Annotated in this window: 54 protein-coding genes, 1 pseudogene, 2 CRISPR repeat arrays and 1 riboswitch (1 of these 58 only partly in view); of the genes and pseudogenes, 14 read left to right on the plus strand and 41 right to left on the minus strand. The window is 41.5% G+C overall.

Annotation, left to right across the window (positions count from 1 at the left end; genetic code table 11):
* A protein-coding gene (locus B6A27_RS15355; RefSeq protein ID WP_236631858.1) for a PilZ domain-containing protein crosses the window boundary here: on the minus strand, positions 1–262 show its 5' portion. It extends 272 nt beyond the left edge of the window; only the first 262 of its 534 coding nucleotides appear in the window; the start codon lies at positions 260–262; its stop codon lies beyond the left edge, outside the window.
* A gap of 21 nt (positions 263–283) precedes the next feature.
* On the minus strand, positions 284–1,000 hold the full coding sequence (locus B6A27_RS15360; RefSeq protein WP_080862557.1) for an EAL domain-containing protein: 717 nt from the start codon (positions 998–1,000) through the stop codon (positions 284–286).
* 222 nt (positions 1,001–1,222) lie between these two features.
* Here B6A27_RS15360 and B6A27_RS15365 point away from each other — a divergent pair, with 222 nt between their 5' ends.
* Together B6A27_RS15365 and B6A27_RS15370 are read left to right on the plus strand one after the other, a co-directional pair.
* A complete protein-coding gene (locus B6A27_RS15365; RefSeq protein WP_044746378.1) occupies positions 1,223–1,561 on the plus strand; it encodes a helix-turn-helix domain-containing protein in 339 nt (112 codons plus the stop codon).
* 354 nt (positions 1,562–1,915) lie between these two features.
* Entirely contained in the window at positions 1,916–2,674 is a 759-nt protein-coding gene (locus tag B6A27_RS15370; protein WP_080862558.1) for an SDR family oxidoreductase, read from the plus strand.
* A gap of 103 nt (positions 2,675–2,777) precedes the next feature.
* Here the strand turns inward: B6A27_RS15370 and B6A27_RS15375 are convergent, their stop codons facing one another.
* The 7 genes from B6A27_RS15375 to B6A27_RS15405 all read right to left on the minus strand — a co-directional run bounded on the left by B6A27_RS15375 (position 2,778) and on the right by B6A27_RS15405 (position 10,346).
* Positions 2,778–3,983 (minus strand): trans-sulfuration enzyme family protein, encoded by a 1,206-nt coding sequence (locus B6A27_RS15375; RefSeq protein WP_080862559.1) that lies wholly within the window; start codon positions 3,981–3,983, stop codon positions 2,778–2,780.
* 678 nt (positions 3,984–4,661) lie between these two features.
* The gene (locus tag B6A27_RS15380) at positions 4,662–5,942 is read right to left on the minus strand and encodes a TRAP transporter large permease (RefSeq protein WP_080862560.1); all 1,281 of its coding nucleotides are present in this window, start codon (positions 5,940–5,942) and stop codon (positions 4,662–4,664) included.
* Positions 5,939–6,445 carry a TRAP transporter small permease gene (locus tag B6A27_RS15385; RefSeq protein WP_080862561.1) on the minus strand — a complete coding sequence of 169 codons (507 nt, stop codon included), beginning with the start codon at positions 6,443–6,445 and terminating at the stop codon, positions 5,939–5,941. The genes B6A27_RS15380 and B6A27_RS15385 overlap by 4 nt, the downstream gene beginning before the upstream one ends.
* A gap of 68 nt (positions 6,446–6,513) precedes the next feature.
* Positions 6,514–7,551: a TRAP transporter substrate-binding protein gene (locus B6A27_RS15390; RefSeq protein WP_080862562.1), complete on the minus strand. Its 1,038-nt coding sequence runs from the start codon at positions 7,549–7,551 to the stop codon at positions 6,514–6,516.
* A gap of 2 nt (positions 7,552–7,553) precedes the next feature.
* Complete coding sequence (locus tag B6A27_RS15395) at positions 7,554–8,459, minus strand: hydroxymethylglutaryl-CoA lyase (protein ID WP_139788141.1); 906 nt, start codon at positions 8,457–8,459, stop codon at positions 7,554–7,556.
* Between the two features lies 1 nt (position 8,460).
* Positions 8,461–9,663, minus strand: a complete 1,203-nt coding sequence (locus B6A27_RS15400) for a CaiB/BaiF CoA transferase family protein (RefSeq protein WP_080862563.1) — start codon at positions 9,661–9,663, stop codon at positions 8,461–8,463.
* Between the two features lie 8 nt (positions 9,664–9,671).
* Positions 9,672–10,346 carry a GntR family transcriptional regulator gene (locus B6A27_RS15405; RefSeq protein ID WP_231734621.1) on the minus strand — a complete coding sequence of 225 codons (675 nt, stop codon included), beginning with the start codon at positions 10,344–10,346 and terminating at the stop codon, positions 9,672–9,674.
* Positions 10,347–10,859: 513 nt separating this feature from the next.
* Here B6A27_RS15405 and B6A27_RS15410 point away from each other — a divergent pair.
* Together B6A27_RS15410 and B6A27_RS15415 are read left to right on the plus strand one after the other, a co-directional pair.
* Positions 10,860–12,062 (plus strand): GGDEF domain-containing protein, encoded by a 1,203-nt coding sequence (locus tag B6A27_RS15410; protein ID WP_080862564.1) that lies wholly within the window; start codon positions 10,860–10,862, stop codon positions 12,060–12,062.
* Between the two features lie 313 nt (positions 12,063–12,375).
* Positions 12,376–13,275, plus strand: coding sequence for an SDR family oxidoreductase (locus tag B6A27_RS15415; RefSeq protein ID WP_080862565.1), 900 nt, complete (start codon positions 12,376–12,378; stop codon positions 13,273–13,275).
* A 291-nt stretch (positions 13,276–13,566) separates the two neighbouring features.
* Here B6A27_RS15415 and B6A27_RS15420 read toward each other — a convergent pair whose 3' ends face one another.
* Positions 13,567–13,926 carry a hypothetical protein gene (locus tag B6A27_RS15420; protein ID WP_080862566.1) on the minus strand — a complete coding sequence of 120 codons (360 nt, stop codon included), beginning with the start codon at positions 13,924–13,926 and terminating at the stop codon, positions 13,567–13,569.
* Positions 13,923–14,132, minus strand: coding sequence for a hypothetical protein (locus B6A27_RS15425; RefSeq protein ID WP_080862567.1), 210 nt, complete (start codon positions 14,130–14,132; stop codon positions 13,923–13,925). Before B6A27_RS15425 ends, B6A27_RS15420 begins: the two co-directional genes overlap by 4 nt.
* A gap of 270 nt (positions 14,133–14,402) precedes the next feature.
* Between B6A27_RS15425 and mscL the strand changes: the two genes are divergently transcribed.
* A complete protein-coding gene (gene mscL, locus B6A27_RS15430) occupies positions 14,403–14,795 on the plus strand; it encodes a large conductance mechanosensitive channel protein MscL (protein ID WP_080862568.1) in 393 nt (130 codons plus the stop codon).
* 469 nt (positions 14,796–15,264) lie between these two features.
* Here mscL and hutG read toward each other — a convergent pair whose 3' ends face one another.
* Positions 15,265–16,251 (minus strand): formimidoylglutamase, encoded by a 987-nt coding sequence (gene hutG, locus B6A27_RS15435; RefSeq protein WP_080862569.1) that lies wholly within the window; start codon positions 16,249–16,251, stop codon positions 15,265–15,267.
* A 597-nt stretch (positions 16,252–16,848) separates the two neighbouring features.
* Here hutG and trhA point away from each other — a divergent pair.
* The 3 genes from trhA (at position 16,849) to B6A27_RS15450 (ending at position 20,135) form a co-directional block, all read left to right on the plus strand.
* Complete coding sequence (gene trhA, locus B6A27_RS15440; protein ID WP_080862570.1) at positions 16,849–17,493, plus strand: PAQR family membrane homeostasis protein TrhA; 645 nt, start codon at positions 16,849–16,851, stop codon at positions 17,491–17,493.
* A 103-nt stretch (positions 17,494–17,596) separates the two neighbouring features.
* Entirely contained in the window at positions 17,597–18,424 is an 828-nt protein-coding gene (locus B6A27_RS15445) for an aldo/keto reductase (RefSeq protein ID WP_080862571.1), read from the plus strand.
* A gap of 934 nt (positions 18,425–19,358) precedes the next feature.
* Positions 19,359–20,135, plus strand: coding sequence for a DeoR/GlpR family DNA-binding transcription regulator (locus tag B6A27_RS15450; protein WP_044746358.1), 777 nt, complete (start codon positions 19,359–19,361; stop codon positions 20,133–20,135).
* A 217-nt stretch (positions 20,136–20,352) separates the two neighbouring features.
* Here B6A27_RS15450 and rhaA read toward each other — a convergent pair whose 3' ends face one another.
* The 17 genes from rhaA to rpmG form a co-directional block, all read right to left on the minus strand.
* A complete protein-coding gene (gene rhaA / locus B6A27_RS15455; protein WP_080862572.1) occupies positions 20,353–21,603 on the minus strand; it encodes an L-rhamnose isomerase in 1,251 nt (416 codons plus the stop codon).
* On the minus strand, positions 21,584–23,023 hold the full coding sequence (rhaB, locus tag B6A27_RS15460; RefSeq protein WP_080862573.1) for a rhamnulokinase: 1,440 nt from the start codon (positions 23,021–23,023) through the stop codon (positions 21,584–21,586). Before rhaB ends, rhaA begins: the two co-directional genes overlap by 20 nt.
* Before the next feature lie 83 nt (positions 23,024–23,106).
* On the minus strand, positions 23,107–25,176 hold the full coding sequence (locus B6A27_RS15465) for a bifunctional aldolase/short-chain dehydrogenase (RefSeq protein ID WP_080862574.1): 2,070 nt from the start codon (positions 25,174–25,176) through the stop codon (positions 23,107–23,109).
* A gap of 305 nt (positions 25,177–25,481) precedes the next feature.
* Positions 25,482–26,531: an autoinducer 2 ABC transporter substrate-binding protein gene (locus B6A27_RS15470; protein WP_080862575.1), complete on the minus strand. Its 1,050-nt coding sequence runs from the start codon at positions 26,529–26,531 to the stop codon at positions 25,482–25,484.
* 61 nt (positions 26,532–26,592) lie between these two features.
* On the minus strand, positions 26,593–27,552 hold the full coding sequence (locus B6A27_RS15475) for an ABC transporter permease (protein ID WP_080862576.1): 960 nt from the start codon (positions 27,550–27,552) through the stop codon (positions 26,593–26,595).
* Positions 27,553–27,569: 17 nt separating this feature from the next.
* A complete protein-coding gene (locus B6A27_RS15480) occupies positions 27,570–28,550 on the minus strand; it encodes an ABC transporter permease (protein ID WP_052661035.1) in 981 nt (326 codons plus the stop codon).
* Positions 28,547–30,112 (minus strand): sugar ABC transporter ATP-binding protein, encoded by a 1,566-nt coding sequence (locus B6A27_RS15485; RefSeq protein WP_080862577.1) that lies wholly within the window; start codon positions 30,110–30,112, stop codon positions 28,547–28,549. The genes B6A27_RS15480 and B6A27_RS15485 overlap by 4 nt, the downstream gene beginning before the upstream one ends.
* 259 nt (positions 30,113–30,371) lie before the next feature.
* Positions 30,372–31,304, minus strand: a complete 933-nt coding sequence (rbsK, locus tag B6A27_RS15490) for a ribokinase (protein WP_080862578.1) — start codon at positions 31,302–31,304, stop codon at positions 30,372–30,374.
* Positions 31,305–31,325: 21 nt separating this feature from the next.
* On the minus strand, positions 31,326–32,006 hold the full coding sequence (rpe, locus tag B6A27_RS15495) for a ribulose-phosphate 3-epimerase (protein ID WP_080862579.1): 681 nt from the start codon (positions 32,004–32,006) through the stop codon (positions 31,326–31,328).
* Between the two features lies 1 nt (position 32,007).
* The gene (locus B6A27_RS15500; RefSeq protein ID WP_080862580.1) at positions 32,008–33,687 is read right to left on the minus strand and encodes a ribulokinase; all 1,680 of its coding nucleotides are present in this window, start codon (positions 33,685–33,687) and stop codon (positions 32,008–32,010) included.
* A gap of 654 nt (positions 33,688–34,341) precedes the next feature.
* Positions 34,342–36,123, minus strand: a complete 1,782-nt coding sequence (locus B6A27_RS15505) for an adenine deaminase C-terminal domain-containing protein (RefSeq protein WP_080862581.1) — start codon at positions 36,121–36,123, stop codon at positions 34,342–34,344.
* 104 nt (positions 36,124–36,227) lie between these two features.
* The gene (locus B6A27_RS15510; RefSeq protein WP_066148495.1) at positions 36,228–36,677 is read right to left on the minus strand and encodes an acyl-CoA thioesterase; all 450 of its coding nucleotides are present in this window, start codon (positions 36,675–36,677) and stop codon (positions 36,228–36,230) included.
* 31 nt (positions 36,678–36,708) lie between these two features.
* A complete protein-coding gene (locus B6A27_RS15515; protein WP_080862582.1) occupies positions 36,709–38,286 on the minus strand; it encodes a benzoate-CoA ligase family protein in 1,578 nt (525 codons plus the stop codon).
* Between the two features lie 123 nt (positions 38,287–38,409).
* Positions 38,410–39,210, minus strand: coding sequence for an enoyl-CoA hydratase/isomerase family protein (locus B6A27_RS15520; protein ID WP_080862583.1), 801 nt, complete (start codon positions 39,208–39,210; stop codon positions 38,410–38,412).
* 152 nt (positions 39,211–39,362) lie between these two features.
* Positions 39,363–39,587, minus strand: a complete 225-nt coding sequence (locus B6A27_RS19505; RefSeq protein WP_483294918.1) for a PaaD-like zinc ribbon domain-containing protein — start codon at positions 39,585–39,587, stop codon at positions 39,363–39,365.
* A 203-nt stretch (positions 39,588–39,790) separates the two neighbouring features.
* Positions 39,791–40,218: a CRISPR direct-repeat array (repeat unit 30 nt; unit sequence ATTTCAATTCCTCATAGTTAAGATACAAAC).
* Between the two features lie 413 nt (positions 40,219–40,631).
* Positions 40,632–40,889, minus strand: a complete 258-nt coding sequence (locus B6A27_RS15525) for a type B 50S ribosomal protein L31 (RefSeq protein ID WP_044741903.1) — start codon at positions 40,887–40,889, stop codon at positions 40,632–40,634.
* A gap of 38 nt (positions 40,890–40,927) precedes the next feature.
* Positions 40,928–41,077: a 50S ribosomal protein L33 gene (gene rpmG, locus B6A27_RS15530; protein WP_080862584.1), complete on the minus strand. Its 150-nt coding sequence runs from the start codon at positions 41,075–41,077 to the stop codon at positions 40,928–40,930.
* A 350-nt stretch (positions 41,078–41,427) separates the two neighbouring features.
* Positions 41,428–41,536: riboswitch (SAM riboswitch) on the plus strand.
* 160 nt (positions 41,537–41,696) lie between these two features.
* Here rpmG and B6A27_RS15535 point away from each other — a divergent pair.
* From B6A27_RS15535 to B6A27_RS15550, 4 genes and pseudogenes are all read left to right on the plus strand, one after another.
* Positions 41,697–42,710: a methionine ABC transporter ATP-binding protein gene (locus B6A27_RS15535; RefSeq protein ID WP_066150420.1), complete on the plus strand. Its 1,014-nt coding sequence runs from the start codon at positions 41,697–41,699 to the stop codon at positions 42,708–42,710.
* The gene (locus tag B6A27_RS15540; protein WP_044741901.1) at positions 42,700–43,365 is read left to right on the plus strand and encodes a methionine ABC transporter permease; all 666 of its coding nucleotides are present in this window, start codon (positions 42,700–42,702) and stop codon (positions 43,363–43,365) included. The genes B6A27_RS15535 and B6A27_RS15540 overlap by 11 nt, the downstream gene beginning before the upstream one ends.
* A 41-nt stretch (positions 43,366–43,406) precedes the next feature.
* On the plus strand, positions 43,407–44,240 hold the full coding sequence (locus B6A27_RS15545; protein ID WP_080862585.1) for a MetQ/NlpA family ABC transporter substrate-binding protein: 834 nt from the start codon (positions 43,407–43,409) through the stop codon (positions 44,238–44,240).
* A 121-nt stretch (positions 44,241–44,361) separates the two neighbouring features.
* Positions 44,362–45,534: pseudogene (locus B6A27_RS15550) on the plus strand (MFS transporter).
* A 310-nt stretch (positions 45,535–45,844) separates the two neighbouring features.
* On the opposite strand, the gene B6A27_RS15555 reads toward B6A27_RS15550, so the two are convergent.
* From B6A27_RS15555 to B6A27_RS18730, 8 genes are all read right to left on the minus strand, one after another.
* Entirely contained in the window at positions 45,845–46,513 is a 669-nt protein-coding gene (locus tag B6A27_RS15555; protein ID WP_080862586.1) for an SOS response-associated peptidase, read from the minus strand.
* A 123-nt stretch (positions 46,514–46,636) separates the two neighbouring features.
* On the minus strand, positions 46,637–47,425 hold the full coding sequence (locus B6A27_RS15560) for an ABC transporter permease (RefSeq protein WP_066150410.1): 789 nt from the start codon (positions 47,423–47,425) through the stop codon (positions 46,637–46,639).
* Positions 47,426–47,427: 2 nt separating this feature from the next.
* A complete protein-coding gene (locus B6A27_RS15565) occupies positions 47,428–48,201 on the minus strand; it encodes an ABC transporter permease (protein WP_066150407.1) in 774 nt (257 codons plus the stop codon).
* A complete protein-coding gene (locus B6A27_RS15570; protein WP_080862602.1) occupies positions 48,191–49,171 on the minus strand; it encodes an ABC transporter ATP-binding protein in 981 nt (326 codons plus the stop codon). Before B6A27_RS15570 ends, B6A27_RS15565 begins: the two co-directional genes overlap by 11 nt.
* A gap of 305 nt (positions 49,172–49,476) precedes the next feature.
* Positions 49,477–49,779 (minus strand): IS3 family transposase, encoded by a 303-nt coding sequence (locus B6A27_RS19430; RefSeq protein WP_080862603.1) that lies wholly within the window; start codon positions 49,777–49,779, stop codon positions 49,477–49,479.
* Between the two features lie 48 nt (positions 49,780–49,827).
* A CRISPR array of direct repeats spans positions 49,828–50,650; the repeat unit is 30 nt; unit sequence GTTTCAATCCCTGATAGTTAAGATACAAAC.
* Positions 50,651–50,993: 343 nt separating this feature from the next.
* Complete coding sequence (locus tag B6A27_RS15585; protein WP_080862587.1) at positions 50,994–52,136, minus strand: glycosyltransferase family 4 protein; 1,143 nt, start codon at positions 52,134–52,136, stop codon at positions 50,994–50,996.
* A gap of 22 nt (positions 52,137–52,158) precedes the next feature.
* Positions 52,159–52,683: a phosphatase PAP2 family protein gene (locus B6A27_RS15590; protein WP_066150396.1), complete on the minus strand. Its 525-nt coding sequence runs from the start codon at positions 52,681–52,683 to the stop codon at positions 52,159–52,161.
* Positions 52,684–52,882: 199 nt separating this feature from the next.
* Positions 52,883–53,041, minus strand: coding sequence for a hypothetical protein (locus tag B6A27_RS18730; RefSeq protein ID WP_156487498.1), 159 nt, complete (start codon positions 53,039–53,041; stop codon positions 52,883–52,885).
* A 399-nt stretch (positions 53,042–53,440) separates the two neighbouring features.
* Between B6A27_RS18730 and yhfH the strand changes: the two genes are divergently transcribed.
* The gene (yhfH, locus tag B6A27_RS15600; RefSeq protein WP_080862588.1) at positions 53,441–53,560 is read left to right on the plus strand and encodes a protein YhfH; all 120 of its coding nucleotides are present in this window, start codon (positions 53,441–53,443) and stop codon (positions 53,558–53,560) included.
* 61 nt (positions 53,561–53,621) lie between these two features.
* Positions 53,622–53,753, plus strand: coding sequence for a hypothetical protein (locus B6A27_RS19265; RefSeq protein ID WP_255357516.1), 132 nt, complete (start codon positions 53,622–53,624; stop codon positions 53,751–53,753).
* Between the two features lie 557 nt (positions 53,754–54,310).
* On the opposite strand, the gene B6A27_RS19435 is transcribed toward B6A27_RS19265, so the two are convergent.
* The 4 genes from B6A27_RS19435 to B6A27_RS15615 form a co-directional block, all read right to left on the minus strand.
* Complete coding sequence (locus B6A27_RS19435) at positions 54,311–54,520, minus strand: IS3 family transposase (protein ID WP_139788142.1); 210 nt, start codon at positions 54,518–54,520, stop codon at positions 54,311–54,313.
* Positions 54,444–55,073: an IS3 family transposase gene (locus tag B6A27_RS15605; protein ID WP_161491051.1), complete on the minus strand. Its 630-nt coding sequence runs from the start codon at positions 55,071–55,073 to the stop codon at positions 54,444–54,446. Before B6A27_RS15605 ends, B6A27_RS19435 begins: the two co-directional genes overlap by 77 nt.
* A gap of 153 nt (positions 55,074–55,226) precedes the next feature.
* Complete coding sequence (locus B6A27_RS15610) at positions 55,227–55,493, minus strand: helix-turn-helix domain-containing protein (protein ID WP_369824192.1); 267 nt, start codon at positions 55,491–55,493, stop codon at positions 55,227–55,229.
* Between the two features lie 304 nt (positions 55,494–55,797).
* Positions 55,798–57,525, minus strand: coding sequence for a DNA-binding protein (locus tag B6A27_RS15615; RefSeq protein ID WP_080862589.1), 1,728 nt, complete (start codon positions 57,523–57,525; stop codon positions 55,798–55,800).
* Positions 57,526–57,671 lie beyond the last annotated feature (146 nt).

Raw genomic sequence — 57,671 nt, forward strand, 5'->3', positions numbered from 1 at the left:
TTTTATTTTTAAGGTTTCCTAATGGCTGATTTCCAGATTCAAGCAATTCAAAATGACATTCCTGCTCAAACAATTTCACGCGAAATGCTTTTCTTTTCTCCTTATCTTTTAGCTTGATCTGCAAATCAGTTACCGATTCCTTCAACGTATGAATTTGCTCTTCCTTTTTTCTTAATTGTTGCTTATAAAATGCATGAAAAAGGATAAGAGAGAAGATAAGTAAAAATAGGCACATGAAAATTGCGCTTATCATTATTTCCATATCAACAAATCCTCCCTTCTTTTAGTTCACCCCGCGAACTGGCGATGGCTTCCCTAATAAATATCCTTGTCCTAAATGAATGCCTAATGCTTTGGCCATCGCTAGATCCTTTGGTTCTTCGATTCCCTCCAAAACAACATATATATTTCTTGGCTGGCAAAACTCCAAAAGCAGTTGGATTTCGTTTTGCTTTTCCTTTGAAACAGATAAATCGACAGCATAGAAACGATCCAGCTTGACGAAATCCGGCTCCAACTCCATGACGGTTCGCATAGACGTCTCCCCTTTGCCGAAATCATCAAGAGCAATGGCATACTTCTTACTCTTTAAAAAACGGATTTTTTCTTTGAGCAAGCCTACATCTGACACCTTTTGCGCCTCATTAATTTCCAATACAATATTGCGATTAGAAAACGAGCAGTTTCTGATTCTTTCAAGAAAATCTGGAAATGAAGGATGAGTGATTGTAGAAGGATACGCATTCACAAACAATTGAGTATGTTCCACATAAAACGATGTCAAAGCACGATCAATGGAACAAATATCTAAATCATACAATTTATCTTCTGCCATGGCCCATTGAAAAAGATATTCTGGATTTTGAAAAAACTCGCAGCGCAGCAAGGCCTCATATCCGAATATTTGCCAATTTTCTAATACATAGAGCGGTTGAAAAACATGACGAAACCTTCTCTCACGAATAATGTCTTCTAGTATAGCTCCGTTTGTGTTCAACATAGCATATAACCCCCTAATGACTATGCCTTCTGTTTCCCTGTTCCGTCTTTTATAAATGCCCACTGAACAGGCATTTGCATAGATTAACCAAGTGATCCATTTTTTTCGACATTTTTTGTAAAGCGATAATATCTATAGTATATCACTAATATGATTTTAATATCTATTGTCTCTGGGTAAAATTTAAAGATTAGGGCTACTGTTACCTAGAGAGGTGGTAAAATGAGTGACTTACCGAAGATCATTGGAGAACGTATTCGAAAATTTCGTAAAGAAAAGGGGCTAAGCCAAGAGGAGTTAGCTCATATGGCTAACCTCCACACTACTTATATTGGACAGTTGGAACGCGGAGAAAAGAATGCTACTTTAGGGAGTATAGAAAAGGTGGCTAATGCCCTAGACATTTCGCTGGAAGAACTTTTTCGATCCATTCATTCTCATTCAGATTCTCAAGTGTATACCCTGTCTCAAATCATTACCCACTTGCAAGCAATGAGCGTTAAGGATCAAAAAACCATTCTTAAATTGCTAGAGATATTACTGGAATGGAAAGAGCAGTAAAAGCAGTCGTTTCACAAATAGGTTTAAAATTGAGGCGGAATTTCTATACTCCTCCGCCCCTTTCAACTTCATTGCTCCATATGGATGCATGCTGCTGTCGATTGCATCCCTCATACGTTCGTCCAAACTCAACATCACATGTGATATGGACAACCATTGAATCCCTCCTGTATTTTTGCATGATAAAAGCAGCCAGCCCACAAACTTTCTCCTTTTAAAAACGATCATAGAAAAAGCAGCCTTCATAGCGAAGAATCATTTACAAAGTATTCACAATTATTTAATAACTCACACTTTAAACATGGTACAATACTATTATGGACGTTCTTATTTTTTATAGTGGGGGGATTTATAATGAAGCTACAAAATAAAGTTTCTATTGTTACTGGAGCTGCATCAGGCATGGGGAAAGCTATCGCAGTTTTATTTGCAAAGGAAGGAGCCAAGGTCGTTGTTTCTGATATGAATGAGAAAGGCGCCTACGAAACGGCAGAGGAAATTCGTGCAAATGGCGGAGAAGCGACCTCTGTTACAGCGAATGTTGCCAAGGAAGAAGATGTTCAACAATTAATTGACACAACTGTTCAAACATATGGAACGTTAGACATTCTTGTCAATAATGCAGGGATTATGGATAATTTCGTACCGGTTGCAGACTTAACAGACGAGCTGTGGGAAAAAGTTTTGGCAGTCAATACAACCGGACCGATGCGAACCATTAGAAGAGCGATGCCGATCTTTTTGAACAAAGGACATGGTGTGATTATTAACATTGCCTCCATCGGGGGGCTATACGGATCAAGAGCTGGAGCTGCCTATACCGCTTCCAAGCATGCCGTGATTGGCTTAACCAAAAACGTGGGATTTCAATATGCCAATATGGGCATCCGTTGCAACGCGATTGCCCCTGGGGGCGTCAATACGAACATTGGCACAACAATCAATCATCCTAATCCGTTCGGGATGGAACGAGCAACCGCTGGAATGAACGCCAATCCAAGGAGTGGCGAGCCAGAGGAAATTGCCAAAGTCGCTCTATTCCTTGCTTCTGATGATTCAAGCTTCGTCAATGGCACCGTGATTACAGCTGATTCTGGTTGGACTTCCTATTAAATCGTTTTGCTTTAACAACTTTCCATAAAGAAGCCTCCCCTCCTCAAGGAACGTGAAGGACAACAGCCCAGTGAGTAGGTGGGAGACTTCTCGGTGGATCATATTAAATCGCCTGTAATGCCTTCCATATATCTCTTTTCAAATCATCAATATGCTCAATTCCTACTGAAAACCTTACAAAATTAGCGGGAATGCCGGCTACCTTCATCTGCTCCTCCGACATAACACCGCTCCACATGGCTGCTGTATGAACCACAAGAGAATCAACTCCTCCTAAGCTTACGGCGTTAAATGGCAATTGCAAAGCAGATACAAAACGTTCCGTTTCTTCATATCCACCTTTAACAGCGAAAGCAATAACAGCTCCAAATCCACGCATTTGCGATTTAGCTAATTCATGCTGCGGATGGCTTGGGAGGCCAGGATAATACACACGTTCAATCTGCGGCTGCTGCTCTAAAAATGTGGCTAAAGCCAATGCATTGGCATTAATGCGCTCCATTCGCAGCGGAAGCGTACGCAAGCCACGCAGAAGCAGCCAGCCATCCATCGGCGACAGCACAGAACCAATCGAAATATGGGTATGCCAAATTCGTTCAGCCAAGTCGTGGCTTGTACAAATGACACCAGCTGTTAGATCATGATGCCCTCCTAAATATTTCGTCGCACTATGAACAACCATATCGATGCCCCAATCATGCGGACGCTGATTGATTGGTGAGGCAAACGTATTATCCGCGATCGTAAGAATGCCGTGCGAACGTGCTAATTTCGCTACCGCTGCTAAATCTGTCAGCACCAGCGTCGGATTGGCCGGCGTCTCCACCATAATCAGCTTTGTATTAGGGCGGATCGCCTGCTCGAAAGCATGGATATCCGCTTGTTCGACCAACGTCACTTGGACGCCAAACCGCGGCAACAATTCATCCATAATCTTCGCCGTGCTCATATAGTGACGTGTCTGAGCAATTACATGATCCCCTGCGCCCACTAAAGATAATACAGCTGTCGCAATCGCCCCCATTCCAGATCCCGTAACAAGCGCCGTTTCAGTTCCTTCAAGCTCCGCCATAATTTTCTCCACGCGCTGATGACCCGGATTTCCGTAACGCGTGTAATACTGAGGATGTCTAGGCGTTCCCGCCATTTCGGCAAACTCATCAGAATCCTGAGCACGAAACGTTGCTGTATAATAAATGGGCGGCGCAACGGTATCATCATTCGTTCGATCGTCATCACCGTGAATCACCAGCGTCTCCGTTCTCATTGCCTCTACATTCCCATTCTCGCGATCATGATCTTTCCCCATACCTATCTACTCTCCTTTTAAACTGAAATCCTTACATAAGAATGTTAGCCTGCTGCTGTTCCTATTGTCCACTCTAGCTTTGAAAGATATAGACATGAAACAAAAACGCCATGTTTCCACTAACCAACAGAGCTGCGAGTCGATTTTTGGTCCTACTTAACCATCCATTGCCCGTTTGTGTTACCTTGCTCTATCGCCTAACCAAACAAAATAAAATTTCTATTTTTCTATCAATTTAATTGGTATTATATAACTTCCTCCATAAAAAGTAAAACTATGGATCATGTGCAAAAAATGAAAAACGTCGCTTATAAACACACAAAGAGAGTTTCACTATCTCTATAAATAATGAACCTATCCCACCTCCACTCCGTGAAGAGGTGGGATAGGTGGATGATGTTAAAATCTAGGTCTATCTTTATCATGTCAACGCATAACAAAAGCCCGACCAACACTGCTTTCAGATCCATTCAGCGCTTGATGAAGCAGTTTGTTGTTCGGGCATCCAACCGTCGAAAGCGGATCATCCACTGTTCATATAGGGAAGAAATATAGAGGGATCAAGAGTACCATCTATCATCGCTGCATGCCATATGTCCAACCAGCACCACAGGTCTCTATATATCAAATATTAGGAAGCGGACAAAGCTAGTCCCTTACAACAATTTCGCGATGTAGTTATTTCATCCGATCGCTTACTACAAACGTTGCGATTTCCGGAAAAAATGACAAAACGGCTATAAATAAAAGCATGATAATAGCGTATGGGATTACCCCCTTGACAATTTCGGCTATCGTGTTGGTTCGATCTAGCCCTTTCAAAACGAATAAATTCAATCCAACAGGAGGAGTGATCAAAGCTAATTCCATATTTACCACCATCACTATGGCAAACCAGATCGGATCAAATCCTAACGAAGTGATAATTGGATATAAGATTGGCAGCGTAATGACCAGGATGGAGATCGTTTCTAAGAAACAACCTAAAATCAGTAATACGATATTAATTAAAATAAAGATCACCCACGGTGATACATTTTGCGAAATAGCGAATTGCGTGATGGCTTGTGGGATTTGCAGTACGGTCATAATATATCCAAGCAGCATCGCACCGACAATAAGCATTAAAATCATCGCATTTGTTTTAACTGTAGATAATACAATGGTTTTGATATTGGAAATCGCTAAATTTTTATATATAAAAATAGAAATAAGAATACTAAGCATAGCACCAATCGCCGCTGCTTCGGTAGGAGTAAAAATTCCTATATAAATACCACCAATGACCACAATTGGCAAAATCAATCCCCATATAGCGCGCTTCGATGCTTCCTTTCTTTCTTGCCAAGTAGCTGGAGCTTCCTTAATGTGGCGCGTTTTCCAAGACGCAAAGATCATAAACGCCATCGTCAGCAATATTCCCGGAACAATACCGGCCATAAATAATTTCCCAATGGATTCGCCGGTTACAGACCCATATATAATCATCGGCACACTGGGCGGGATAAGGATACCTAGCGTTCCGCCAGCTGCTAGCAAGCCAAGCACCATTTTTTTATCATATCCGCGCTTGGTCATTTCCGGGAGCGCAACCGCTCCAACTGTAACAGCCGTTGCTACACTGGACCCAGATATAGCAGCAAAAATCGCGCAGCAAAATAATGTGGCAATCGCTAACCCGCCCGGAAAATGCCGGAACCATCTGCTTGCCATTTCATACAGATCACGTCCTACACCACTCACAACCAAAACTTGGCTCATCAGCACATACATAGGCAAGGCCGTAAGAGTAAAATCATCTAAAGATTTGTAAGAAATGATCGGAATTTGCAAAAAAGAAAACGTTCCGCCGTTGAACAGATACATTCCACTAATGGCCAATAAGCCAAGGGCAAAGGCAACTGGTAAACCGATCAACAATAACGAAGCCATTCCACCGAGAAAAAAGGCAATATTCATATATGTCCTCCCCCTTTCTGAACGCCGCCATCCATTATTTGCAGAATAAAGGCAATGCAAAGTAATATGCCTCCGATTGGAAGAAGCAGTTCTGGGATATACATAGGTATGCGTAACAACGAGGCAGATGTCGTTCCTAGCTGATATGTGCCAAATACATACTTAAATCCATAAACCGTAAAAATGATGCTAAAAATAAGGCCTAATACATTAGAGACATAGGCCAATATTTTTTTTATACGATCAGACAATACATTAATGAATAAATCTACTGTAATATGAGAATACGATCGAACAGCATATGCAGAGCCTAAAAAGCAGCTTCCAATAATCGCGTAGATGGACAGCTCGGTAGCCCAAATGGTTGGACGATTAAAGACGGCTCGCGAAATGACATCAAACGTCGTCATACATGTAGTCAATACGATCAGGATGCCTGCCGCTATACCTCCAGCAAAGACTAACTGATCAAACGTTTTATACATCCATGAGAAACGCTTCATCTTCTTCCTCCTTTTGAAAAAGGGAGAAGATCTTTCTCTCCCTTTTTCCATTTAACGTAAAGCTCGCTTTATTGAAGATGCTCGATGCTGTCAAGCAATTCCTTTCCTAAATCTCCCGCTTGTTTGATATAGGCAGCGCGCGCCGGTTCAGCTGCTTTTTTCCATTCCGACAATTCCGCTTCTGAAATGGCTTCTATCTGCATTCCCTTTTCTTTTAACGCTTTGGCTGTTCTTTCATCTTCCGATTTTGCTTGCGCGCGAATCCATTGTTCCGTTTCTTTAGCCGTTTCGCTTAATAGATTTTTTGTGTTTTCTGGAAGGCGATCCCAAAAGTTTTTGTTCATCGCCAGAATAAATTCTAAATAGGCATAGTTATTAATCGTTAAATATTTAGCTACCTCATCATAATGGCGTTGCAGCATCGCCGTAGTTCCTGATGTGGCTCCGTCTATCGTTTTACGCTGCAAAGCGGTGTACACCTCTCCCGCGCCAAAAAATACTGGGGAAGCACCATAAGCTTTAATCATTTCTGAGGGGATCTCTCCGATACTACGAATCTTAAGTCCTTTAAAATCGGCAGGAGATTTAAGCGGCCGAACATTATTGGCAAATTGCGCATAGCCATAGTCTGCATACATTAACACTTTGGCTCCTTTTTCTTCCATTGCTTGATTTAACTTCTCTCTCATCTCTCCGGATAACGCTTTCCCTGCTTTCTCATAATTTGAGAAGGCATACGGGACATCAAAAATTCCCATAGCCGGAACAACGGAAGACCATAATGTCGACGAATTCACTCCCATTTCCACCCCTCCTGTCAAGATCGCTTGGTTCATTTCTTTATCGCTCAACAGTTGTCCAGCCGGATATACTTGAATTTTGACCTTTCCTCCTGATTTTTCCGTCACCTTCTTAGCAAAATTTTCAATTCCGATGGAAATATGATGATCTTGAGGCAAATTATACGCTAATCGGATTGTAACTGGTTCATATTCATTTTTTCCGCCAGAGCTTGATGCTTGTTTTGTCATCGTGTTGCCGCCGCAACCGCTTAAAATAATAGATAATAAGAAACAGATACTCAGTATAAATGATAACTTTTTCATCCTTACACTCTTCCTTTCCTTATTTTTTCCACATGTCTAACCCTTCCTAAAGCTGGATTTGCGGTTAGGCTAGCAGCAAAGTCGGCGGCTTCTAATAGCTTTTCAAAGTGAATACCAGTATGAATGCCCATTCGTTCGAACATATATACCAAGTCCTCTGTTGCCAAATTGCCAGCAGCTCCCGGAGCAAAGGGACAACCTCCAATTCCGCTCACAGCGGTTTCGAATATCCTGACCCCCATTTCATAAGCAGCATAAGCATTAGCCAGACCCAGTCCTCTTGTATCATGAAAATGAACAGCAACAGGAATATCCCCTGCTATTTTGAATATATCCGCAAGTAATTCTTTCACTTGCTTTGGAGTTGCCACACCAATCGTATCCGCAATGCCGATCCGGTGAACGCCGGCACGGACGGCTCGCTCAACAAGTGATAAGACTTGTTTTGGTGGTACCTCTCCTTCATAAGGACAGCCAAAGCTTACAGCGATTGAAAAGCAGAGCTGAAGATTCTCTTTACCGTTTTCTTCTGCTATTAATTGCTTAAATTTCTCAAAATTCTCTTCCATACTCATACCGATATTTTTCACATTAAATGTATCCGTTGCTGCGGTGATCCAATTGATTTCGGATATATGAGTTCGGACAGCTCGTTGAAATCCTGTAAGATTGGGGACAAGTGCGACAAGCTCTGTATGACTAAACCCTTCACACAGCTGCAGCACATGCTCTGCATCTGCCATTTGTGGAACTTTGCGCGGATGAACAAAGGAGGTGACTTCGATTTTTTTTATGTTCGCTGCTACTAGCATTTCCACTAACTTGACCTTTTTCTCCGTAGGCACAAAATAGCGCTCATTTTGCAAGCCATCTCTAGGGCTTACATCGATCATTTGGACAGTCTCCAATTCAAATGACCCCCTCCTGCTTAAGTTTTTCTAGCTGTTTAACAGAATAACCGAGAATGCCAGCATATATTTCGTCATTGTGTTCTCCTAATTTAGGACCGATCCACTTCATTTCTCCCGGCGTATCTGATAATTTCGGTACAATTCCAGGAAAAAGACATTCCTGCCCATCATCCAATTCGAGCGGCAACAACATCTCTCGCTCTTGATATTGCACATCATGGACAATATCCTGAATACTATAAATAGGACCTGCTGGAATGGAGGAGCGATCGAGCGTTTGTAATACTTCCGTTAAGGTATGCTGTTTTGTCCAGGATTCTATCACACTATCAATGAACTCAGCATTTTCGGCACGCCCTTGGTTATTCGCATACTTCGGATCATTGGCTAGGTCCTCCCTACCGATCACCTGCATCAATCTTTGAAAGATGTTATTGCTGTTCCCTCCGATCACCACGCGCTTTTCATCTTTACACTTATACGTGTTAGATGGAGCAATTCCGGGCAAGGTACTGCCTGATCGCTCCCGTACTACTCCGGTTAAAATATACTCAGGCAACATCCCTTCAAGCAGACTAAATACGGATTCATATAATGCAACATCCACTAACTGTCCTCGCCTTGCCTCATCCCTCTCCCTTGCATATACTGCCATTAACGTTCCAATAACTGCATATAAACCAGCCGTTAAATCACCGATAGCAACTCCTGTTCTAACGGGAGGACGATCTGGATACCCTGTTAAATATCGCAACCCACCGATGGCTTCCGCAACACTTCCAAATCCGGCTTTATCACGATACGGGCCTGTTTGACCGTATCCGGATATTCTTGTCATGATAATCGATGGGTTTAATTTTTTCATCTCTTCATAGCCAAGCCCCCATTTTTCAAGCGTCCCGGGTTTGAAATTTTCTAATACGATATCTACTTTTTGAACCAACTGCTTGACAATCTTTTGCCCCCTAGCATCTCTTAAATTAAGAGTGATCGATTTTTTATTTCTTGCCTGCACGTACCACCATATGGATGTATCGCCATGCATCAACCTCCAATTTCTTAATGGGTCTCCCGCCTTCGGTTCTTCGACTTTCATCACCTCAGCGCCAAATTCAGCCAATATCTTTCCAGCAAAAGGGGCTGCAACAAAATTTCCCATTTCTAACACTTTCATTCCTTCTAATGGCTGTTTCTTAACCATCCAACCGTTCACTTCCTTTCGCTGTAAAGATGGACATAAAATTTGTAATCGCTTTCAATGTGTTCCCGCATATATCGGCGCGCATCATCTGCACATCCGCTCGCAATCGCTTCAAATATGTTAAAATGCTCTTCGATCGCTAATTCCACTCGCAGATCATTTCTTTTCAGTATCGCCATTCGATACATGCTGTTGATCCCTCTAAGATGACAAATGGTTTTAATTAAGAAAGGATTGCCGCTCGCTTCGATGATTCCTTCATGAAATTTAACGTTCATGTCGTGGATTTTTTTGAGCTCGTATTGTCTGCATATCTCATGTTTCGAGGGCAAATGTTGGCGCAACATCCTGATTTGTTCTTTCGTAATTCGCTGCGCTGCATAATAAGCGGCAGCTGGTTCCAACTCCACTCGGCATTCATAAAGATGTTGAAAATGGCTGATATCTGGATGAAATACCGTCACCCCACCCCTTTTATTCACAATAACAAGACCATCTTTCTCCAGTAAGCGAATGGCTTCTCGAATAGGACTGCGGCTCACCTCAATTTTCTTTGCAATTTTCTCCTCGATTAATCGTTCGCCAGGCGCAATGCGTCCATTCATAATTTCTTCCCGTAAATATTCATACACTTGTTTTTTTAACGTTTCTCTCTTCATCATCTGCGGCTTCAATCTTCTCACCTTCATTTTCGTCGACTGTATACAATCATCATTAAAACGTTTGCAATTAATTTATTACCTTCTTCCTTTACTTATTACTATTTTTTATCCCGTTTCATCACCACTCTCATTAAAAAAGAATCCCCTTTTTCAACTCAGCGAAAATGAGGGGATTACATAGAAAAATATTGGATATTTAAGTGCTCATTTTTATGAAACGGTTTAGTTTATGTCATTTTTTCCATCTGGGCCCACATGAAAGAATTTCATATCCTGTTCATAAAACCATCCTCGATCTCCATCAAAACATGGTATAATAGTACTATTATCTTAATCTAATGAATGATTCACTACTTGGCATCCGACCAGCCAGCATCTAAAGCTTATCTATCAAAAATGATATTGGTTCAGCCTAGCCAAGCGAATCATTGACCCAGTATGCCACCTGTTTTACATTGAACATCCAGGCACATTCCGGAATATAAAACAATTTGATAGTAAAAAAGACCCCAAGACAAAGGGAGGGGATGCTAAGTGAACAACAAAATAAAAAGCAAATTTTTTCAACTGATTAGCTTCGATAGGAAGTTATTGGAAGCAGCCAGTGTGATCAATATTCAACGCATGTATTTATTAAGTTGGATCATGGGAGCCATAAATATCGTGCACATCGCATTTTTTGGACTTAATGTTCCATCAAGTCCTCAGCATGTTGTCCTCTGGTATCACTCTATTATTACTCTTCATTTGACTATGCTGTTGGCCAATATGATTTTGGGCTTGATTGCCTTTAAAATAAAAAAGCAAGAAAAAGAAGGAGAGAAGAAAGCTTACTTGATGCAAACGATGTCTATTTTTTTGAATCTCCTTTTTGGCATTCTGCTTTGTGTAAGTGACCAGCTTGTTACCACTAATATCAACCCTCTACTAACAGCCTGCATAGGAGTCGGTTTGATTTTCTTAATCCCGCCTATCATCGCAGTTGTCGTTTATGCAGCCACTTTCTTTTTATTTTTTTATATGGTTACATGGACACAGCATGTACCCGAATTGTTGATCCATATTCAAATTAACAGCGTAACGGCTACAGGAATGGGATTAGGCATATCGCTGATCCTTTGGAAAAATCATCTGTCTAAGCTGAAGCAAAATCACGTCATCCAAGAGCAACAAAGGAATCTGGAAGAAAAAAACGAGTCGCTGCAATTTTTAGCCACTCGCGATGCTCTGACCGGTCTTTTCAATCGGATGCATTTTATCGAGCTAGCTAATACGGAAGCTATTAAAAATGGGAAGACCAACCAAGAAGCTTGCATTATTATTTTAGATATCGATTTCTTTAAAAAGGTGAATGATGACTTTGGTCATCCTGCAGGCGATCAAATTTTAAAAGAGCTTTCTGACATTATTCAAGCTACGCTGAAGATCACCGATATTTCTGCCCGCCTTGGCGGGGAGGAATTTATCATTTTGCTTCCCCAAACCGGCTTACAGCTTGGCAAAGAAATCGCCGAGCAGCTTCGGCAAACGATCGAAGCCCATTCTTTTTCATATGAAGGAAAAACCATCAAAGTTACCGCAAGCTTCGGTATCGCCAAGCTCAGTCATTCGTTTCACACATGCTATAACGATGCCGATAAAGCGCTTTATATGGCCAAGCAAACGGGACGAAACCGCGTCATGGCAGCAGAGTCCCAATCAGCGAGAAATGGGGCATCAACAACAGAACCGCTGTAGCAAGGAGAGAAAGCAAGCCTTCTATGATTCCAAGTTCACGATGTTTTTTCCATTTATAGTTATAGTCGTTTTATTCATGACAGGTTATAGACAAAGTCCATTTTGATTTTATCCATAACATCAGAATGGCTTGAAAACGCTTGGCAAACAAGGAACGGCGCCAAGTGGAGACGTGAAGCGAACAAAAGAAATTCATGCGGGGGCAATCGAGATCAGCGACCAACGATAAATACGTTCATCAACAGTCTGATGAACCTTTTCATAACCATATGCATACGATGGGTGTTGATGAACGGTAAGGAGGGAAAGAGAAATGATTCCCGTATATCCATATTACAGTTATGAAACGGTCTGCAAACAGAAGCCGATCGCGTTTCCGCCTCAGCATCAGCCAAAACAGCCTGGCTTGGAGTATATCATGAATCCCCGGCCTATTTTTGATCATCCTGGTTATAAAGGAAGCGGTAAACTGCAAAATAAAGTGGCCATTATTACAGGAGGAGACAGCGGAATCGGGCGAGCGGTAGCCATCGCTTTTGCCAAAGAAGGAGCCGATGTGGCCATTGCTTACTTAGATGAGCATGAGGATGCCAAAGAGACGAAAGAATATATAGAAAAATACGGGCGGCGTTGTTTACTGCTTTCTGGCGACCTAAGAGAAGAGCGATTTTGCCATCAGCTTGTTCAAGAAACGATCGATGCTTTTGGCAAGCTGCATATTCTCGTTTTAAATCAAGGGGTGCAATATCCGCAACGAAGTATTCTTAACATTTCAAAAGAACAGTTAGAAAATACATTTCGCACTAATATTTTTCCTATGTTTTTCATCACACAAGCAGCTTTGCCTTATTTAAAGCCGAGCAGCTCTATTATCAGCACAGCCTCTGTTACAGCTTATGAAGGTGAACCGTCATTAGTGGATTATTCGTCAACAAAAGGGGCAGTTGTATCGTTTACTAGATCGTTAGCACTGCAACTAGTAGAAAAAGGCATACGCGTCAATGCGGTGGCACCCGGCCCCATTTGGACCCCGTTAATCGTTTCCTCTTTTTCAGCTGACAGAGTCAAAACCTTCGGCACCGATACACCGATGCGCAGAGCCGGACAGCCGTATGAATTAGCTCCGACATACGTTTATCTTGCTTCCGATGATTCCTCTTATGTCACAGGTCAAGTATTACATGTGAATGGCGGCACCATGACGGAAACATAAGAGGAAATGAGCTAAGCTATGATCTGCTGACCTATTTCCTCTCTATCTATCAAACAAAGCCGCCGCGGAAGGATGAAAATAACGCGCTTTATAGAATGCTTCCCCACTTATACCTTATGCATTGAAGTGGGGTTTTCTTGCTTGAAGATGATAAAACCGGTTCCGTGTATTGACTTTTATCCCTTCTCTATTAACCTACTAGCTAATCACGCAACAAAACCGTCTCCTTCTTTTTTAACATCTCCCCCGAGAAGTCTTCTGCCTCCAAATAGAGTGTAGGCGGGAGAAGTTTCATTGAATCATTTCTGTCTTTTCATAATCTGGATTGTGTATATAATGATAGATTTTGCCTTGTTCAAGATAAACGATGGAGTAGCGCTGAGCTTCGTTTTTGTTATCATAAGTGGCAAATACGACAATCCCATTGTATGTTTTGACGCCATCTACATCGATTTCATCAAGCTCCATCCCGCTTGATCCCTTCGTCGCTTGAAACTGATACGTTTTCGGAAAGCCTATATCGTAACGGCGCATGATGACGCCGCTCCTCTCAGAATCCACCACCCGTACTGCTTGAACCTTTAATAATGCATCCACCGCTTCTTTTGTCATGCTAAGCTGAAGCTGCTTTTTTAGCTCATCTGGAGTCAATGATGGATTCGTTTGTGTGTTTTCGTTGTGGTTCGTGATATGACCATTTTGGACATCTTGCTGGTTGGTTTGCTCTGCTCTGAATCTACTACCGTTTCTCTTGTTTTTGAGCCTCCTGCTCTAGCTTCAGGCCCTGATGGTTCCTTATCCGAACAAGCTCCCAGCAAGAAAACGAATAAAAGAGCAAGCCATTTTTTATTTTTCATCATGTCCCCCCTGTAGTTTCATTGATTAATGGAAACAGCAACATAGGAACAATCCCTTTGTATGGAGATTACAAGATGGCATACACCTTCATCATTTGTAATTATTTTCCACAATCTTATTATAGGTTAGTGTAAATATATGTAAATAGTCATTTTATATTAAATTGCTATTCGTTTACCTCATCACCCCGTTCTTCTTTCTCCCATTCATAAATTTCCTCCTAGAATCTTTTATAAATATGTTATACTTGTTAAAATGAGGTGTTATCTATGTGGAAAGAATTTAAAGAGTTTGCAATGCGTGGAAACATTGTTGATTTAGCGATTGGGGTGATTATCGGCGGCGCCTTTAACAAAATCGTTTCTTCCCTTGTCAACGATATGGTCATGCCGCTGCTCGGTTTACTGCTTGGCGGTCTTGATTTTAGCAGCCTCTCATTTCAATTTGGAAAAGCCAATATAAAATACGGGATGTTTATCCAAACCATCGTTGATTTTCTCATTGTTGCCTTTTCCATCTTTTTGCTTGTAAAAGGATTAAACAAACTGCATCAACACAAAAAGCAAGAAAAAATAGAAGAACAGCCTGTGTTATCCAAACAAGAGGAGCTGTTGAGCGAAATCCGCGACTTATTGAAGCAACAACAAAGGGAACGAGGATAATCGCAGCCAAAGTCCATTTTGACTTTGGCTGCATCCGCTTTTTCAATCCTCCCTTTGTTTTTTTCCTAGCAAACACGATTGCGAGGCCATGGGTGCAGCATAAAAGTGATTGTCAATAGTCTAAAAAGAGACACCCTTTGTTTGCTGCTATCATCCAATGAACATCCCGCTTTTCTGCTGAAGTCGGCAAGCCGATTTGCTTGCCGACTAAGCCCCGCGCAAATAAGGAACGCTTGGTGGGTAAGTTCATTTGCCCACTGGCGTTCCTTGTTTGCGGGGGAGGCAAAAAGCTATACAGATATCAGCACAAATGTACGGTTATAAAAGCCAATAAGCAATAGGAGTGACGATTACAAGAGTAAGAACCGTCCGTTCAACCCAAATGATCAGCAGCTTCGGAATACTAAGCGGAATTTCTGTGGAAAGAATGCATGGGATCACGGCTGAGAAAATGATAAGGTAAAAATCGCTAGTAATTCTGAGCGATTTCTATCGAATTCCTTCGCTCAAACCCCGCAAGCGCCTCAGCGCACAAATAGGCGGCTAATGTAATCGTTTTGCGGTTTTCATCGACAGTCGGATTCACTTCAGAAATATCAAAGCTTGTCGTTTTTGGATGAGCAACAATCTGACGGATCAGAGCACGGGCGATTTTTGGATCTAACCCAAATGGAGATGGCGCGCTTACTCCTGGGGCTGCGCTGGCGCTGATCGCATCCATGCAAAGCGTCAGCATCACGACATCGTATTTTTCGATAAATTGTTCAATCGTCGTATATATTTCTTTGATCCTCTCCCACGTCACCTGTTCCTCTAATACATAAACACACCCATACCGCTGAGCGGTTTCAAACAAGGTAGCTGTATTGCCAAAAGGCTGAATTCCGAGACATAAATATCCAGCTTGGCGGTCTGCATCTAATATTTGGCGAAACATCGTACCTGATGACGCTCCCTGATCGTAGGGCCGCATATCAAAATGAGCATCTATATTAATGATGCCGATGCTCTTTTCCGTTCCAGCCGCTTGGCGTACCCCTAAGTAATGCCCGTACGCCGTTTCATGACCTCCCCCAATAATAATCGGAGTGATATGATGCTGTATGAGATGCTGAACCGCTTCGCCTAGTTGCTGTTGACTTTGTTCCAGATGATGATCTTCACAGCCAACATTGCCAACATCGAAAACGAATGTCTCGTCAGAAAAATGCCATGGCAAATTAGCCAATGCTTTTTTTACTTCCACCGGGCCGTAATAAGCTCCGACGCGCCCCTTATTTCGCTTGACACCTTCATCACATTGAAATCCTAATAAAGCAAATGCTTTTCCACCTGTCATTTTTTCAAGTTCATCTATATTTTTTAGCTGCACACGCTGATGAAATCGAAAGCTGAGCGGATCCGTGCGGCTGTCAATCCTTCCTGTCCATGTGCTGCTTTGCGGCTGATGGTACACTCTCCAACACGTCCTTTCCTAATTAAGGATTTTATCCTCAAAACACTGGAACCTTTTTAGATATATTCTCGATATACAGTGCAGTTCCTTCTATTTTTCAAAGTCCCCTACTTCCCAATGAAAGGCAACTAGCAGAGCTGCGCCAGACAGAGTCGTTCTTCCTGGCGATCATCAGACGGTTATCGCCCGAAAAGTTTCTTGTCTGTTATAAGGCTAACGAATCATTCTTTTCGATCTATCGTTTCTAAAAAAGCTGGCATGAAAGAAAGGCAAGCCGCAGAGACTTGCCTTGAACCGCTGGGAAGCAATACAAATAACATATATGTGCAAACGTTAAATGGTATCTATATAGACGGTTGAACTAAAATTTTGATTTGGCTTTTTTGAGTCGTTAACGCTTCAAACCCTTTTGGTACAATTGCATCTTAATGAATATAGCTTGTTGTAAATTCGAGAAATATTCTGCTTGTTTTTCATCACCATGGCTCTAAACGCTGTTTTCATTTTCCCATTTCAACATACAAGGACTTTACTGGTTCATTCATACAGTTCGTGCTACAATAGAAAAGAATATTTTTATGGAAAGGGATGGACTGTTTGGCTAGTACGCATACATTTACAAAAACAGAGGAATTTGTTCATGCGATTACTCATGGAATTGGAGCGATATTAAGCATCGCCGGACTCGTTATTCTTGTTGTAATGTCCGCTATTTATGGAAATGAGTGGCACGTCATTAGCTTTAGCTTATTTGGCAGCACCATGCTTATCTTATATTTATCCTCCACCATCAGCCACGGATTGCCAGAAGGAAAAGGAAAACAATTATTTCAGATTTTTGACCACTCCTCCATTTACTTTTTCATCGCTGGAACCTATACCCCGTTTCTTTTTTTGGCCGTGAAAGGAACAACAGGATGGATTTTGTTTGGAATCGTCTGGGGGCTTGCGGTTGCAGGCACAGTTTTTAAATGCTTTTTTGTCACTCGTTTTTTATATACTTCCACCCTTCTCTACATTGTAATGGGCTGGCTCATCATCTTTGCTTGGAAGCCCTTGGCGGCCAATCTTAGCTCTGAAGGCCTGTTATTTCTCGTATCTGGGGGAGTTTTGTATACGATTGGCGCTATTTTTTACGTATGGAGAGGGGTAAAATTTCATCACGCCATTTGGCATCTGTTTGTATTGGCCGGTTCAATCGCTCACTTTTTCGCCGTATTATGTCTGCTTCCTACTATTTAAACAGAGCGCTAAAAATTGACCCCATGAATGATGCATATGTTTTGCTTTTTCAAACAAACGCAAAGATAATAAACTTATACAAAATTTGGATAGGGGGATTGCCATGAACAGCATCACAGACAGCGCTTTATTATCAAATGGGGTAAAAATGCCGTGGCTCGGACTTGGAGTTTATAAAGTGTCAAACGGCGATGAGGTTGTCAAAGCAGTGCGGACAGCGCTGGAAATCGGCTATCGCCACATCGATACAGCTTCTTTCTATGAAAATGAAGAAGGGGTCGGCCAAGCGATCAAAGAATCCGGAATACCGCGTGAGCAGCTGTTTATTACAACAAAAGTGTGGAACACAGAACAAGGATATGAAGAAACACTCCAAGCCTTTAAAAGAAGCGCAAACAAACTTGAGCTTGAATACGTGGATTTATACTTAGTGCATTGGCCAGTGAAAGAAACATATAAAGAAACATACAGAGCCTTAGAAAAGCTGTATAAAGAGGGATTTGTTCGCGCGATTGGCGTGAGCAATTTCCACATTCATCATTTAGAGAACTTAATGACCGACTGTGAAATTAAACCAATGGTCAATCAAGTGGAATATCACCCTCGATTGACACAACAAGAGCTTCATGCTTTTTGCCGAAAGCATCAGATTCAGCTGGAAGCATGGTCTCCGCTCATGCGCGGCGTTTTGCTAGAAGAGCCGATTCTGGTCGACATTGCCAATAAATATGGCAAATCACCGGCACAAGTTATTCTGCGCTGGGACTTGCAAAATCAAGTGGTCACAATTCCGAAATCCGTCACACCTCAACGAATAAAAGAAAATGCCGAAATCTTTGATTTCGAACTGACTGCTGAAGAAATGGAACGGATTCACTCACTAAACCAAAACAAACGAATCGGCAAAAACCCAAACGATTTCGACCTTTAAGTCCCCCCTTTAACAACTCTCTCCCACCCGGATTGCAGAGGTGGGAGATTTTTTTGAGCCGTTCAATTCCTTATAGTTAAGATACAAACATCGATGGCCGATGGCGAATTAGAATCGATTCTCGACGTTCAATTCCTCATAGTTAAGATACAAACGATTGATGGGGGGGCTTTAGGTATGGATATTTTGGCGTTCAATTCCTCATAGTTAAGATACAAACCCCAAAAATGATGATGAAATCAGCATTTGGAAAATGGATGCAATGTTATTATAAGCTTGTCTTAAAATTCGAGCAACAATTTCTTTGCTTGATCGCTGTAGGAGTTTTGGCTACTAGAAATATGTCGTCGATCCCCGGGATTTTTGCACAACTGAAGGTCGACGACTTTATTTTTTTGCATGGATGTTGTCGCTACTATATACGAGGAAAATAATCATTTGAAATTGTTTACTCATTTGCTGTAACCGTCAAGTAAAATTGAACAGTTTTCGCTAAATACGAGTGAACACTTTTCTGGAAATTCCAGCGTAATCCCTATTTGACATGGAGCCTCTGCGTACAAGATATTTCCTAAAAAGCGAGCAACAACAAGAATCAGCCGCATGAAACGAGAGGCTATCATGTACGCCACTCTATGTAAAGTGCACGCTTCTAACTGGTTAAAAACTGTTCAATTTAATCAATCGAATTCTGTTCAGTTTTATTTAGCGGTCACATTTGCCTCTGTCCTCACTCTTAAGATGCTGTTCTATTCAACACTTTGGTTTATTTCCTGTTGTATTACAGCCATATGAATCTTATAAACAAAGTTGATTAAACATCCACACAAAAGATATCTGAAATTTCACACACAACAAAAAATATGGTATGATAAAAACAGAAAAACAAACAAAAACGGGCATATAAAAACAGAAATGATGAGGAGAGTCTATAATGTTAGCAGCCGAAAGACAACAAAAAATTGTGGAGATTGTTAACGAGCGATTGAGCATTCGCGTATCAGAACTAAGCAAAATCTTTTCTGTCACTGAAGAAACCATTCGTCGTGATTTAGAAAAGCTGGAAAAAGAACATAAGTTAAAGCGAAGCCACGGAGGGGCCATCAGCATTCGTGAAGAAACGGAAATTGATGTATCTGAGCGCGAAATTACAAATGTCGAAGAGAAAAAAGCGATCGCTCAAGAAGCGATCAAACACATTGAAAGTGGTGATCGCATCATTTTAGATGCCAGCACTACTGCTTGGTATTTAGCGAAAACTCTTCCTGATATCCCTCTAACGGTGATTACCAATTCGATTAAGGTAGCAGTGGAATTAAGCAAAAAAGGAAAGATCCAGGTCATTTCTACCGGCGGAATGCTGCTTCCAAAATCGCTTTCGTACGTTGGTCCCCTAGCAGAACGATCTCTTGATGCCTACCACGTCGATAAGGTTTTTCTTTCCTGTAAAGGCGTTCATTTAGCGAACGGACTAAGTGAATCGAATGAGTGGCAAGCACTTCTAAAAAAACGAATGATGGAGATCGCCGACAAAATTATTTTAATGGCTGATTCTAGCAAATTTGGGATCCGTACCTTTGTTCATATGGCTTCTCTTGCCGATATGGATCATATTATCACTGATGACCAAATTGATCATGAAACCAAATGGGAGCTCGAAGAACAAAATTTATCATTTACAGTTGTTGCTCCACTTTCATTAAAAGCATAATCTTATCTGAAAAATGCACTTCCAAATTTACAGGAAGTGCATTTCTTCTATAAAACTTATGATAGTCGTGCCAAGAAAAAATATTCCTATATCAATGAATTCATATTAAAAGAAAAAACAATGAATCCGCTCGCTTTACTTAACTTATTGCCCTTTCAGTACTGACACTATCTGCTTTGTTTTCTATACTTCCTGATTTATGAATGCTAGCTCTATTTCATCTATTTGCCAATACCTCTTCTTCATATCGCTTCACTTCTTGGAGCCACTCTTCCCTAACAGGTACTCCTCTATCGTCACAATACGCATCCCAAATTACACCAAACGGGTATGTTTTAAATTCTTCCATCAATGCAAGACGTTCGGTAAAGTTTCCCTTTTCCTGAAGCTGTTTTAAGTAGTCATGTGGCAGTAGCATGGCATATAGCAATGCTTTAATCATATTGCGTGTGCCCATCACCCAAGCGGCAATCCGATTAATACTAGCGTCAAAAAAGTCTAGGCCAATCATTACCCGATCTAACGCCTGATTTCGAACAATCTCCAACGCAATCTCTTTGAGTTCGTCATCAAAAATAACCACATGATCACTATCCCAGCGGACCGGCCTTGAAACATGCAAAGCTAACTTATCAAAATAAAGTAACATCGCCGAAATTTTATCAGAAACAGCCTCTGTTGGATGAAAATGGCCTGTATCTAGCAAGCATACTTTATGATTTTGCAGCGCATACCCTAAATAAAACTCATGAGAACCAACCACATACGATTCTGAGCCGATTCCAAATAGCTTGCTTTCTATTGCATCAATATTATAGGCTTCATCGATCGTTTCCTTAAAAATTTGATCTAAGGAATCTTTTAGACGCTGCCGCGGGGTCAGACGGTCACTTGGGATATCTTTGTATCCATCTGGGATCCAAAGATTTGTTAAACATGGGGTACCAAGACGCTTGCCAAAATATTCGCCAATTTTCCGGCAAACCATACAATGACGAATCCAAAACTGCCTGATTTCTTCATTAGGATGAGATAATGTCAGGCCATCCGTCAATTTTTCATGAGAAAAAAGTGTCGGGTTAAAGTCTAGGCCAAGCCCACGCTCTTTTGCCCAATACACCCAGTTGTCAAAATGCTGTGGCTCTAATTCGTCTCTGTCCACCATTTCGCCGTTTGTCTCGGCATACATCGCGTGCAAATTAACGCGATGTGTTCCTGGGATAAGCGATAAAGCTTTCTCAAGATCCTGGCGCAACTCTTCCGGCGTCCCTGCTTTGCCTGGATAATGTCCAGTTACATCAATACCGCCAGATAATTCTCTTCTATTCACTTCAAATCCCGAAACATCGTCTCCTTGCCAGCAATGAATCGATATCGCTATACGCTGTAATTGTTTTAAAACCTTATCAACATGTATTCCCCATTTTTCATACTGCTGCTTGGCTCTGTCAAAGCTTTCTTTCACCATATTTCCTCTCTCCTTCTCTATATGGTACAAACTTTTTTAACGGAAAAGAACGAGCAATCATCGTGCGCGCTTCATTTAATGTACTGATATCACCAAGTGCCATTAATTGAACGACAATATTGCCGATCGCTGTTGCTTCCACCGGCCCAGCGTAAACTTCCTTTCTCGTCGCATGAGCTATCATTTGGTTCAATAGCTCATTTTGGCAGCCTCCCCCAATAATATTGATTTGTTTAAACTTGATTCCAATCACTTCTTCGATCTTTGCAACCGCATGCTGATAACTGACAACTAAGCTATCAAATACGCATTTCGCTATTTGCCCCGGCGTTTGCGGAACCGGTTGATTCGTTTCTAAGCAGCATTTCTGAATCTCATCAACCATGTTAATCGGCTTTAAGAATCTCGTATCATCGACATGGACAATGGCTCGAAAATCTTTTTCTATCTTAGCAAGCTGAACCAGCTGTTCAAAAGAATATTGATGCCGATACACTCGTTTAATCTCTTGAAGCATCCAAAGTCCCATGATATTTTTTAAAAAACGAAATCGATAGTTGAAGCCGCCTTCATTCGTAAAGTTATACCTTAAGGCATGCTCTGTACAAAGAGGGAACTGCAATTCCACCCCAATTAACGACCATGTTCCAGAACTAATATAAATCGTATCGTGTGATTCCGGCACTGCAATTACCGCTGAAGCCGTATCATGGGTGGCTGGCATAATGACCTTCATGTCTAATCCTATTTCTTCAGCTAGCTCTTGTCTCAATTTGCCTAACACGGTTCCAGGTGTATGGATCGTCTGAAAAATAGACTCTGGGATTCCTAGCTTCTCCAACAATTCCTTATCCCATGTTTTCGTAGCAGCATTGACAAGCTGTGTGGTTGTCGCATTTGTATATTCATTCACTTTTTTTCCCGTCAACAGATAATGAAAATAATCCGGAATCATCAAAAATGTCTTCGTCCGTTCCAATATTTCTGGTGCTGTTTGTTTTAGCGCATACAACTGATAGATGGTATTGAACGATTGAAATTGAATGCCGGTCCTGCCGTATAATTCTTCCTTTGAAATCTTCTGAAATACTTGTTCCATCATGCCGATTGTACGCGGATCCCGATAAGCGACAGCTTCCGTTAGGCGCCGATCATCTTCATCCAGCAATACAAAATCAACAGCCCATGTGTCAATTCCAATACTTTTTGGATTCATTCCTTGACCTTTACAAATATGAAGCCCTTTTTTAATTTCCTGAAATAGTTGGTCAATATCCCAACAAATATAGTCTCCTTTTTGTACAAGCTGGTTTTCAAAACGATAAATTTCTTCTATGATTAATTTTTCTTCCAATAAATATCCCGCCACCATCTTGCCGTTTGACGCTCCAATATCAACAGCCAAGCAACATTTTTCCATTTTAATCTCCTCCGAAAGCGCTTCCTTTTTATCTCATCAATACGTGAAGAGAATGAACTCCCTTCACGCCGTCACATCAATGATTATCTCGGGAATGCAGCCGGTACTCCACCATCAACAGTCAGCAGGCAACCGGTTGTTTTTTCCGCTTTTGAAGAAGCAAAAAAGAGGATCGCATCGGCAATATCTTCTGGATATATATTCACTAACAATGCTGTGCGCTTTCGATAGTAGTCTTCAAGCTGGTCAGGTTCAATGCCATAAGCTCTTGCTCGTTCTTCCCGCCATGCAGAATTCCAAATCGCTGATCCTTGAAGAACAGCATCCGGCAGAACCGAATTGACTCGAATGCCATATGCTCCCCCCTCCGCCGCAATGCATCTCGCCAAATGCATTTCTAACGCTTTAGCAGCACTGTACGCGGCCGCATTTTTCCCTGCATAAACCGAATTTTTAGAGCCAACAAACACCATGCTGCCGCCAAGGCCTTGTTTCTTCATTTGTCTAAACGCTTCACGCGCCACAAGAAAATAACCTGTTGCCAATACATTGATATTCAAATTCCACTCCTGTAGTGTTGTTTCATCAAATGGGCTTGATGTAGCCAATCCAGCATTATTGACAATAATATCGATTCCTCCGTAAGTCCGTGCCGCTTCTTCAAATGCCAGCCTTACCTCTTCTTCTTTTGTCACGTCCATTCGTACCGCAATCGCTCTTCCTTCTCCATGCTCTTTATTAATTTCAGTCGCTACCCTCGCCGCTCCCTCTATATTAAGATCAGCCACCACTACATGGGCTCCTTCTAAAGCAAAACGGCGGCACGTTTCGCTGCCGATTCCCCCCGCTCCTCCTGTCACAAACGCAACCTTCCGCGAAAATTCTGCTTCAGGAGGAGCAAGAGTTAGTTTGTATAGCTCCAATGGCCAATACTCCACCTGATAAGATTCTTGTTCATTCAACGAAACAAATCTCCCTAATGATGTAGCTCCTTTCATCACAGCAATCGCTCGATGATACAACGCTCCACTTACCTTCGCCATCGCTAAGCTTTTTCCGGTATTCACCATACCGATACCAGGAATTAAAATCACTCGAGGGACCGGTTCAAACATTTTATCTCCTTCCGTGCGATTTCTTTCAAAATAAGCTTCATATTCCTTTTTAAAACTGGAAATCCCTTCCTTGATTTTTTCGATTAGCTCCTGTACATTACCTGTTTGCGGATCCCAGTCAATATATAAAGGTACACGCTTTGTATGTACCAAATGATCAGGGCAAGCTGCGCCAATTTGTGAAAGCACAGGAGCTTCGTAGCTATTCACAAACTGTAAGACTTGATCTGTATCATCGTATGACACGATCATGCGGTTTGAATGACTTACAAGCCTACGAATGATCGGCATTACTTGAGCTAAAATCGCTTTACGTTCATCTTCTGTTAATGCTTTATGTTTTGGACCTCCAAATACTGTCGCTTCGTTTACACTCCGTTGAATATATTGCTCCGCTTCATTGATAATTGAAATGGTTTTTTCATAGCATTCTTTCGACGTTTCTCCCCAAGTAACAAGACCGTGCTTTTCCATCAATACGAGCTCAGCATTTGCATTCCTTCTTACCCCCTCCGCAATCATTTTCGATAAGGTAAACCCCGGGCGAACATATGGCACCCAAACAAAACGATCTCCATATATCTCTTCGGCAATCTTTTTGCCATTATCAGCGCAGCAAATACTAATAATCGCATCTGGATGTGTATGATCAATATGTTTAAACGGCAAAAACGCATGCAGCAAGGTCTCGATGGATGGCCGAGGATGCTTAGAGTTGATCATACAATGTGATAAATACTCCACCATTTCTTCATCTGACATCTCCTCCCGTTCCATCAACGGGCGAATATCTTCTAATCTTAAACCTGTAAAATGTTGTGCTTTCATTGTCGCTAAATCTGAACCGCTCCCCTTCACCCACATTACTTCCATCTCTCGTCCACGAAAATCTTTCGTGATCGCCTTCATTGATGTATTGCCTCCGCCCCAGTTTGCTACTGAGCGATCCGCTCCAAGCAGATTAGAGCGATACACTAATTTCTCCAGCTCGGTTTGCAACACTGTAAATTCACTATCATTCCATAAATTTCCTACCATAATTCCCCCGCCTTTTGTTTTATTTTTGCTTGCATTGTTTATGATTGTATTTTTTAGCAGATATCATCAACATTAAAAATCATTCTTATTTTTCTTTCTTTTATGAAATGAATTTATGATGTGTACATCCTAAAGGAACCAAAGTTGTGACCTCATCCTTGCTTTCTTTTTTGAAAACAGAACGATAGGTCTTCGAAATATACACTTCCAACTTTATTATTTCTATCACTCATCTTTTTTCTTTAATAACAAAGAGGTTGCTCAATACAGCTTAAAAGGGCTTTGAGACAACCTCCCTCTATTCATTAGAAATCATAGTTGCCGGCATTTTCAGCAGTAAAATCTGTTGGCGGTCCCATAATCACGGTTTTTCCATCCTCTTTGACCTCAATTTTTCCTACATTATCAATATTTTGTCCGTCTTGCGGCTTTTTGCCTTCAACTAAATCCTTAGCCAATGCAACTGTTAAATATCCAAGTTTGTTTGGCTCCCACAAAATTGCAACATCTAATGATTGGTCCTCTAAAAACGGCTTAGAATCCTTAGGTAGAGCTGTTCCCACGACTGTAATTTTATTTTGTAACCCTTTTTCTTGAATCGCTTGTGCTGCTCCTAAGGGAGCTGGAGTTGAAAACGCCATAATGCCTTTTAAATTTGGATAGGATTTGATTAAATCAAGAGTTTTCTGATATGCCACCTGCTGTTTTTCATCTGTGGCAATTTTATCGGTCACCAATTTAATACCGGGGTAATTCTCTTCTAATTCTTTCTTAGCCGCGTCAATCCAAGCGTTTAAATTAGCGGCAGAAAGACCTCCTGTTAAAATAGCGATTTCTCCTTTATCTGTCCCTATCTTTTCAATAAGAGTTTTAGCAATATGACGACCATAAATTTCATCGTCAATTTGATGAATGGACAATTCAACAATCGACTGATCTGCCGGTGTATCCCAGTCTATCACTTTAATGCCTTGTTCTTTTGCCTTTTTTAACACCGGAGTTAAAGAGGCTGGATCATTTGGCGCCACTGCAATAACGTCTACTTTTTGGCTAATTAAATCCTCAATAATTTTCACCTGCTGTGCTGCGTCAGCTTCAGTTGGTCCTGTGTAAATCACATCTACCCCTAAATCCTTTCCAGCTTGTAATGCTCCTTTTTCGGCAGCGTTAAAATATGGAATACCAACCAGCTTTGGAACAACAGCAATTTTTAATTTACCGTTAGCATCATTTTTCGTTTCACTTGCTTGGCCATTATTAGCGCTTTTATTCGATGTAGCTGAATTTTGCGAAACACAGCCTGCTAAAAGGCCAAAGAGAAACAGCAATGAAACGAAGAATTTCAATTTCTTCATCTAAAAACTCCTCCTTTTCTAATCACATACTATTTAGGCAAACGATTCAACAGTAAAGTGCTCAAGAAGTAACTTGCATCCTGTCCTTGTTTCCCAATTTGGTTTTAGCAAAATTAATAACAAGCACAGCGATTAAAATCGCTCCCATAATCACGTTCACAATGGTGCGCGGAACTTCTAACAAATTTAATCCATTTGAAAGGATTTGAAAAATCATAACCGCATATACGGTTCCAACCACCTTCCCGTATCCCCCTTGAATTTCCGTGCCTCCTAAAACAGCAGCTGCCACACTTTGCAAAAGGTAAGAAGAACCTAAATCCACTTTGGCGGTGTTATATCTGGAAGTCATAATAATAGCAGATATAGCAGCTAAAAATGAGGCATACAGATATACTTTTAAAATCACTCGACTCGTGTTGATTCCTGAAAAGAGAGAAGCTACAGAATTACTTCCTATCATGTACACACATCGCCCCCAATATGTTTTTCCTAAAAGAACGGATGTTACAACAGCGAAGAAGATAAAAATAATCATAGATAAAGGAATGAGCCCTAAATAGTAGCCATTTCCAATCAAATTATACCAATCGCTAAAACCCGAGATTGAATTTCCTTTTGTTATACTGAGTATCACCCCCTCAAACAAAATCATGGTTCCTAATGTCACTAAGATGGGGGAAACTCCTATCCTCGTGACAATAAAGCCGTTCATAAATCCGCAAGCTAAGCCGATTAGTATCCCAACCAAAATCGATATCATCATAGGATAGCCATGGCTTTGCATCATAGCAATGGAGACCCCTGAGAGCGCTGCAGTATAGGTAATCGAAAGATCAATCCCACCCGTTATTATCACCACCATCATTCCCAATGCCAGCAATCCGAATTCCGGCAATTGAAACATCATGTTATTTATATTTTCAGCACTTAAAAATCCTGGCGCTATAATCGTCATGACGACAAAAAGTGCTAAAGCTATTAAACCAAGTATATTTTCTTTTGATAACGCTATCTTCACTCCTATTCCCTCCTTTTTTATGAATCTATTTCTATTCTGGATAATTGGGCTTGAGCTCGTTTATATTGAATATGATCATACGAAACTGCTAATAAAATAATGAGCCCCACCACTACCTTTTGCCAAAAAATATCAATTCTTGCTAAGATAAGTCCATTTTGTATGATACCTAATAAAAGAACCCCCAATATTGTCCCGATAACCGTTCCTCTCCCTCCCATAATATTCGTTCCACCAAGTACTACAGCCGCAATCACAGATAGTTCTAACCCAGACAATCCATTAGGATCTACAGCCTTAGTGTAGGAAATTTGCGCAATAGCGGCGATTCCCGCCAAAAATCCCATATAAGCAAAAACGAAAATTTGAACCTTATTGAAATTAATTCCTACTCTAAGTGCTGATTCTTTATTTCCGCCAATCGCTAAAATTTCCCGACCCATCACAGTGTGTTTTAAAAGGAACCAAGTTAGAATAGCAATCAAAAAAAACAGCCATATTAAAATTGAAACACCCAATATTTTGATATTAGAAAATTTCAAGAAAACTTTAGGGAAATCTGTGCTGTTTAAATACTGTCCGTTCGTAACATATAAAACGATTCCGTTAATCATACTCATTGTTCCAAGCGTCACTACAATCGCAGGTATTTCGATCTTTGACACAAGAAATCCGTTAATTCCTCCTAATATTATTCCAAGCAAACAAGCAATCACCAACAACAAGAATAGCGCCCCTATATGATCAGGAACCATCACTAAAAGTTTCCCTATCACTACGCAAACGGCTGTCGTCACAGCTGCAACGGATACATCAATGCCCCCTGTAATAATCACCAACGTCATTCCCATGGCTAATATGCCAAGGACAACATTTCCTTTAAGAATATCAAGGATATTATCAATGGTTAGAAAAACAGGATTGATAAAGGATAGGACGATAGAAAGTATGATGATGATAACCGCTATACTCGCTTCCTTTTTCATTATACTTTTCACATCATCGCCCCCTTGCTTGGTTGAGTAACTGTTGAAAGAGCTCCATGATGATTTGCCGGGCTAGCTCCGAGCAATGCAAGGTTCATGATATTTTCCTGTGTAGCCTCTTGAATGTTTAATTCTCCCGCTATTCGACCATGTTTCATCACTAAAATACGATCACTCACTGCTAAAATCTCTGGAAGCTCCGAAGAGATAACAATGACTCCCATCCCTTCAGACGCAAGTTGACGAAGAAGTTTATGAATTTCTGTTTTCGCTCCAATATCAATGCCGCTCGTCGGTTCATCAATAATCAGTATTTTTGGATTCGTTGCCAACCATTTACTTATGACTACTTTCTGTTGATTTCCTCCTGATAATTGGCCAACCTTTCTTTCAGGCGCTGCTGGTCTAATGTCAATTGCTTGAATATAGCGTTCTGCTAAATCAACTTCTTTTTTTCGCTGAATGAGGCCCAGCTTAGTTCGAAGCGCTTTCAAAATAGAGATAGAAATATTGTTTATCACTGATTGTTCTAAAATTAACCCTTGTATCTTTCTATTTTCAGGAATATAAGCAATCCCATTTTTCACAGCTTTTTCAGGTGACGAGATGAATACCGCCTCCCCCTGAATTTTCACTTCGCCTTTATAGGGATTATTAACCCCAAATATAGCCTGAGCAAGTTCCGTTCTTCCCGAACCTACTAATCCAGTAATCCCCAATACCTCTCCTTCTTTTAACTGAAAAGAGATGTCCTTAAAATTCCCTTCTTTTGATAAATTTCTAACTTCTAATATTACATTTCCGATCTTATGGTTAACAGCTTGACTTCTTTCATACTGGACCTTGCGCCCAACCATTAAAGTAATAAGCTTCTCTTCATCCATCTCTTCTTTTAAATAGGTTCCTACGTATTTTCCGTCGCGTAAAACAGTAAATCGATCAGAAACCGTGAACAGTTCTTTTAATTTGTGACTTACAAAAATGACAGATATTCCCTTTTGTTTAAGCCTATCGATAATATGATAAAGTTTCTCTACTTCACTAGAAGATAAGGAAGCAGTAGGCTCATCCATGACAATGAGTTTAGAATCAAATGCTAAAGCCCTTGCAATTTCAATCAACTGTTGTTGAGCAATGCTTAGCTTTTCGACGGGTGTATATAAATCAATTTGAAAATCAAGCTCGTTTAATACTTTTTGAGCTATTTTTTTTATTTCGTTCCAATTGACTCTTTTCCATGATTTATTATAAACATCCTTTCCTATACAGATATTTTCAGCTACTGAAAGATTAGGAAATAGACTCAAATCTTGATATATAATGGAAATGCCCTTCAAGACGGCGTCAATCGGCTTTTTGATCTCTACTTTCTTACCCTCAAAATAAAATTCAGCTCCAAAATCCGGCTGATAGACCCCAGCTAATATTTTGATTAATGTTGATTTTCCAGCACCATTTTCACCAATTAAAGCATGGATTTCTCCTCTTTTAACTTCTAGTCTTACATGATCAAGCGCTTTCATTCCATGAAAGGTTTTACTTATATGCTCCATCCTTAATAAATATTCAGACATGGCTATCCCTCTTTCTCTTGATTCGGTTCACTCACATTGTCTCTATATCGCTTTAAAAATTTAACTATCACTTTCTAGAAAGTCGACAGTCAAAGACCATTTTCTAGACTTATCTTCGTTATGCAAATGTGCCATAAAGATTCGAACGATGTGCTGTGAGAGCAATTCATAAACCTTAAGAAACGTTTCTTTATTCAAGCGTCTAATCCTTGAAAAATCTTTCGTTATATACATCCAAAAGTTATGGCTCATGAAATCTTTAATAATATGTTAAATTTCTTTGTCTGCAAAATTCATTTACTTCTTCAATAGTTGGAATGCCGGCTTGAGCCCCCCACTTCGTTACTTTTAATGCGCTAACAATGGTAGCAAATTGCGCAGCCCTTATAAGTTCTTGACCGTCAGCTATCGAGCATGCTAACGCCCCAGCATATGAGTCGCCGGCGCCAACTGTATCGACCGACTTCACGGAAATGGCTTCAATATATTCACATTTTCCATTTTCACACACAAAGGAGCCTTTATTAGCCATTTTGATAATCAGATTCTTCACTCCCATTAATTGAAAATGCTTTGCTGCCTCATATGCTGCATCCACTGACATAACATCTATTCCAGTTAACGCTTTTGTCTCCTGACGATTCGGAATAATTAAATCTGCATGCTCCCACGCGCGTACCGTTATTCCTTCGGCTGGTGCAGGATCAAGAATCACAAACATTCCTTTCCTTTTTGCCTCTATCATAGATTGAATGACTGCTTCTGCTGGAATTTCCATTTGAACCAATAAAATTTTACTATCAAAAATTTTTGAAAAAGCTTCACAAACATCTGTATCTCTTAATTGATCGTTTGCTCCCTTTACTACGAACATGGTATTTTCTGCTGTGCGATCAACAGTAATAATGGCACATCCAGTTGCAACGTCTCGGATTCGCTTAATATAGGTTGTATCAATATCGTTTTTTTGCAATGCCTTTAACACTATATCTCCATACCAATCTTGTCCTATCATTCCAATCAGTTGAACCGTTTTCCCCAAACGTGCACAGACCGTTGCTTGGTTAGCTCCTTTTCCTCCCGGCAATAACTCCACTTTTTCTGCAAAGATGGTCTCTCCTTTAGCAGGATAGCGAGCAGTACGCGCTACGATATCAATATTAATGCTCCCCACCACTGTAATATCATTCATGTTTCTCCTCACCTTCTGGATTTATCTCATATGCGTTTGACAATGATGGATAAATCGTTTGATTTGTAAAACTGCATCTTCTAAGGATTGTGTAGAATTAAACAGACAAGATGTTCCTAGCACCAACATATCTGCTCCGTTTTCTAAAACTTCTTGCATCGTATGATAGCCTATATTTCCATCTACCTGGATATTCACATGATAGTTTTCCTCTGCGATGAGTTGTTTCAACTTTTTGATTTTCTTCTTCATTAGAGGTATAAATTTTTGTCCAGAAAATCCTGGATTTACAGTCATTACTGTGATGTAATCTACCATATCTAAAACATATTCAATATTAGCAATAGGAGTTGAGGGATTTAACGCTACCCCAGCCATTAAGCCGCTATCCCGTATTTTTTGCAACGTTTTTGTCAAATGGACAGTGGCTTCTACATGTATGGAAATCATATCTGCTCCTGATTCAATAAATAGTTCTAAGCAATCCTCTGGTTTTTCAATCATTAGATGGATATCAAATGGAAGATTTGTGGAATTTCTTAGTGTTCTTATCATATCAGGTCCCATTGTGAAATTAGGTACAAATTTCCCATCCATAATATCAAAATGAAAATAATCTACTCCTGCTTGTTCCAAACGATTAACATTATCCCGTAAATTCCCCATATCCGCACACATAAGAGATGGTCCAATTAACACCATACTATTTCTCCCTAGATCTTTTTTGATTCTTAATGGCTAAAATCTCTTTCATTAGCATCGATTCTTTTCCAAAATAGTCATAAAGAAATTCATACCATGTAAATAATTGATGATAGATTGCTTTGTTTTGTTCATTAGGTTGATAAACAATCGGTTCATAATGAATCATACGATACATAGCTTCTTCAATCGTGTCCCATCCACCATTTTCTTTTCCTGCTGCCGTTGCCGCTAATACTGCCGCTCCCATTGCGCTAGCATATGGTAATGTAACCACATACATCTTTTTACCTGTTATATCTGCGAATAATTGCATTAATAATTTATTTTTCTCTGCTAGTCCTCCACAGGCATATATTTCATTTATTTTGATACCGCTTTCACAAAAGGCATTTAAAATTTTTTTCGTTCCAAAAGCCAAAGACTCCATTAAAGCTCTATATAGATGCTCTGGTTTCGTTTGTAAAGTGAGCCCAATAATAAGTCCACTAAGATTGGCATCTTTTAAAATAGAACGATTACCATTCCACCAATCTAGCGCAATTAAACCATGTTCTCCAGGTCGTAAGCGCGATGCTTTATCTTCCAGTATTTGATAAATAGAATCTCCTGATCTGACAGCTTCATCCATTAAATGAGAAGGAACACCATTTTTTATAAACCACAAGAGTGAATCTCCTCCTGCACTCTGACCAGCTTCATAACCAAAATACCCTGGCAGAATGCCATCTTCTACTACTCCGCTAATACCAGGGACAAAAATTTCTCTGCGATCTATACACATATGACAGATGGATGTTCCCATCGCTAACACCATTTTCCCTGGTTGGGTTACCCCCGCACCCAGTACAGCAGCATGGGCGTCAATCATGCTGACAGAAACCGCAACACTTTCTGTCAGTCCTAATTCATTCGCCATCCCCTTCGTTAAAAAACCTGCTCTTGAACCGACTGGATAAATGCGTTCATTCAGCTTTTCTTTAGTAAAATGTTTGAAACGAGGGTGGATTGCTTGGAAATATTCCTCAGAAGGAAAACCAATTTGTTTGCTCCACATTCCTTTATATCCTGCCATACATGAGCTTCGTCTCTCTGATCCTACCAGCTGCATTACAATCCAATCTCCTGCCTCAATAAATTTATCGGCAGCTTCATATACTTCTGGGGACTCATGCAATATTTGCAGAATTTTTGGAAGCATCCACTCTTCAGATATTTCTCCACCGTACCTTCGCAAGAAATATTCTTGGCGTTGATGAGATATCTGATTGATTAGTGCTGCTTCTTTATGCGCGGCATGATGCTTCCATAGCTTCACCCAAGAATGTGGATTCTCTTTATATTTCGGATCTAAACAAAGAGGGAGTCCATTTTTTTTGATGGGTAAAATTGTACTTGCAGTAAAATCAATACCAATACCTATTATATTTTTTACATCAATCCGGGAATGTTCCAAACATCGCTTAACAGTGTCCTTTAGGGCGTATAAATAATCCTCAGGATGCTGCAATACCCAATTTCGTTCCAGCTCTTGCTCTGATCCCGGCAGCTTCTCTGTTATGATCCCATGAGGATAGCAGCCAACAGCTGCCGTTATCAGCTTTCCAGACTGCACATGGACTAGTACCGCCCTAGCAGATTCGGTACCAAAATCAATCCCAAACACATACTTATCGTTCAAGCACCCTCACCTCTATTTGTTTGATTATTATTTTAATTCAGATATTTTTGTTTTTCAATAATTTTTTTGTTTTTATTTTTGTTTTATATAATTTTAAATTGATGTTATTTTGTTTTTGTTGTTTTTTTTACAATTTGTACAATAAATTAAGATGCTTAGTACTTAGTTTATTTTATTAGAATCAAGCATATTTATTTTTAATTTTTTTCATATAAAATCAAATCTTTTCAGCATTTTTATGTTATAAACAAAAGAACATTAAAGTTTGTTTACGCCTGATAAACAAATTCTTTATAATAAATCTAGGAAAAAGTCCTTGTTTGTAGAATTATGACTTTAAAAACCGAACAAATCGGATAAAGACAAAAAAAATGAAAGATTTTTTTCAATAGTGAGGGACAAGCCATCGACTTACCTTCCGGCCGTAAATTAATGGCATCATAAGTTAAGATTTTTTGGTTATGTAATGATAAGTTCTATATCGATCCAGCCAAAAAAATAACGCCGATCTCTAGGTTTTGGGTATACCTAGAGATCGACGACTCTGTCTTAACCATTTTTTCATAATCAATCGCCCTTTTTTCTGATGCGAGTCCGCCAGATGAGAAAAGGACCACAATCAAGCGACATGTAAGAGTCACCATAAAATGCAGGCTAATGCTGCAAGAGGCAGTCGGATAACAGCTGTGCCGGGAGCAAAATGTCATTGCGCTTTACATCGTATAGACCATACGGAATAAGACGAAGCCCCGGCAGAAAATCACATGTTAAAAACAGCAGCGTATATAAAATATCGTGGAAAGGAAAGCCTCTTTTCTGAAGAGCATGCAGCAGTTGATCGTGGTAACGAACCGCTGCCTCAAACGAATCATCGATCGTCATCATCCCTGTAAACGGCAACGGAATTTCGACGACAATTTCGTTATGGTCGACTACCACCACACCCCCGCCCATTTCGTGCACTCGCTGCGCCGCAATAGCCATTGCCTTCGGGGATTTGCCGATCACAAGCAGTTCAGTTGTTGTATTGTACGTCGACGCCATACCATCAAGATTCACTGCAAATCGATCTAAAATCGCCTTCGCTACCCACTGCCCATCGCGGGCAATAAGCGAGGCATAAAGCAGCCCTTCGCTTTTAGAAAGATCCGCATATCCATTCACCGATGGTAAAACAACGTCTCTTCGTTCTGTAATGACATTGCTTTTAAGCGAAACAACAGGGACAGAGCGGTGAGCCGACAAATGCGGATAACAGTACAAGCGTTCATCCGCTAATTGCTCTTTTGGAAACAAAAATGGCTTTTTTGTCGCATACTTATTCCATTTTATTTCTGGGAATGGCGTGAGCAGCTGCCCGTCTTGAGCAATAAGTGTTCCTTTCGAGATGACAAAAGTCGGTTTAAAAGTGGTTAGGTCAGGCAGAAGTACAATATCAGCAAGCTTGCCCGGCGCTATTCCTCCAATTTGATCATCAAGGCGCAAATATGTCGCCGCATTAATCGTTGCCATTTGCAGAGCCGTCATCGGCGGCACTCCAAGTTCGACCGCTTTTCGAATCAATCCGTCCACAAAACCTTCTTTTTCAATAAAACTAGGATGAGCCCCATCTGTCGTCATGGTAATTCGTTGTGTATTGACCCGCCCCTCAGTAATAAGACGAATAATCTCCGGAAAATCCGGACGGAGAGAACTGTTGCGAAGCGTGGTCCACATCCCAAGCCGTAGCCGATCAAGCGCTTCTTTCGCTGTAATCGCTTCATGACAAGCATCGACGCCGCTTGCTGCAATACTATTTAACTTGTCATAAGAACAGCCGGCCGTATGTCCGTCTACTATTTTTCCTATTTTTTTCGCGATTTCGATTGTCTCCATTAAAACTGGATCGCCTTCGTACAATAATGGCCACCTTGTCACTTCAGCCGTCCCGGCGACTTCATCCATAAAAAGCAACGCTTGAATTTCTTTTGGTTGAAACCAATCGCGCTCCCCAGGGAAATCCGCTTGTGAAACAAGGCGAACAAGCCAAAAGAAGTTGCCTGGCATTGTTTGCAGATCACGGACTAATTGTTTAAATCCGTCAGCTCCCAAGTGCAAATAAAAAAACAAGTTATCGTTCACGGTCGTCGTAGTGCCTAAAGACAATGCCTTTTTTGTCATACTAACAGGATTATAAAAAACCCAAGGATGAGCATGTGGTTCAATAAATCCGGGAGAGACATACATTCCGCTTGCATCCATGATAATGGTTTCATCATTTACTGTCACATCCTTCTCCCCAACATAGGCAATCGTATCTTGATAAATGGCAACATTTTGCTGCAAAAACTCTCCAGAATAAACATTAGCAACCATTCCGCCTTGAATGACAAGATCAGCGGGGCGGCGGCCTTGAGCCACTTCTATTAGTTCGGTTCTTTTCGCTTTTCTTATCAATGGACTCCCTCCGTTTTTCAATATATGGCTTTCTTTTACCCACAGTGAAAAAGAGCCAAGGAGGCGATAAACGCTCTTGGCTTTTAAAAAAATACAAGCACACCTCAAGCATGAAGCCATGGATTTACTTGAACGCACGGTCCCATTCCCTCTTCTTCAAGCAGCTTCCGGACATCATCAGGAATGGGGACAGCAAAGATGCGGCCGCTGTCTTCTTTTACCCAGCCTCTCACTTCAAAGCCGTAACCCGTTCTCATCTCTCCCCGGAACACTTCATGTTTTAATTTGACCGTTTTACGTTTAATTTCCTCGACTTCCGTCTTAATGGTTACAACATCATCGTAATACAATGGATGCTCAAATCTACAATCGGCCTGAAGAAGAGGAAGGATAATTTGCTGTTCTTTCATTAGTTTTAAAGGCGGCAGTCCAATGCTTCGGAAAAATTGATGTCCGGCGATATCAAACCACTTAAAATAGTTAGGATAGTAGACAATTCCAGCTGTATCGGTATCGCCGAAATTGACACGGAGCTGAAATTCATTTCTTTTCATGCCCATCGCCCCTTCAATGGTTTCCTTCCTCTTATTGATGCTTCAATAATTCTCGCAATTTAAAACGTTGAATTTTTCCAGTAGCGGTTTTCGGAAGCTGATCAATAAATTCAATCACGCGCGGATGCTTATAGTGGGCTAAATGTTGTTTCGCAAATTGTTTTAGCTCTTCTTCCTTTTCTTTCGATGGTTCTATTCCATCTTTCAGCACAACGAACGCTTTCGGAATGGTAAGATTCCGATCATTTTCAATGCTCACGACAGCAGCTTCCAAAACATCATCATGCTGTAAAAGGCAATTTTCAATTTCAATCGGAGAAACCCATATTCCTCCCACTTTGAGCATATCATCGGAACGCCCGCAATACCAATAGTATCCATCCTCGTCACGATAGTATTTATCGCCAATATACAACCAGTCTCCAACAAATTTTTTCTTATTTTGCTCATGAAGATTCCAATAGCCGTGAGCAATGGAATCGCCATGAATCACCAGATCGCCTATTTCGTTAGGCGGCAATTCCATTCCTTGCGAATCAATAATCTTTACGTCGTAACCCGGTACCACTTTTCCTGAACTTCCTTCTTTAATATCGCCCAGCCGATTGGAGATAAAAATATGAAGCGCCTCTGTAGATCCGATCCCATCTAAAATATCCACATTGAACAGTTCCTTCCATTTTCGATAAAACGCAGGCGGAAGGGCCTCCCCAGCAGAAACACACACACGCAAGGAACGAAGATCAAACTGTTTCCCCGTTTTTTGCACATAATCAATCATCGCTCCATATAGTGTCGGAACACCGAAAAAGATGGTTGGCTTGTACGTTTCAATAGCTTCAAATATCATTTCCGGCAAAGGGCGTTCTTTCACAAGAATCGTAGAAGCACCGACACCGAGCGGGAAATACAGGCCTCCGCCCAGTCCATAAGCAAAATACAATTTCGATGCGGAGAGACAACGATCATCTTCGGTGATTTTGAGCACTTGCTTAGCATAGGTATTCAATGCATATTCCATGTCGTGCTGTAAATGGATCACCCCTTTTGGCTCTCCCGTGCTGCCGGAGCTAAAAAGCCAAAATGCTGCATCGTCTTTATTTGTCGGGGCAACGTCCAACTCCTTGCTGGCGCGATCAAGCAAGCGATAAAAATCAAGGGTGCCATCCCTTTTAATGTCAGCGCTTTCATAAATTACGATCACATGCTCTAAAAACACAAACCGCTCCTTTAAATGCTGAAGCGTCTCCCAAAGATCGGCATGAATAATCAACCCTTTGGCGCGGCTATTATTTAAAAAATATTCGTAATCAGACGGCTGCATCATCGTGTTAACCGGAATTGGCACAGCCCCGATTTTAATGGCACCAAAAAATGTGTAAATAAATTCCGGGCCGTCATGGCATACCATAATGATACGATCTTCCAATTTATATCCAAGTGCCCGCAGCATATTCCCCGTTTGATTCGTTCTCTCCTGAAGCTCGCGATAACAAATTTGCTGATCGCGATAATAAATCGCCGTCTTTTCTCCTAATCCATTACGGATATGGTCATCAATAAACAAATTCCCTGCATTATAAAGCATCCCTAGTCCGCGTAATTCCATGGCTCACCATCCCATTATTTTAAAATTGGACATCAAGTGGACCCATGCAGAAACCGAAGCAGGAAGCCCGCAGAAATAGGCTTAACCAATCCATTTCCGGGGCCTCATTCACGAACCTACCCTTTACATTCCCTTCCAATTTGGCTGGCGTTTTTCTAAAAAGGCGCTCAATCCCTCTTTCGCATCCTCCGAACGGAATAACAAGTTTTGTAGCTCCCCTTCGTAACGAATTGCCACATTTAACGGCATTTCTTTTCCATTCATAATCGATAGCTTAATATTCGATACCGCATAAGTTGCACTGTTGACGATCTTCCGCGCATATTCCAGCGTCCGTTCCCTCGTCTCCGCTTGTGGAAATACCCTATTTACCAGCCCGATCTCTAGCGCTTCTTGCGGCGTCACCGTCTCCCCGCTAATGTTCATATCCAACGCACGAGAATAGCCAACCAGACGCGCCAGCCGCTGCGTACCTCCTGTTCCCGCCAACACTCCCAGCGTCACTTCCGGCAGTCCGATTTTTCCTGCCTCCTCTCCCATGAACCGAAGATCGCACGCCAATGCCATTTCCAGGCCTCCCCCAACCGTATGCCCTTCTAAACAAGCGATATACACTTGAGGAGAGCGCGCGATTTTATCTAATGTCTCGTTACAGAACAAGCAAAATTGCGTTTTAAACCGCGGATCCGCTGCCCGTAAAAAATGGATATCCGCCCCCGCTGAGAAAAATTTCGGCATATCGCTCATCAGCACAACCACTTTTATGTTTGGATCAAACCGAATGTCGTCGATCGCCGCATTCAGCTCCTGATAAAAGGCGAGATCATAAGAATTGGATTTGTTAATGTGCAAATGAATTTCCGCCACCCCTTCGTTTTTCACCACTGTTAAATTTTTCGTTTTTGTGACTGTTTCTTGTGCCATACCCATCCCTCCAAATAGATTAGTCATCCATCGCTCCATACTGAACACATGAATGCTGCAACATCCATTAAAAATTTGCCGCTTTCGCATCCTTCCACAAGCAATCTTTCCATTAACAAGCGGTTCAAAAGGCAAAGCGCACCCTCAGATTTTCATCGCTTTTCCTCTACTTCATCCAATGTCCTCCGCCATCGCACCCATTCGAAAACACTTTTGCATTGATGACAGTAATATTGCGAAACAAGCTGCGCAGTTCCAAACATAGACATTTTTGCCACATCCACCGAATGACAAAATGAGCAATACACCGCCTCTTGCCTATCCATTTTCAGGCACCCCTTTTTATTATGTTTTTGTAAATATCGTATATAAAACATAATAATTAATCGTCTGAATATTGTCAACAATAAAACAAAAAATATCCTGTATTTATTTAATACATCTATATTCTATCTGTATTTTTTATAGGTTGTTTTTTCAACAAAAAAGTAACGATCGTTTAAGTTATATAAAAAAGAACGTAGAACCATACACTGGCTCTGCGTTCTTTTTCAGCTAATCCCTTAACATCCCACACGATATTTCAATTTCTTATAGTTAAGATACAAACGAAGGATATTTTCTAGCTCAATAGCTAATCCGGACGGGTTTCAATTCCTCGTAGTTAAGATACAAACGGGAGCAGGAACGACAGCAGTAGTAGCTATGAAACAATTTCAATTCCTCATAGTTAAGATACAAACTAATAGCAAACGCGATCAGATAAATAAGATTCTCCGATTTCAATTCCTCATAGTTAAGATACAAACGAAAGATGTTCATCGCTCGCTCTTCGCCGTTTTTGTATTTCAATTCCTCATAGTTAAGATACAAACTCTGATGGGAGCGGCAAAAACGGTACCGTCCACATACAATTTCAATTCCTCATAGTTAAGATACAAACTGCTTAGCCCATTCTTTCACAATATCCACTCCAAAATTTCAATTCCTCATAGTTAAGATACAAACCCAACAAATGTTGATGGATTAAGCTTTTTGGTTTTTGGAACGATTTGTTAGTTTTATTATAACGAGAGGTGCATGTTTGTGCAATGGTTGATCGGACAACCGTTTCATTCAAAATGTATGTGTCGTCGATCTCCAGGGATTTTTACGCCATTGGAGGTCGACGACTTTATTTTTTATCTGTGCTTTGTTCAGACCCCGTAGCGATCCGAAGGGGATCGCATGACCAATAAGCTATATCAATCCGGCTTATCAATTCATCCCAGTAAAATTTTAAACGGGCGCATCTGGAAAGGCAGACTGGGTTTATATAGAAATCCTCTTTTTTTACTCAACAGTTTATGAGAAACAATTTTTTCTCCCTCATCAATAAAACCATTGGCTCCCGGTCGGTCTCGTACGGCTTTATCCTTCCATTATTTATCTTGCTGCTGCAAATGATATTTTTTCATAAATTGTTCAGCTCTTCCGCGACGGTCCGTAAATTTTTGTTTCCCAGTATAAAAGGGGTGCGTATCTGAACTAATTTCCACTTTAATAAGCGGATATGTATTCCCGTCTTCCCATACGATCGTTTCGTTAGAAGATTTGGTCGATCCGCTTAAAAATTTATATTCACTGTTGACATCCATAAAAACCACTTTTTGATAGTTAGGATGAATGCCTGGCTTCATTTGAGAATCACTTCCTTTAGATTATTTTCAGCAAAGCGCTACTTCGTTTCGCGATGCAGCGTATAGCGCTTTAAACGTGGTGAATATTTTCTTAATTCTAAGCGCTCTGGATTATTTCGTTTATTTTTTGTCGTGATATAGTTACGGTCACCTGTCTCTGTGCACTGTAAAACAACTTTTACTCTCATGCCTAAGATCCCTCCAAACTGAAAATATTTGATACACCATTAAATCGTAATAATTACGATTTAACATATTCAACTTATCAAAAAAATAAGCAACTGTCAATCGTCAAGAAAGAAAGTCAGATTCGCCCTCTCATAGCTTAGAGAAAAAATCCTAAAAGTTGACGATCGCTTTGTCGTTCTCTCTTCTCCTTTTGTGGACAAATATAGATTTACTTTCGGGCCATCTATAAATAAAAATTTTTTCTTATTTTCCCTATAATGTAAGCGTTTTTATCTTTTTTTCATAAAAACCGATATTGACAATCAGCTTTATCGGAATTATGATGAGTATAAAAATTCCATAAACAAACCGCTTATCAAGAGCGACCGAGGGAACAGGCCCAATGACGTCCGGCAACCTCCCGCAATCGGGAACGGTGCCACATCCTGCAGAATGGCTTTCATTCTGAAAGATAAGTCTGGTATTTACATACCGATGCCTCTTTCTGAGTGAAAGAGGTTTTTTCTTTTATATGGAGGTCCATGCAAAAATTTTCGTTACCATATGAAAAGAGCCATCGCGAGACTTTTTGCAAATTCCATTCTTTTTAAAAAAGCTCGACTCTCAGGGGGGAAAGTGATGATTGAAATCAAGGATGTAACTAAAATTTACACATCGAAAAACAGGCAAGTCATCGGCGTCGATCACGTCTCTTTGACCATCCAAGCTGGAGAAATTTTTGGCGTCATCGGCTATAGCGGCGCCGGCAAAAGCACGTTGCTGCGCTGCCTCAACCTTTTGGAGCGGCCGACATCTGGACAAATTATGATAGACGGCGTTGATTTAACATCTTTAAACAGCGAACAGCTACGGCAAGCGCGTCTAAAAATCGGAATGATTTTTCAACATTTTTATCTTGTCAGTTCAAAAACAGTTTTTGAAAATATCGCATTCGCTTTAAAAGCCGCTAACAAACCGAAGGAGGAAATAGAGAAACGAGTCAATGAGTTGCTAGACATAGTCGGTCTGTCTGACAAGCGAGATGCCTACCCTGCCCAGTTGAGCGGCGGACAAAAACAGCGAGTCGGCATCGCGCGGGCGCTTGCGAATGATCCCAATGTCCTTTTGTGCGATGAAGCAACATCGGCACTCGATCCAAGCACAACCAAATCCATTTTGACACTGTTGAAAAAAATTAATCGCGAATTAGGCATCACTATTGTATTGATTACCCATGAAATGGAGGTAGTGAAAGATATATGCGATCGCGTCGCGGTTATGCAAAATGGAAAAATTATAGAATTAGGAACGGTATATGAGCTTTTTACCAATCCAAAGGAGGAATTAACGAAATCTTTCATCAATAGCATCCTGCAATTTGAAGTTCCTGACCATCTGTTGCAAAAACGGACAGGAACGATGGTGAAAATTTTATTCAAGGGAGAGAGCGCCGAAGAAGCGATCGTTTCCGATATGTTGCAAACCTTTAAAGTGAAAGGCAATATCTTACACGGGAAAATCGAATATATTCAAAACATCCCGCTCGGCGTCTTTATCATGGAGCTGACAGGAGAGCGCAAAGAAATTGAACGAGCGCTCGATTATATTTCCGAAAGAACCAATGGATTGGAAGTGATTGCGCATGCTGCTTAATGCTCTTATCGATCTTATTCCTGAACTAAACAAAGCGTTTTTAGAAACGATTTATATGGTCGCCATCTCTCTTTGTATCGCGATCCTTATTGGACTTCCGTTGGGGATTCTGCTTTTCGTCACGGATCGGGGCCTTTTTTTAGAAAATAACATCGTCAAATCCGTTCTAGGCTTTGCGGTCAATCTGATTCGTTCGATTCCGTTTGTCATCTTGCTCGTCGGGCTGCTGCCGCTGACAAGACTGATTACCGGAACCACCATCGGTCCTACTGCTGCCTCTGTCTCGCTGTCGGTTGCCGCCATTCCTTTTTTCGCAAGAATGGTAGAAACCTCATTGCGAGAAATTGAGAAGGGAGTGATTGAAGCAGCAATTGCCGTTGGGGCTACGCCGTGGATGATTATTAAAGATGTACTGCTGTCGGAAGCTCGCCCGGGCATCGTCCACGGGATCACCATTACAACGATTAGCTTAGTCGGATATTCTGCCATGGCCGGCATTGTCGGCGGCGGGGGCATTGGCGACTTAGCGATCCGTTTTGGCTATTATCGCTATGACAATACGGTGATGATTACAACGATCGTTGTTTTAATTTGTCTTGTTCAAATCATTCAATTTAGCGGTGAACGCATCGCCCGTCTTGTCGATAAACGGTAAAAAACAACGCAATCGATAAAATAATCAAGGGGGATTTCAACATGAAAAAACGACTGGTTTTACTTATTTGCCTTCTTTCCTTTTCACTTTTAGCGGCATGCGGCAATAAAGAAGCTGCTTCCGGAAGCACGCAGAAAAAAGAGCTGACGATTGGCGCAACTTCCGGTCCATACAGCGACATGGTCAACCAAGCGATCAAACCGCTGTTAGAAAAGAAAGGATATAAAGTCAAAGTAGTGGAATTCAGCGACTACATTCAACCAAATTTAGCTTTAGCCAATGGCGATTTAGACGCTAATTTATTCCAGCATAAAATTTATATGGAGACATTCGCTAAAGAGCATCATCTTGATCTTTCTGAAGTCATTATTGTTCCAACTGCTCCAATGGGGATTTATTCAAAAAAATTTAAATCACTAAATGAAATCAAGGATGGAAGCGAAATGGCGATTCCGAATGATCCTACGAACCTGGCAAGAGCACTACTAATCTTACAAGACCAAAAACTGATCCAGCTTGACTCATCCGTCAATCCGCTCACTGTTTCGGAAAAAGATATCAAAGAAAATGTCAAGCACCTTAAATTTAAACCGATTGAAGCAGGGCAATTGCCGCGGACAGTTGAAAGCGTCGATTTGGCGGCGGTGCCCGGCAACTTCGCTTTAGCGGCAAAAATGGACTTAAATGACGCTCTTGCCCTAGAAAATATGCCGGATGATTATCGCAATCGCATCGTTGTGAATACAAAAGATTTAAATCAACCGTTTGTCAAAGATATCCAAGCAGTGGTTCAATCAAAAGAATTTGAAAAAGTGATCGACCAAAATTTCAAAGGCTTTGGAAAGCCAAAATGGATGCTGGAACGAAAACAATAACTTCTCCCATACACGCCGTCTCCTCACGGCGTGTGTCTTTTTCACAGCATGGAAATAGACGTTTCGTCATCGAACCATTATAGTAAAAATAGATCGAAGAACAATAAAGAGGCGAGAACCATTGACACACATTCAAGGAGGCAGTACAGAATCTAGCAAAGCAAGCTGGGCGCTGTTTTTGGGCGGATTTGTTACCTTCGCCAGCTTATTATACGGCTCAGCCGCTCTTGCCGCTGTTCGCAAAAACCTTTCACATTTCTGCCGCTTCAGCTAGCTTAGCCATGTCTGTATCGACCGGTGCATTAGCCATTATCATTCTCCTTGCCGCGAGTATCTCGGATCGCGCTGGAAAAAAGAGAGTGATGACCATCTCGTTGCTGTTAACATCGTTATTAACGATGGCAAGCACGCTACTCTCCCACTTTCCTTCTCTTGTGCTTGCGCGCGCGTTACTCGGTATGGCAGCTGCCGACGTCCCCTCTTTAACAATGGCTTATATTACGGAGGAATTTCAAGCAGAAGGAATTGGCAAAGCGATGGGGCTTTATTTAGCGGAACCAGCATTGGAGGCATGGCTGGACGAATAGCGATCAGGCTATTAACCGATTGGTTTTCATGGCGGACCGCACTGTTTTCCATAGGAGCCTTTTCGCTTTTATTAAGCGTTATTTTCGCCGTGATCCTGCCGGCGCCGCGCCATTCTGCCCCAAAGCCGTCTAGCGGCAAAACGGCTTTGGCGGCCTATGTTGTCCATTTGCGCCATAAACCGCTGATGTCGCTGATTATGCTCGGCTTTTTATTTATGGGAGAGTTTGTGACGCTGTACAACTATATTAGCTTTTTATTAAGTGAACCGCCATACTCATTAAGTCTATCCGTGCTTGGATTTTTGTTTATGGTGTACTTATTCGGAAGCTTCAGCTCTGTTTATATGGGAAAAAAAGCCGATTTATCTGGATATGCGCCCACATTAAGTCTATCGGTCACATGGACCATTCTCGGTGCCGCTATTCCCCTTATTCCTTCTGTTGCGATAAAGCTGATTGGGCTTTCACTATTTACGTTTGGCTGCCATTCGATCGCCAGCACATGGATTGGCAAATGCACAAGGCTCTATAAAGCGCAAGCAGCTTCTCTTTATCTGCTATTTTATTATGTAGGGTCGAGCTTGGCGGGGACAGCAGGAGGTTGTTTTTAGATGCATTTTCATTGGTTGGGTGTGATCGCGTTTATCATTGCTTTGCTGCTGTTAAGCTATCCGTTGATTAGATATGCCCAAAAGCATCTCCAATAAGTGTTCGTCCTGTCTGCTATCTTGTTCTTCCTAAAAGCGTTCCCGCTTTCTCCTTCAATAAAAAACGCCGGCGGATCTTCTGTTTCCGCTAGCGTTCCCCCATGCTTCAATCCCTAAAACAAACCTTCCGAAGGTAAGTTTCCTCAATGTCATCTAGTAGAGTCGGGCGGCCGAGTCTCGAAAAAGAGTTCACCTTGATCACACGAATCGATGACAACGGCAAGATCATACATATTTTCCCAACCGACACTCTTCCAAAGATCATTCATTTCGTCCTTAAAAGGACAAGAACGTGCAAGTTCCCTTCCTCTCATTGACTATGAATCGGCTCCAGACATGCACGAACATCATTTTTCGGTGAATTGACAATCGAATCTACTTCATACATGCTCATCTTTGCCGCGGCATATGGCTTAAGCAACGATTTCACATAATCGGTATCCTCTAGCTTTGCATCCAGCCATGCTTCATGCTGCTCTGGCGGCAAAATGACCGGCATCCGCTCATGAATGGGGCTGACCAATTCATTTGCTTCCGTTGTAATAATGGTACATGTATACAACGCCGTCCCTTGCTTGTCCCATTTTTCCCACAGCCCTGCAAAAGCAAAAGGCTCACCATTTCGCAACGTAAAACGATACGGAATTTTGTTCGTCCCTTCCTTTTTCCATTCGTAAAATCCGTCCGCTAAAATTAAACAACGGCGCCGTTTCAACGCTTGACGAAAGCTCGCTTTTTCATCGACGGTCTCGCCTCTCGCATTGATCATCTTCCAGCCGATTTTCGGATCATTCGCCCAAGCGGGCACGAGCCCCCACCTCATCATTTTTCCGATCCTTATCCCATTCTCTTCAACAACCGTCAGCACCGCTTGGCTTGGCGCGATGTTAAAACGGGGCGATAGCGGTTCAGGAAAAACAAAATGAAACAACGCTTGCAACTGCTCCATATCAGCCGCCAACGAAAAACGTCCGCACATCCCAATCCCCTCCTTTAAATATATACTTATGTACAAGTATAACACTAAGAGGGAGCGATATGCGCGCTCCCTTTCATCTTTTGCTCCATTATGTCCATCCGTTTTCTCTACCTTGCGCTTTCCTCAGCTGCTTGCACTTGTATACGAACGCAATGCAAACCGCCAAAAGCGACGTGCCAGCCATAAAAACACAACAGCCAGCAATCCAGCAATAAGCGCAGTCGCCATATTCCATTTTCCCAGCAACGATAAAGCCGGCATATTCGTAATTACCGCCGCTGGCAGCACATAAGTCAAAATCACGCGCACCCAGCCGCGGTACATGCCGATCGGAAACCGCGCTGTTTCAAAGAAGGAATCAAAAATAAAAGATAAATCATCAATGCGGATCACCCAAAACGAAGTCGTCATCAGCATCATCCATAACGAATAAATCAATACAAGCGACGAAGCCATCGTGATCAGAAAAACGAGTATATCAACCAATGATGGCATATAATGCTTTTCCGCTAGTCCATAGACGATCAGACCGAGGCCAAGAGCAACATCAATCAACCGCCAAAACACTAAATGACGAAAGCTCACATAAAACATGCTATCAACAGGCTTGGTTAAAATATAATCAAGCGTGCCGCGGCGAACGTGCTCAAGCAAGCGCGGCATATTGGGGCGCAAAGCAAAATCGATCCAGCCTTTCAATGTATTAAAGACGCCGAGCAGCACAAGTACATCTGTATATGTCCATCCTCCAAGCCGATCGGTCTGATAAAAAAAGATATGGATGGTCAAAATCGCAATCCCAATGCCAAAAAAGCTGGAAACCAGATTCCCAAGAAACTCGCTACGATATTCCAGCTCTTCAACAAAGCACGCTCGGAAAAATTCGCGGAAAATTCGCCAGTATCTGCCCATGATCAACCACCCACCGCTTGATTTTTCTTTAATCCCGCTTTCCAGATCCATTGAAGCATCATAATGAATATCACGGCCCAAACCGATGCGATCATAAAGCCCTGGCGCACCTCATGACCATTAGCGGCTTGGCTGATCAGATCAATCGGAAAACCGATCATGTAACGAAAGGGCAGGAAAATGCTCCATTGCTGCAAAAGCGGTGGAAGCATCGATAATGGCGCTATTCTCCCTGATAAAAATAAAGAGATAACTTCCAGCACGCTGTAGATGGCCGCAACTTTTGTTATCCAAAAACCAAGCAGCCCGCAAGTATAGCTAAGCAAGAAACGAAGCAGCGCCCCCATCAACACCGCCGCCAAAAATAACAACAGCTGACTCATTGATATCTCAACGCGCAGTGCCGACACAAACAGCGCCGCCCCCGCCCATATCGGTATTAAAATAACAAGAAATAATAGCTTATACACTACATTCTCCGCAATCGCCCAATGGATCGGATGCAACGGCCGGATGATATAGTTGGAAAATGTCCCTTCGCGAATTTCGCGATCGAGCTCCCAAACATCCCATGCACTTGTCATTCTTTCTACAAAAATCACGGCCATAAAGTAAAAAAAGAACGCATCGCTTTGCGATGGATCAATGTTGATCCAAACAGCCATCGTAATCAAGGGCTGAGTGATAGCCCCGGTCATCCATACAATCGTAGCTAGGCGGTAAGCCAGCATTTCCATGTACTTCATCCGTAAAAGAGCAGCATATTTACGAACCATGGGACAACTCCTCCTGGAAGGCGCGCGTAATCACTTCTTCCATCGGCGGATCTTGAATGTTAATATCATGAACGTGGAAATGCTGCAAGAAATGCGCCGACACTTCAGCTACCCTCTCACGATTAACCCGCAATACCACCTGGCTGTCCTCGATTTCTGCCACTTCCCCATAATCTTCCCAGCGCGCATTCGGCACTTCAGAAAAGCGCACCTCAAGCCGTTTGTATGGCGCCAGCTTTTCCGTTAACACCGACAATTCTCCGTCATAAATCAGCTGGCCGTAGTTAATCATCATAATGCGGTCACACAGTGCAGTCACATCTCCCATATAATGCGATGTTAATAAAATGGTCGTTTGGTGCTCACGATTATATTCCGCAATAAAACGCCGGACTTTTTCCTGTGTATGAACATCAAGGCCAATCGTTGGCTCATCCAAAAATAAAACGGCCGGCCGGTGCAATAAAGCCGCAGCCAGTTCACAGCGCATCCGCTGCCCAAGCGACAGGCTTCTCGTCGGTTTTGTTAGCAGCGGCTGCAGCTCCAACAGTTCCACTAATTCATCAAGCGTCCGATGAAAGGTGCGGTCATCGATTTCATAAATCGCCTTATTGACTAAAAAGGTTTCCATGGGCGGAATATCCCAAATCAGCTGACTTTTTTGTCCCATCACCAAACTCATCATTTTTTTAAACTCCGGCCTCTGCTCGAACGGAACAAATCCTCCAACATTCATCTTTCCCGATGTCGGGTGAAGCAGCCCAGCGAGCATTTTCATCGTCGTTGTCTTTCCTGCTCCATTCGGGCCTAAAAACCCAACAATTTCTCCTTTTGGAATGGTAAATGAAATATCTTTCACCGCTTCGACTACCTGATACTGCCGCTTCCATAAATGGCGGACCGCATCGAGCCACCCCGCCTGTCGAACATGAACGCGAAATGATTTATGCAAATGCTGAACTTCAATCATCATGTCCACCCTCCAATGCCACTTTTGAAGCCACCTATCGCCCAACAAAAAACAGGCTTCCTCATCATCGAAGCCCGACGTTGTCCTTTCCATAAAACAAATGGCATTCTAGTTGATATTTTACAAAAATTATACGTTTATGCAAGCATTTCATCCACATCCCCAGCAAACCATGGATGCGAGAAGGAGGAATTCGATACCGCTTCCGTAAATGTCGTTCCCTTCCCCGCGCCACCTTCTTAAAATAAAAAGCACTCCAAAGGTGAAGTGACCCCTGTCAAGTAGACAGGAATAAAAAAGCACATTTAAGCAGCCTGAGTCCGATATTCATAAGGACTCAGGTTGTGTAATTTCTTTTGGAAACGATGGTGGTTATAAAAACGAATAGATTGGTGTACGGCCTCCTTCACCTCTTCGGCCGTGCGGAAAGAGTATAGATTAAAACACTTTGCCTTGAAATGGCGGAAGAAGTGTTCCATGCAGGCATTGTCCAAACCGTTTCCTTTTCTGGACATACTGGCTTTTATATTGTATTTTTTAGCACGTTGTTGTATCAACGGATGTATATTGGAATCCTTGATCACTATGTAGGAGGAGTCCATTGACATTTCGTTTTTTATAGCCTTTTTTAGCGTGTCGATGACCAATTTGATGTCGTTTCAACCCCTCATAGTTAAGATACAAACGCTCGAAAGGCTCTTTCGGACTTCGAATTAGAAAAGTTTCAATCCCTGATAGTTAAGATACAAACTTTTGTTCCGTGATAGAACCATCTGGAATTTGGCCGTTTCAATCCCTGATAGTTAAGATACAAACCTGGAACCTGTTCGCCATGTTGGCGGAGTTCCTGATGTTTCAATCCCTGATAGTTAAGATACAAACGAAACAGCAACATGACGCTTTAGAAGAGGAACAAAAAGGTTTCAATCCCTGATAGTTAAGATACAAACTCAATTGCTCTTGCACTTAAATTTCCGTTTTTTATGTTTCAATCCCTGATAGTTAAGATACAAACGCAGCGAATGCACCTTCTAATGTAGAGAAACCAGTTGCGTTTCAATCCCTGATAGTTAAGATACAAACTAAACGTCCTCATAGAGCTTTTGAAGAGCGTATAATCTGTTTCAATCCCTGATAGTTAAGATACAAACACAGCCCTAAAGAATTATCACCAAGCGAGACTGCTCGGTTTCAATCCCTGATAGTTAAGATACAAACAAGAAGATAATAGAAATCGTTCCTTCCCATCGCTAGTTTCAATCCCTGATAGTTAAGATACAAACGGAGAAAAAGTTGACTACGCCATCATCATTGATGAGTTTCAATCCCTGATAGTTAAGATACAAACATTGCCAAGTATTAACAGTTAAAGGTGGTGAAGAGTGTTTCAATCCCTGATAGTTAAGATACAAACTTCGGATGAACACTATTGCCAGGACACGTTCGAAGGTTTCAATCCCTGATAGTTAAGATACAAACCCAAAAAAATGTTGATGTTGCCGTGTTTCTCTCGTTGGGTGGAATGGTTGGTTTTATTATAGCGAAAATCAGAAATGGGGGCAATTGCTGATTGTGCCAAGATTTTTTATAAAAATAAACTGTCGTCGATTCCTAGGGATTTTAGCAGCATTGGAGGTCGACGACAGCTTTCATCAGAAGCTTGTCATCCTTCTGTGCATGAAGCCAAACTGGCAAATTAACCCTGATCTTGATCAGTTGCGGAAAACACATAAAATAAACATCGCTAGTGATATCAATACATCTTGAGTTTGTAATGAATCGAAAGTATATAAACTTATTCTTTTGTTTGTCTCCCCACACGCTATGCATGTAGCCTCTCCGCATGGTGGCGCCATACTTTTTCATATTCAGAAATTAAGTTTTCGAAAATAACCTCCCAATTTTGGGTGAGTGCATAGGCGCGCCCCGCAAGCTCCATTTGTTTTCGTTGTGTGTCGTTTGACAGAAAGCGGACAATGGCAGCCGCAAATTCATCGATCGCTCCCGGCTCACATAAATAGCCGAATGCTCCGTGCTGCATAATGCTTTTCACACCGCCGCTGTCGGCGCCAATCACAGCCGTGCCGCTCGCTAACGATTCTAACACGACATTTCCAAAGGTCTCCGTCGCCGATGGAAACACAAATAGGTCGGCGGCCGCGTATACTTTCGCTAAGTCGCTTCCTTGCAAATAGCCAACAAAGGTCATACGTTCTGGTGCACGCTGCTGCATCTCCTCCTTTAACGGACCATCGCCGACCACCAGCCAGTGAACGTGATCCCGCAATGATTCCGGCAGACGTTTAGCGATTTCAGGCAAAAGCTGGACATCTTTTTCTACCGCTATTCTGCCAACATAAACAAGAAGATATTTTTCATCAATGTTATATTTTTCTCTCACTTCACGCTGATGATAATAAGGATGAAACAGTGAACAATCAACCCCGCGTGGCCAAAGATGCAAATTCGTAAAGCCACGCCGCTTTAATTGCTCCATTGTATCCTGTAATGGAACAAAGATTTTTTGCATTGAACGATGAAACCAATGCATGTAACGCCATAAAAAATTCGAGAGAAATTGTAAATCGTAATAACGCAAATAGTGATCAAAATTTGTATGGTACGATCCGACTAGGGGAACTTGCATTTTTCTTGCATAATGCAAACCGCAAATCCCGATGTTAAAAGGGGTAGCAACGTGGATAAGATGAGGCTGAAAAGCTTGTAGCTCCGCTTTCATTTGCAACACATTCGGAACGGCCACACGGCATTCCGGATATAAAAAGAAACGAAAGCTGCTCAAGCGGTGAATGCGGGAATGAAAGAACGGGTAATCTGGGATTTCCGGCGCAAACACTTTGTATTCGATGTTTTTCTTTTCAAAAAAATCGGTTAGGCGCTTTAATGTCCGCGCCACACCATTGATTTTAGGCACAAACGTATCCGTAAAAAGCGCAACTCTCATGCGAGCCCCTCCTCTTCAGCATTTAAAGAAGCAAGTAAAAAGCAAACGCACCGGCAGCTGTTCCAAGCAAACAGCCAGCCAAAACATCAGAAGGATAATGAAGCCCTAAATAAATTCGAGAAATGGCCACACTGAAAGCAATCGGTAAAAGACCAAACGACAAAACAGGCAATGCGAAAACAAATGGAATGACGATCGCAAATACAGCTGTTGTATGCCCAGAAGGGAATGAATGATCTTTTAACGGACCATATACCTTTGCTTCCGATAACACAACGTATGGCCGCGGCCGCGGATAGAGGCGCTTCATCACAGCAACAGGGATGTGACTAGCGGCTAAAGCACACGCGCTGGCAACTGCCGTCATGCGCCACTCCTGCTCAAAGAAAATCATCGCCAGCAGCACAGCGACAATCGAAAAAGTGGCACCGCCAACATGTGTAACCAATCGAAAATAAATATTGAGCCATTGGTAGTCAAAATAACGATTAATGGTTCGGAACATCCGACATTCCAACGTGTAAGCCTGCTGTAAAAGCTTTGTCATCGCGCGTCAAACTCCTTTTTAAAGAAAGTGCTACATCTTCAGATTAAAACAGAAATGTTGAGGAAATGAGAATAAATTGTAAATTTTTTTCTGAGCCGATGGTTCCCTCGCTTCACCTAACCATGATCATTTGAACCTCCTTTTTCAATCGTTCGATGAAAAAAGCGGCTAAAAGAACATAGCCGCCTTTTCCGTTTGTTTATTGATTATCCTCTGACTGCTCTGTATTTTCGTCCGTTTCTTCTATCTGATTCGTTCCATTATCTGGTTGATCCTCTTCATTGTTGCATGCTCCCAATAGCATAATGGTTAATAATGATGCCCCCACTTTGAGTAATAACGCTTGCTTTGCTTTCATCGCCATTCCCCCCATGGTTTTATAGACCCTATACATCTGGGCCTCTTCGGTACCATTATAAGGTTTTTTATTCCAATAATGTTTAAATTTACAGTAAATATAAACAAAAATAACAAGCCTTACACTCTTTTTACAAACATTCAACACGGCAAAAAAAACGCGGAAAACGGATCGTGTCTGCTAAGGCTTGAGACTGGACAGCAAATATGTGGACTTTCTTTTGTTTTACGAGTAACAAAGCTTCAGGGGATTTGTCCTTCAAAACTTCATGCATCTCTTTGTTTTGAAGATCAAGATGGCAAAAAATTTTTAAATTAATTATATAACAGATATTGATTTTTAATATCTGTTATAATACAATATAACCAACAAATCGAAAACAGGAAGGGAGCTACCAGCATGTTAACATTCCATCCGTTACCGCCAAAGCAATGCCAAGAATGCGGGGAAGAAATTGTAGAACAGCGCGAATCCTATTTATATGAATGCGAAAAATGCATGAGCCAACAGGAAGAATAACAGAGCCGCTATCTCTAAACAACAGCAAGCAAACAAACGACAAAAAGGGGGACAGCATCAGATGGAAATGTATGAACAAGCTTATCTACGATATTTGGAAAAATGCGAGGAGTTCGGGATTCAAGCGATTGATCCAATTGAATTTATTCATAATTTAACACCTGAGCAAATTCAAATGATGCTGAGTCAATGAATGAAACGGAGCGAAAAAATGAAGAAAAATCCCGCTGTAAGCTGTCATCCCCCTGTTCATTCCGCCAATAGAGTTGAACAGGGGATTTTGCCATTCCTTCGAAGTAAAAAAATCATATAATCGCGCAAAAAAGAGGGAGTTGATAGAACCAATCGAACCCCTCATGATCGAACTGTTCAGTGAATCAGCCTTCTTATCTATCATTTATCTGCTTGGGCCAACCGCAGCAAGATGTGTCCAGCATGATCTCGCCTTTCTCAGTGCTGAAAGAAAAATCATAAGATCATTATGAAAATCTAAACTCAACTGCGAAAGCTTCTCAATGCCCCCGATAACAGATTGACTTTCCATTCCCCATCTCCCCAAAAGAAAATAAACATCCCAATCCATCAACTATTTCAAAACAAACTGGAAGCAAAGAGTTTGATTCTTTGTAGGTCAGATCAAAGCACTTTCTTTGATAAACTTTATTAAACCATCTTCCTTATAAAAAAATAAAAAGAGCAACCGTGTATTGAAGTGACCCCTGTCAAGTAGACAGGAATAAAAAAGCACATTTAAGCAGCCTGAGTCCGATATTCATAAAGGCTCAGGTTGTGTAATTTCTTTTGGAAACGATAGTGGTTATAAAAACGAATAGATTGGTGTACGGCATCCTTCACCTCTTCGGCCGTGCGGAAAGAGTATAGATTAAAACACTTTGCCTTGAAATGGCGGAAGAAGTGTTCCATGCAGGCATTGTCCAAACCGTTTCCTTTTCTGGACATACTGGCCTTTATATTGTATCTTTTTAGCACGTTGTTGTATCAACGGATGTATATTGGAATCCTTGATCACTATGTAGGAGGAGTCCATTGACATTTCGTTTTTTATAGCCTTTTTTAGCGTGTCGATGACCAATTTGATGTCATTTCTTCGGCTGATGTGATCAGCCACAATTTCATTGTTGGATAGATCTTGAATGACGGACAAATAGAGCTTTTGCCCATTAAAAATTAAATAGGTCATATCCGTCACCCACTTCTCGTTTGGCTTTGATACGTGGAAATCTCGGTTTAGATGGTTGTCTGAAATCACATAAGGCTCTTTCTTTCCGTAATAAGGCCGTTTCTTCCGAATCAACGCACGGATGCCCATCTCCCTCATCAGCCTTCGTACTCGTTTATGGTTGATATCCCGTTTGTGTTTCCGTTTCAGCCAAACTTGGACTCTCCGATACCCGTAGATGCCTTTGTGTTCTGGATGGCACTCCTCGATTTTTTCTTTAGATGCTTGTCTTCTACTTGCTTTTGAGAAGGGCGTTCCTATCGTTTTACCCACTTGTAATATCCACTTCGAGACACGCCTGCTATTTCACATAATAGTTGAATCGAATCGTAACACTCGGCCATTTCTTGAATGATCGCGAACTTCTTGTGAGCTGTTCCTACTTCCATTCCCCCTTTCACATCTTTAAGAGCTTTTTTAGCATTTCTACTTCCGTCTCAAGACGTTTGATTTTCGTTTCAGGATCTTCTGGCGAGTTCTCGGTCTTCCTTTATTTCGTCCTTTCGCTTTGCCCCGGGTTTCCTCCAGACCTTGTATTCCTTCCTGTTCATAGCGTTTCACCCATCGACGTACCATGGAAGGACTAATCCCCCATTCTTTCGCCACCGTTTTGTATCCCATGCTCTCTTCTAAATATAAATCCATAGCTTTCTTTTTAAACTTTGCATCATATGTTTTTCGTATTTTCCCCATAGAAAAATCCCCTCCATAGTAGACAGATTAATTGGCTTTCTTTTTTCTGTCTACTATAAGGGGATCATATCAACCATCAGGACGGCCTCGGCGATTAAAAAGCTTGTTGGAAAAAAGAGGTTTTTAAACGGTTTAAGCCTTCGATCTGCCGAAAAAAAGAATGCCCGCAAACACTTTTCTGTCAATGAATTTTTCGGTTTTTTCAAAGTGCCATCCTTTTTGTTGCCCACGGGCGGATATAAAAGGTGCCGTCCAACTTGGACAACCCAAACGGACAAGCACCTGTGAGAAATTTGCGGTTTTTCTATCTTGCGCTAGAAGCCCCTGTCAATCCTTCAATCGTCAAGTCTTCGATCGTGGCCGTTTCATTATCCAACACTTGTGCCCTTGCTTTAATGCGGTCGCCTTTTTCTAAGAAAATAGACAGCGGAAACTTGCTCGCATTGACAATATAAATGGTGGTGTCATTTTCCAGTAAGAAATAGACAACCTGCCCTTTTTCAGAAGAAGTGACAGAAACGCGGCTGACTACTCCTTCCACCGGCTCGGTTACCGTTTCTTCCGTCGCGCCGATATTTCCCGGATCTTGCATCAGCGCCATGCGGTAGGCGTCCAATGTTTCCTTCGCCGTATCGCCAAAAACGGCAAAATCGGAATCATTCGCTTTAATATAGGCATATTGTTTCAACAAACCATTCGGATCAAGCACATTGACGATCCACGTTGGATGGCCGTCGACATTATAAAGAACAGGCATGGAACCTTCCCATTTTTTCTCTGGAAATTCTTTATTGACAATTTGTTTTGCCCCTTCACTATCCATGATCCCGTTGTTTTTTTCGCCGTTATAGTAAACAAGTTCGCCCGTTCGCGCATCAATCAATGTATACCCTAAAGCCGAATCAATGTTTTCTTTAGGTGATGTCATATCTGTAAAATAAAGCATTTCCCCTTTGTTGTTGAAAATCGGCGTCACTTCTGATTCGGTGCCCGATTTATTCGGAATTTTGACATCTTTTTTCCCAAACACGCTATTCAGCCAGCCGTGGACATACTTCCCAAAATAATGGTTTTCCATCGTCGCTATCTCGGAACTAACTGAGCCTTCAATAAATTCCGGCGCTTTCTCCGTATCGTACATTTCCATTTTCCCTGTTTCCGGGTCGATGACAACCACCTTGATTTCATCAAAATCCGGCCGGTTTGTAAAATGAAGCGGCCGGTATACTGTTTGAACATACCATGGTTTCCCATTATCGTCGACTTCGATTTGCGCCTCCCCGCTTTGAATATAGTGCGGATATTCATTGTAAATGACCCGCTGAATATAGTGGTGTAAATAGCTGGAATTCGTATATTTCATCGGACTTTCATGAAACTGTGGCTGCCCGCTCACATCTGTCGCGGAAATCGTGAAATATCCGGCTGTTTCTTGCCCTCTTAAAAATTTCCAAAATCCCGCAAACTCGACCGGAGCCACATAAACGACTTCTCCATTCACTTTTTGCACCTGCAATTTTCCTAAATCAAAAAATTGCGTGTTGGGAACGACGCTCATCGCTTTTTGAGTTTTATTTCTAGCAAACTCCGGAGCGACCGCAATCGGCGTCTCTTCCTTCGAAAGCGGTTCAGCCTCGTCTTTTTCTTGGTAGGTGATGGTTTCGTGGGCCGTCCCCAATGCGGTAAAGCCTAACACAAACGTCACCAGCAGCCCAACCAACCCCAAGCCAAAAAGAAACATAATGGGAGTGGCCACGCGCGCTTCAAATTTTTGATCGGGACGGACCGCATAGAGCAGCAGCGGCAAGAGCACGCCGGCCGTAATTAAATTCGCCAGCAGCATGTTCGGAACCGTAATCGTCGGCATCAGAAAATAAAAAATAACGGCCGTGATTACATAACCGACCACAAAAAGAATAGCCCCCAGTTTCAACGCCCGTACCTTTTTCACAGAAGAAAACAGGACAACGAATAATAACCCCGCCGCATAAAAAGCCATAGCGGCCGCTGTCGCAATCAAAGTCCCATTCATGATGCCCCCCCTTTTTATGTTCGCTACTTGTTTTATACGTACGAACAAAAGAAAAGTTTCACATTTTTTACAGACAAGTCCCCACCTTTCATTATTGTCTGCTCTCTCCTTTATTTTCAACCACCACGCTAGGAAAACAAAAATAA

Source organism: Anoxybacillus sp. UARK-01 (assembly GCF_002075365.1).
In the GTDB taxonomy this organism is placed as follows: domain Bacteria; phylum Bacillota; class Bacilli; order Bacillales; family Anoxybacillaceae; genus Anoxybacteroides; species Anoxybacteroides rupiense.

What these genes read in the sequence shown, in the direction of transcription:
- B6A27_RS15535 (WP_066150420.1), top strand. Translation starts at nt 41,697, where the DNA reads ATGATTGAAATCAAGGATGTAACTAAAATTTACACATCGAAAAACAGG.
- B6A27_RS15415 (WP_080862565.1), top strand. Translation starts at nt 12,376, where the DNA reads ATGATTCCCGTATATCCATATTACAGTTATGAAACGGTCTGCAAACAG.
- B6A27_RS15370 (WP_080862558.1), top strand. Translation starts at nt 1,916, where the DNA reads ATGAAGCTACAAAATAAAGTTTCTATTGTTACTGGAGCTGCATCAGGC.
- rbsK (WP_080862578.1), bottom strand. Translation starts at nt 31,304, where the DNA reads ATGAATGATATTACAGTGGTGGGGAGCATTAATATTGATATCGTAGCG.
- B6A27_RS15445 (WP_080862571.1), top strand. Translation starts at nt 17,597, where the DNA reads ATGAACAGCATCACAGACAGCGCTTTATTATCAAATGGGGTAAAAATG.
- yhfH (WP_080862588.1), top strand. Translation starts at nt 53,441, where the DNA reads ATGTTAACATTCCATCCGTTACCGCCAAAGCAATGCCAAGAATGCGGG.
- B6A27_RS15470 (WP_080862575.1), bottom strand. Translation starts at nt 26,531, where the DNA reads ATGAAGAAATTGAAATTCTTCGTTTCATTGCTGTTTCTCTTTGGCCTT.
- B6A27_RS15585 (WP_080862587.1), bottom strand. Translation starts at nt 52,136, where the DNA reads ATGAGAGTTGCGCTTTTTACGGATACGTTTGTGCCTAAAATCAATGGT.
- B6A27_RS15365 (WP_044746378.1), top strand. Translation starts at nt 1,223, where the DNA reads ATGAGTGACTTACCGAAGATCATTGGAGAACGTATTCGAAAATTTCGT.
- mscL (WP_080862568.1), top strand. Translation starts at nt 14,403, where the DNA reads ATGTGGAAAGAATTTAAAGAGTTTGCAATGCGTGGAAACATTGTTGAT.
- B6A27_RS15560 (WP_066150410.1), bottom strand. Translation starts at nt 47,425, where the DNA reads ATGGGCAGATACTGGCGAATTTTCCGCGAATTTTTCCGAGCGTGCTTT.
- B6A27_RS15385 (WP_080862561.1), bottom strand. Translation starts at nt 6,445, where the DNA reads ATGAAGCGTTTCTCATGGATGTATAAAACGTTTGATCAGTTAGTCTTT.
- B6A27_RS15380 (WP_080862560.1), bottom strand. Translation starts at nt 5,942, where the DNA reads ATGAATATTGCCTTTTTTCTCGGTGGAATGGCTTCGTTATTGTTGATC.
- B6A27_RS15610 (WP_369824192.1), bottom strand. Translation starts at nt 55,493, where the DNA reads ATGGGGAAAATACGAAAAACATATGATGCAAAGTTTAAAAAGAAAGCT.
- B6A27_RS15450 (WP_044746358.1), top strand. Translation starts at nt 19,359, where the DNA reads ATGTTAGCAGCCGAAAGACAACAAAAAATTGTGGAGATTGTTAACGAG.
- B6A27_RS19265 (WP_255357516.1), top strand. Translation starts at nt 53,622, where the DNA reads ATGGAAATGTATGAACAAGCTTATCTACGATATTTGGAAAAATGCGAG.
- B6A27_RS15555 (WP_080862586.1), bottom strand. Translation starts at nt 46,513, where the DNA reads ATGTGCGGACGTTTTTCGTTGGCGGCTGATATGGAGCAGTTGCAAGCG.
- rhaA (WP_080862572.1), bottom strand. Translation starts at nt 21,603, where the DNA reads ATGGTGAAAGAAAGCTTTGACAGAGCCAAGCAGCAGTATGAAAAATGG.
- rpe (WP_080862579.1), bottom strand. Translation starts at nt 32,006, where the DNA reads ATGGTGTTAATTGGACCATCTCTTATGTGTGCGGATATGGGGAATTTA.
- B6A27_RS15525 (WP_044741903.1), bottom strand. Translation starts at nt 40,889, where the DNA reads ATGAAGCCAGGCATTCATCCTAACTATCAAAAAGTGGTTTTTATGGAT.
- B6A27_RS15485 (WP_080862577.1), bottom strand. Translation starts at nt 30,112, where the DNA reads ATGTCTGAATATTTATTAAGGATGGAGCATATAAGTAAAACCTTTCAT.
- B6A27_RS19505 (WP_483294918.1), bottom strand. Translation starts at nt 39,587, where the DNA reads ATGTTTTATATACGATATTTACAAAAACATAATAAAAAGGGGTGCCTG.
- B6A27_RS15540 (WP_044741901.1), top strand. Translation starts at nt 42,700, where the DNA reads ATGCTGCTTAATGCTCTTATCGATCTTATTCCTGAACTAAACAAAGCG.
- B6A27_RS15520 (WP_080862583.1), bottom strand. Translation starts at nt 39,210, where the DNA reads ATGGCACAAGAAACAGTCACAAAAACGAAAAATTTAACAGTGGTGAAA.
- B6A27_RS15510 (WP_066148495.1), bottom strand. Translation starts at nt 36,677, where the DNA reads ATGAAAAGAAATGAATTTCAGCTCCGTGTCAATTTCGGCGATACCGAT.
- B6A27_RS19430 (WP_080862603.1), bottom strand. Translation starts at nt 49,779, where the DNA reads ATGTCAATGGACTCCTCCTACATAGTGATCAAGGATTCCAATATACAT.
- B6A27_RS18730 (WP_156487498.1), bottom strand. Translation starts at nt 53,041, where the DNA reads ATGAAAGCAAAGCAAGCGTTATTACTCAAAGTGGGGGCATCATTATTA.
- B6A27_RS15425 (WP_080862567.1), bottom strand. Translation starts at nt 14,132, where the DNA reads ATGAAAAATAAAAAATGGCTTGCTCTTTTATTCGTTTTCTTGCTGGGA.
- B6A27_RS15545 (WP_080862585.1), top strand. Translation starts at nt 43,407, where the DNA reads ATGAAAAAACGACTGGTTTTACTTATTTGCCTTCTTTCCTTTTCACTT.
- B6A27_RS15515 (WP_080862582.1), bottom strand. Translation starts at nt 38,286, where the DNA reads ATGGAATTACGCGGACTAGGGATGCTTTATAATGCAGGGAATTTGTTT.
- B6A27_RS15590 (WP_066150396.1), bottom strand. Translation starts at nt 52,683, where the DNA reads ATGACAAAGCTTTTACAGCAGGCTTACACGTTGGAATGTCGGATGTTC.
- B6A27_RS15465 (WP_080862574.1), bottom strand. Translation starts at nt 25,176, where the DNA reads ATGGTAGGAAATTTATGGAATGATAGTGAATTTACAGTGTTGCAAACC.
- B6A27_RS15565 (WP_066150407.1), bottom strand. Translation starts at nt 48,201, where the DNA reads ATGGTTCGTAAATATGCTGCTCTTTTACGGATGAAGTACATGGAAATG.
- rhaB (WP_080862573.1), bottom strand. Translation starts at nt 23,023, where the DNA reads ATGGAAAAATGTTGCTTGGCTGTTGATATTGGAGCGTCAAACGGCAAG.
- B6A27_RS15360 (WP_080862557.1), bottom strand. Translation starts at nt 1,000, where the DNA reads ATGTTGAACACAAACGGAGCTATACTAGAAGACATTATTCGTGAGAGA.
- rpmG (WP_080862584.1), bottom strand. Translation starts at nt 41,077, where the DNA reads ATGAGAGTAAAAGTTGTTTTACAGTGCACAGAGACAGGTGACCGTAAC.
- B6A27_RS15570 (WP_080862602.1), bottom strand. Translation starts at nt 49,171, where the DNA reads ATGATTGAAGTTCAGCATTTGCATAAATCATTTCGCGTTCATGTTCGA.
- B6A27_RS15615 (WP_080862589.1), bottom strand. Translation starts at nt 57,525, where the DNA reads ATGAATGGGACTTTGATTGCGACAGCGGCCGCTATGGCTTTTTATGCG.
- B6A27_RS19435 (WP_139788142.1), bottom strand. Translation starts at nt 54,520, where the DNA reads ATGTCCAGAAAAGGAAACGGTTTGGACAATGCCTGCATGGAACACTTC.
- B6A27_RS15375 (WP_080862559.1), bottom strand. Translation starts at nt 3,983, where the DNA reads ATGGGGAAAGATCATGATCGCGAGAATGGGAATGTAGAGGCAATGAGA.
- B6A27_RS15390 (WP_080862562.1), bottom strand. Translation starts at nt 7,551, where the DNA reads ATGAAAAAGTTATCATTTATACTGAGTATCTGTTTCTTATTATCTATT.
- B6A27_RS15400 (WP_080862563.1), bottom strand. Translation starts at nt 9,663, where the DNA reads ATGGTTAAGAAACAGCCATTAGAAGGAATGAAAGTGTTAGAAATGGGA.